At 36.6% G+C, this 56,855-nt stretch carries 63 protein-coding genes, 1 pseudogene, 1 riboswitch and 1 other annotated feature; of the genes and pseudogenes, 29 read left to right on the forward strand and 35 right to left on the reverse strand.

Annotated elements, in window-relative coordinates:
• The 4 genes from ACVWY7_RS19640 to ACVWY7_RS19655 form a co-directional block, all read right to left on the reverse strand.
• A partial coding sequence (locus tag ACVWY7_RS19640; RefSeq protein ID WP_456523935.1) for a hypothetical protein occupies positions 1–1,208 on the reverse strand: 1,208 nt, incomplete at its 3' end.
• Between the two features lie 173 nt (positions 1,209–1,381).
• Positions 1,382–1,705 carry a hypothetical protein gene (locus ACVWY7_RS19645; RefSeq protein WP_001111202.1) on the reverse strand — a complete coding sequence of 108 codons (324 nt, stop codon included), beginning with the start codon at positions 1,703–1,705 and terminating at the stop codon, positions 1,382–1,384.
• Positions 1,706–1,725: 20 nt separating this feature from the next.
• Positions 1,726–1,950, reverse strand: coding sequence for a spore germination protein (locus tag ACVWY7_RS19650; protein ID WP_000512471.1), 225 nt, complete (start codon positions 1,948–1,950; stop codon positions 1,726–1,728).
• A 77-nt stretch (positions 1,951–2,027) separates the two neighbouring features.
• Positions 2,028–2,333, reverse strand: a complete 306-nt coding sequence (locus tag ACVWY7_RS19655) for a rhodanese-like domain-containing protein (protein WP_000141222.1) — start codon at positions 2,331–2,333, stop codon at positions 2,028–2,030.
• Positions 2,334–2,532: 199 nt separating this feature from the next.
• Between ACVWY7_RS19655 and ACVWY7_RS19660 the strand changes: the two genes are divergently transcribed.
• Complete coding sequence (locus ACVWY7_RS19660; protein WP_000171893.1) at positions 2,533–2,715, forward strand: hypothetical protein; 183 nt, start codon at positions 2,533–2,535, stop codon at positions 2,713–2,715.
• 49 nt (positions 2,716–2,764) lie between these two features.
• Here the strand turns inward: ACVWY7_RS19660 and ACVWY7_RS19665 are convergent, their stop codons facing one another.
• Positions 2,765–3,889 carry an alpha/beta fold hydrolase gene (locus ACVWY7_RS19665; RefSeq protein WP_073522197.1) on the reverse strand — a complete coding sequence of 375 codons (1,125 nt, stop codon included), beginning with the start codon at positions 3,887–3,889 and terminating at the stop codon, positions 2,765–2,767.
• Positions 3,890–4,041: 152 nt separating this feature from the next.
• Between ACVWY7_RS19665 and ACVWY7_RS19670 the strand changes: the two genes are divergently transcribed.
• From ACVWY7_RS19670 to ACVWY7_RS19690, 5 genes are all read left to right on the forward strand, one after another.
• Positions 4,042–6,084: a spore germination protein gene (locus tag ACVWY7_RS19670; RefSeq protein ID WP_212114058.1), complete on the forward strand. Its 2,043-nt coding sequence runs from the start codon at positions 4,042–4,044 to the stop codon at positions 6,082–6,084.
• A gap of 17 nt (positions 6,085–6,101) precedes the next feature.
• Positions 6,102–7,202, forward strand: coding sequence for a spore germination protein (locus tag ACVWY7_RS19675; RefSeq protein ID WP_144507859.1), 1,101 nt, complete (start codon positions 6,102–6,104; stop codon positions 7,200–7,202).
• Positions 7,172–8,257 carry a Ger(x)C family spore germination protein gene (locus ACVWY7_RS19680; RefSeq protein WP_000411403.1) on the forward strand — a complete coding sequence of 362 codons (1,086 nt, stop codon included), beginning with the start codon at positions 7,172–7,174 and terminating at the stop codon, positions 8,255–8,257. Before ACVWY7_RS19675 ends, ACVWY7_RS19680 begins: the two co-directional genes overlap by 31 nt.
• Positions 8,258–8,347: 90 nt before the next feature.
• Positions 8,348–8,533, forward strand: coding sequence for a hypothetical protein (locus ACVWY7_RS19685; protein ID WP_000038783.1), 186 nt, complete (start codon positions 8,348–8,350; stop codon positions 8,531–8,533).
• Positions 8,534–8,631: 98 nt separating this feature from the next.
• Positions 8,632–9,054 (forward strand): pyrophosphohydrolase domain-containing protein, encoded by a 423-nt coding sequence (locus tag ACVWY7_RS19690; protein ID WP_144507857.1) that lies wholly within the window; start codon positions 8,632–8,634, stop codon positions 9,052–9,054.
• A gap of 44 nt (positions 9,055–9,098) precedes the next feature.
• Here ACVWY7_RS19690 and ACVWY7_RS19695 read toward each other — a convergent pair whose 3' ends face one another.
• The 11 genes from ACVWY7_RS19695 to ACVWY7_RS19745 form a co-directional block, all read right to left on the reverse strand.
• Positions 9,099–10,004 carry a hypothetical protein gene (locus ACVWY7_RS19695; RefSeq protein ID WP_456523936.1) on the reverse strand — a complete coding sequence of 302 codons (906 nt, stop codon included), beginning with the start codon at positions 10,002–10,004 and terminating at the stop codon, positions 9,099–9,101.
• A gap of 256 nt (positions 10,005–10,260) precedes the next feature.
• A complete protein-coding gene (leuS, locus tag ACVWY7_RS19700; RefSeq protein ID WP_000009448.1) occupies positions 10,261–12,669 on the reverse strand; it encodes a leucine--tRNA ligase in 2,409 nt (802 codons plus the stop codon).
• A 65-nt stretch (positions 12,670–12,734) separates the two neighbouring features.
• Positions 12,735–12,957, reverse strand: a binding site (T-box leader).
• 186 nt (positions 12,958–13,143) lie between these two features.
• Complete coding sequence (locus tag ACVWY7_RS19705; RefSeq protein WP_001137545.1) at positions 13,144–14,337, reverse strand: MDR family MFS transporter; 1,194 nt, start codon at positions 14,335–14,337, stop codon at positions 13,144–13,146.
• Between the two features lie 335 nt (positions 14,338–14,672).
• Entirely contained in the window at positions 14,673–15,896 is a 1,224-nt protein-coding gene (locus ACVWY7_RS19710) for a cation:proton antiporter (RefSeq protein ID WP_000380191.1), read from the reverse strand.
• 3 nt (positions 15,897–15,899) lie between these two features.
• Positions 15,900–16,397 (reverse strand): cation:proton antiporter regulatory subunit, encoded by a 498-nt coding sequence (locus ACVWY7_RS19715; protein ID WP_073522211.1) that lies wholly within the window; start codon positions 16,395–16,397, stop codon positions 15,900–15,902.
• Between the two features lie 32 nt (positions 16,398–16,429).
• Positions 16,430–16,996 (reverse strand): tyrosine-type recombinase/integrase, encoded by a 567-nt coding sequence (locus ACVWY7_RS19720; protein WP_000454217.1) that lies wholly within the window; start codon positions 16,994–16,996, stop codon positions 16,430–16,432.
• Positions 16,997–17,326: 330 nt separating this feature from the next.
• Positions 17,327–19,186 (reverse strand): FtsX-like permease family protein, encoded by a 1,860-nt coding sequence (locus ACVWY7_RS19725; RefSeq protein WP_073522213.1) that lies wholly within the window; start codon positions 19,184–19,186, stop codon positions 17,327–17,329.
• An 18-nt stretch (positions 19,187–19,204) separates the two neighbouring features.
• The gene (locus tag ACVWY7_RS19730; RefSeq protein ID WP_000165840.1) at positions 19,205–19,966 is read right to left on the reverse strand and encodes an ABC transporter ATP-binding protein; all 762 of its coding nucleotides are present in this window, start codon (positions 19,964–19,966) and stop codon (positions 19,205–19,207) included.
• Between the two features lie 429 nt (positions 19,967–20,395).
• Complete coding sequence (locus tag ACVWY7_RS19735) at positions 20,396–21,418, reverse strand: DUF418 domain-containing protein (protein WP_456523937.1); 1,023 nt, start codon at positions 21,416–21,418, stop codon at positions 20,396–20,398.
• 136 nt (positions 21,419–21,554) lie between these two features.
• A complete protein-coding gene (locus ACVWY7_RS19740; RefSeq protein WP_073522216.1) occupies positions 21,555–21,704 on the reverse strand; it encodes a glycogen biosynthesis protein GlgD in 150 nt (49 codons plus the stop codon).
• Between the two features lie 15 nt (positions 21,705–21,719).
• Positions 21,720–21,983: a YtzC family protein gene (locus tag ACVWY7_RS19745; RefSeq protein ID WP_000840869.1), complete on the reverse strand. Its 264-nt coding sequence runs from the start codon at positions 21,981–21,983 to the stop codon at positions 21,720–21,722.
• A gap of 111 nt (positions 21,984–22,094) precedes the next feature.
• Here ACVWY7_RS19745 and ACVWY7_RS19750 point away from each other — a divergent pair, with 111 nt between their 5' ends.
• The 6 genes from ACVWY7_RS19750 (at position 22,095) to ACVWY7_RS19775 (ending at position 27,510) form a co-directional block, all read left to right on the forward strand.
• On the forward strand, positions 22,095–23,054 hold the full coding sequence (locus ACVWY7_RS19750; RefSeq protein WP_073522217.1) for a TIGR01212 family radical SAM protein: 960 nt from the start codon (positions 22,095–22,097) through the stop codon (positions 23,052–23,054).
• Positions 23,051–23,623 carry a class I SAM-dependent methyltransferase gene (locus ACVWY7_RS19755; RefSeq protein WP_000764489.1) on the forward strand — a complete coding sequence of 191 codons (573 nt, stop codon included), beginning with the start codon at positions 23,051–23,053 and terminating at the stop codon, positions 23,621–23,623. The genes ACVWY7_RS19750 and ACVWY7_RS19755 overlap by 4 nt, the downstream gene beginning before the upstream one ends.
• A 198-nt stretch (positions 23,624–23,821) precedes the next feature.
• Positions 23,822–24,655: an ABC transporter ATP-binding protein gene (locus tag ACVWY7_RS19760; RefSeq protein ID WP_073522219.1), complete on the forward strand. Its 834-nt coding sequence runs from the start codon at positions 23,822–23,824 to the stop codon at positions 24,653–24,655.
• An 18-nt stretch (positions 24,656–24,673) separates the two neighbouring features.
• Positions 24,674–25,354: an ABC transporter permease gene (locus ACVWY7_RS19765; RefSeq protein WP_456523938.1), complete on the forward strand. Its 681-nt coding sequence runs from the start codon at positions 24,674–24,676 to the stop codon at positions 25,352–25,354.
• A gap of 24 nt (positions 25,355–25,378) precedes the next feature.
• Positions 25,379–26,059 (forward strand): aspartate/glutamate racemase family protein, encoded by a 681-nt coding sequence (locus ACVWY7_RS19770; protein ID WP_456523939.1) that lies wholly within the window; start codon positions 25,379–25,381, stop codon positions 26,057–26,059.
• A gap of 149 nt (positions 26,060–26,208) precedes the next feature.
• A complete protein-coding gene (locus ACVWY7_RS19775) occupies positions 26,209–27,510 on the forward strand; it encodes a PepSY-associated TM helix domain-containing protein (RefSeq protein WP_431175126.1) in 1,302 nt (433 codons plus the stop codon).
• 37 nt (positions 27,511–27,547) lie between these two features.
• Here ACVWY7_RS19775 and ACVWY7_RS19780 read toward each other — a convergent pair whose 3' ends face one another.
• From ACVWY7_RS19780 to ACVWY7_RS19790, 3 genes are all read right to left on the reverse strand, one after another.
• On the reverse strand, positions 27,548–27,763 hold the full coding sequence (locus ACVWY7_RS19780; RefSeq protein ID WP_000825361.1) for a hypothetical protein: 216 nt from the start codon (positions 27,761–27,763) through the stop codon (positions 27,548–27,550).
• Positions 27,764–27,824: 61 nt separating this feature from the next.
• The gene (locus ACVWY7_RS19785) at positions 27,825–28,889 is read right to left on the reverse strand and encodes a tetraprenyl-beta-curcumene synthase family protein (RefSeq protein ID WP_001102457.1); all 1,065 of its coding nucleotides are present in this window, start codon (positions 28,887–28,889) and stop codon (positions 27,825–27,827) included.
• A gap of 37 nt (positions 28,890–28,926) precedes the next feature.
• A complete protein-coding gene (locus tag ACVWY7_RS19790; protein WP_000267411.1) occupies positions 28,927–29,730 on the reverse strand; it encodes an alpha/beta hydrolase in 804 nt (267 codons plus the stop codon).
• Positions 29,731–29,804: 74 nt separating this feature from the next.
• Between ACVWY7_RS19790 and ACVWY7_RS19795 the strand changes: the two genes are divergently transcribed.
• The 3 genes from ACVWY7_RS19795 to ACVWY7_RS19805 all read left to right on the forward strand — a co-directional run bounded on the left by ACVWY7_RS19795 (position 29,805) and on the right by ACVWY7_RS19805 (position 32,149).
• Positions 29,805–30,317: a gamma carbonic anhydrase gene (locus tag ACVWY7_RS19795; protein WP_000640199.1), complete on the forward strand. Its 513-nt coding sequence runs from the start codon at positions 29,805–29,807 to the stop codon at positions 30,315–30,317.
• Positions 30,318–30,460: 143 nt separating this feature from the next.
• A complete protein-coding gene (locus ACVWY7_RS19800) occupies positions 30,461–30,994 on the forward strand; it encodes a phosphatase PAP2 family protein (protein WP_000868591.1) in 534 nt (177 codons plus the stop codon).
• 12 nt (positions 30,995–31,006) lie between these two features.
• Positions 31,007–32,149 (forward strand): glycosyltransferase family 4 protein, encoded by a 1,143-nt coding sequence (locus tag ACVWY7_RS19805; RefSeq protein WP_001261628.1) that lies wholly within the window; start codon positions 31,007–31,009, stop codon positions 32,147–32,149.
• A 282-nt stretch (positions 32,150–32,431) separates the two neighbouring features.
• On the opposite strand, the gene ACVWY7_RS19810 is transcribed toward ACVWY7_RS19805, so the two are convergent.
• Together ACVWY7_RS19810 and ACVWY7_RS19815 are read right to left on the reverse strand one after the other, a co-directional pair.
• On the reverse strand, positions 32,432–33,034 hold the full coding sequence (locus tag ACVWY7_RS19810; RefSeq protein ID WP_071736629.1) for a molybdenum cofactor guanylyltransferase: 603 nt from the start codon (positions 33,032–33,034) through the stop codon (positions 32,432–32,434).
• Complete coding sequence (locus ACVWY7_RS19815; protein WP_000117130.1) at positions 33,031–33,540, reverse strand: MogA/MoaB family molybdenum cofactor biosynthesis protein; 510 nt, start codon at positions 33,538–33,540, stop codon at positions 33,031–33,033. Before ACVWY7_RS19815 ends, ACVWY7_RS19810 begins: the two co-directional genes overlap by 4 nt.
• Before the next feature lie 237 nt (positions 33,541–33,777).
• On the opposite strand from ACVWY7_RS19815, the gene ACVWY7_RS19820 reads away from it, so the two are divergent.
• The gene (locus ACVWY7_RS19820; RefSeq protein WP_000424805.1) at positions 33,778–33,957 is read left to right on the forward strand and encodes a hypothetical protein; all 180 of its coding nucleotides are present in this window, start codon (positions 33,778–33,780) and stop codon (positions 33,955–33,957) included.
• Positions 33,958–33,963: 6 nt separating this feature from the next.
• Entirely contained in the window at positions 33,964–34,143 is a 180-nt protein-coding gene (locus ACVWY7_RS19825; RefSeq protein WP_000486784.1) for a hypothetical protein, read from the forward strand.
• A 41-nt stretch (positions 34,144–34,184) separates the two neighbouring features.
• On the opposite strand, the gene metK is transcribed toward ACVWY7_RS19825, so the two are convergent.
• The gene (gene metK / locus ACVWY7_RS19830; RefSeq protein ID WP_000163125.1) at positions 34,185–35,384 is read right to left on the reverse strand and encodes a methionine adenosyltransferase; all 1,200 of its coding nucleotides are present in this window, start codon (positions 35,382–35,384) and stop codon (positions 34,185–34,187) included.
• A 169-nt stretch (positions 35,385–35,553) separates the two neighbouring features.
• Positions 35,554–35,675, reverse strand: a riboswitch (SAM riboswitch).
• 228 nt (positions 35,676–35,903) lie between these two features.
• Here metK and pckA point away from each other — a divergent pair.
• The gene (pckA, locus tag ACVWY7_RS19835; RefSeq protein ID WP_000108802.1) at positions 35,904–37,490 is read left to right on the forward strand and encodes a phosphoenolpyruvate carboxykinase (ATP); all 1,587 of its coding nucleotides are present in this window, start codon (positions 35,904–35,906) and stop codon (positions 37,488–37,490) included.
• Positions 37,491–37,779: 289 nt separating this feature from the next.
• Positions 37,780–37,977 (forward strand): hypothetical protein, encoded by a 198-nt coding sequence (locus ACVWY7_RS19840; RefSeq protein ID WP_000788120.1) that lies wholly within the window; start codon positions 37,780–37,782, stop codon positions 37,975–37,977.
• 397 nt (positions 37,978–38,374) lie between these two features.
• Here the strand turns inward: ACVWY7_RS19840 and ACVWY7_RS19845 are convergent, their stop codons facing one another.
• The gene (locus ACVWY7_RS19845; protein ID WP_000624931.1) at positions 38,375–38,758 is read right to left on the reverse strand and encodes an ATP synthase subunit I; all 384 of its coding nucleotides are present in this window, start codon (positions 38,756–38,758) and stop codon (positions 38,375–38,377) included.
• A gap of 278 nt (positions 38,759–39,036) precedes the next feature.
• Between ACVWY7_RS19845 and ACVWY7_RS19850 the strand changes: the two genes are divergently transcribed.
• Complete coding sequence (locus ACVWY7_RS19850; RefSeq protein ID WP_000639043.1) at positions 39,037–39,258, forward strand: hypothetical protein; 222 nt, start codon at positions 39,037–39,039, stop codon at positions 39,256–39,258.
• A gap of 28 nt (positions 39,259–39,286) precedes the next feature.
• Here the strand turns inward: ACVWY7_RS19850 and ACVWY7_RS19855 are convergent, their stop codons facing one another.
• On the reverse strand, positions 39,287–40,192 hold the full coding sequence (locus tag ACVWY7_RS19855; protein WP_073522238.1) for a DMT family transporter: 906 nt from the start codon (positions 40,190–40,192) through the stop codon (positions 39,287–39,289).
• 298 nt (positions 40,193–40,490) lie between these two features.
• Entirely contained in the window at positions 40,491–40,814 is a 324-nt protein-coding gene (locus tag ACVWY7_RS19860; RefSeq protein WP_000289565.1) for an iron-sulfur cluster biosynthesis family protein, read from the reverse strand.
• A gap of 123 nt (positions 40,815–40,937) precedes the next feature.
• On the opposite strand from ACVWY7_RS19860, the gene ACVWY7_RS19865 reads away from it, so the two are divergent.
• On the forward strand, positions 40,938–41,105 hold the full coding sequence (locus tag ACVWY7_RS19865) for a hypothetical protein (protein WP_000916130.1): 168 nt from the start codon (positions 40,938–40,940) through the stop codon (positions 41,103–41,105).
• Positions 41,106–41,140: 35 nt separating this feature from the next.
• The gene (locus tag ACVWY7_RS19870; protein WP_073522240.1) at positions 41,141–42,061 is read left to right on the forward strand and encodes a Nif3-like dinuclear metal center hexameric protein; all 921 of its coding nucleotides are present in this window, start codon (positions 41,141–41,143) and stop codon (positions 42,059–42,061) included.
• A gap of 21 nt (positions 42,062–42,082) precedes the next feature.
• Here the strand turns inward: ACVWY7_RS19870 and ACVWY7_RS19875 are convergent, their stop codons facing one another.
• Together ACVWY7_RS19875 and ACVWY7_RS19880 are read right to left on the reverse strand one after the other, a co-directional pair.
• The gene (locus ACVWY7_RS19875) at positions 42,083–42,709 is read right to left on the reverse strand and encodes an HAD family hydrolase (protein WP_000676031.1); all 627 of its coding nucleotides are present in this window, start codon (positions 42,707–42,709) and stop codon (positions 42,083–42,085) included.
• Between the two features lie 14 nt (positions 42,710–42,723).
• Positions 42,724–43,485, reverse strand: a complete 762-nt coding sequence (locus tag ACVWY7_RS19880; protein ID WP_073522393.1) for a DeoR/GlpR family DNA-binding transcription regulator — start codon at positions 43,483–43,485, stop codon at positions 42,724–42,726.
• Positions 43,486–43,593: 108 nt separating this feature from the next.
• Between ACVWY7_RS19880 and ACVWY7_RS19885 the strand changes: the two genes are divergently transcribed.
• The gene (locus tag ACVWY7_RS19885; RefSeq protein ID WP_073522242.1) at positions 43,594–44,244 is read left to right on the forward strand and encodes an HAD family hydrolase; all 651 of its coding nucleotides are present in this window, start codon (positions 43,594–43,596) and stop codon (positions 44,242–44,244) included.
• A gap of 25 nt (positions 44,245–44,269) precedes the next feature.
• Positions 44,270–44,446: pseudogene (locus ACVWY7_RS19890) on the forward strand (collagen-like protein); the annotation flags it as partial.
• A gap of 77 nt (positions 44,447–44,523) precedes the next feature.
• On the opposite strand, the gene ACVWY7_RS19895 reads toward ACVWY7_RS19890, so the two are convergent.
• A complete protein-coding gene (locus ACVWY7_RS19895; protein WP_431175124.1) occupies positions 44,524–45,744 on the reverse strand; it encodes an ATP-binding protein in 1,221 nt (406 codons plus the stop codon).
• Positions 45,741–46,997, reverse strand: coding sequence for an ATP-binding protein (locus tag ACVWY7_RS19900; protein WP_073522245.1), 1,257 nt, complete (start codon positions 46,995–46,997; stop codon positions 45,741–45,743). Before ACVWY7_RS19900 ends, ACVWY7_RS19895 begins: the two co-directional genes overlap by 4 nt.
• A gap of 268 nt (positions 46,998–47,265) precedes the next feature.
• On the opposite strand from ACVWY7_RS19900, the gene ACVWY7_RS19905 reads away from it, so the two are divergent.
• Positions 47,266–48,075 carry an alpha/beta fold hydrolase gene (locus ACVWY7_RS19905; RefSeq protein ID WP_000498288.1) on the forward strand — a complete coding sequence of 270 codons (810 nt, stop codon included), beginning with the start codon at positions 47,266–47,268 and terminating at the stop codon, positions 48,073–48,075.
• A gap of 187 nt (positions 48,076–48,262) precedes the next feature.
• Here ACVWY7_RS19905 and ACVWY7_RS19910 read toward each other — a convergent pair whose 3' ends face one another.
• The 3 genes from ACVWY7_RS19910 to ACVWY7_RS19920 form a co-directional block, all read right to left on the reverse strand.
• On the reverse strand, positions 48,263–50,407 hold the full coding sequence (locus tag ACVWY7_RS19910; protein ID WP_033682606.1) for an LTA synthase family protein: 2,145 nt from the start codon (positions 50,405–50,407) through the stop codon (positions 48,263–48,265).
• Between the two features lie 234 nt (positions 50,408–50,641).
• Positions 50,642–50,872, reverse strand: a complete 231-nt coding sequence (locus ACVWY7_RS19915; RefSeq protein ID WP_000227430.1) for a hypothetical protein — start codon at positions 50,870–50,872, stop codon at positions 50,642–50,644.
• A gap of 11 nt (positions 50,873–50,883) precedes the next feature.
• Positions 50,884–51,180 carry a DUF3986 family protein gene (locus tag ACVWY7_RS19920; RefSeq protein ID WP_000455573.1) on the reverse strand — a complete coding sequence of 99 codons (297 nt, stop codon included), beginning with the start codon at positions 51,178–51,180 and terminating at the stop codon, positions 50,884–50,886.
• A gap of 120 nt (positions 51,181–51,300) precedes the next feature.
• On the opposite strand from ACVWY7_RS19920, the gene ACVWY7_RS19925 reads away from it, so the two are divergent.
• Genes ACVWY7_RS19925 through ACVWY7_RS19935 form a run of 3 tightly spaced genes read left to right on the forward strand, consistent with a single transcriptional unit; the run spans position 51,301 to position 53,883 of the window.
• Positions 51,301–52,308: an ABC transporter substrate-binding protein gene (locus ACVWY7_RS19925; RefSeq protein ID WP_000733220.1), complete on the forward strand. Its 1,008-nt coding sequence runs from the start codon at positions 51,301–51,303 to the stop codon at positions 52,306–52,308.
• A gap of 11 nt (positions 52,309–52,319) precedes the next feature.
• Positions 52,320–53,084, forward strand: a complete 765-nt coding sequence (locus tag ACVWY7_RS19930; protein ID WP_000009045.1) for an ABC transporter ATP-binding protein — start codon at positions 52,320–52,322, stop codon at positions 53,082–53,084.
• Entirely contained in the window at positions 53,077–53,883 is an 807-nt protein-coding gene (locus tag ACVWY7_RS19935) for an ABC transporter permease (RefSeq protein ID WP_000368789.1), read from the forward strand. Before ACVWY7_RS19930 ends, ACVWY7_RS19935 begins: the two co-directional genes overlap by 8 nt.
• A 34-nt stretch (positions 53,884–53,917) precedes the next feature.
• On the opposite strand, the gene ACVWY7_RS19940 is transcribed toward ACVWY7_RS19935, so the two are convergent.
• Both ACVWY7_RS19940 and ACVWY7_RS19945 read right to left on the reverse strand, forming a co-directional pair.
• Entirely contained in the window at positions 53,918–54,145 is a 228-nt protein-coding gene (locus ACVWY7_RS19940; protein ID WP_000849109.1) for a hypothetical protein, read from the reverse strand.
• Positions 54,146–54,359: 214 nt separating this feature from the next.
• Positions 54,360–55,475 carry a recombinase family protein gene (locus ACVWY7_RS19945; RefSeq protein WP_456523940.1) on the reverse strand — a complete coding sequence of 372 codons (1,116 nt, stop codon included), beginning with the start codon at positions 55,473–55,475 and terminating at the stop codon, positions 54,360–54,362.
• A gap of 94 nt (positions 55,476–55,569) precedes the next feature.
• Between ACVWY7_RS19945 and ACVWY7_RS19950 the strand changes: the two genes are divergently transcribed.
• Positions 55,570–56,244 carry an HAD family hydrolase gene (locus ACVWY7_RS19950; RefSeq protein WP_000617333.1) on the forward strand — a complete coding sequence of 225 codons (675 nt, stop codon included), beginning with the start codon at positions 55,570–55,572 and terminating at the stop codon, positions 56,242–56,244.
• 41 nt (positions 56,245–56,285) lie between these two features.
• Here the strand turns inward: ACVWY7_RS19950 and ACVWY7_RS19955 are convergent, their stop codons facing one another.
• The gene (locus ACVWY7_RS19955; protein ID WP_000361297.1) at positions 56,286–56,822 is read right to left on the reverse strand and encodes a DUF3267 domain-containing protein; all 537 of its coding nucleotides are present in this window, start codon (positions 56,820–56,822) and stop codon (positions 56,286–56,288) included.
• Positions 56,823–56,855 lie beyond the last annotated feature (33 nt).

The following is a 56,855-nucleotide window of genomic DNA, read 5'->3' on the forward strand; positions in this document are numbered from 1 at the left end:
GTATTTCCGGTCGGGCCGGTACTTCCGGTTAATCCGGTGCTTCCCGTTGGACCGGTATCTCCTGTCGCTCCCGTGTTTCCTGTTAGGCCGGTGTTTCCTGTTGCTCCCGTGCTTCCTGTTACTCCGGTGGCTCCTGTTGCTCCCGTGTTTCCGGTCGGGCCGGTTACTCCTGTATTTCCCGTTGCTCCTATACTTCCCGTTGGACCCGTGGTTCCTGTTGCCCCCGTGTTTCCTGTTACTCCGGTACTTCCGGTTGCTCCGGTGTTTCCTGTTGCTCCAGTGTTTCCTGTTGCTCCGGTATTTCCCGTTGGTCCAGTGTCTCCCGTTACTCCCGTACTTCCTGTTGGGCCGGTACCTCCTGTTGCACCGGTATTTCCGGTTGATCCGGTGCTTCCCGTTGCTCCGGTATCTCCCGTTACTCCCGTACTTCCTGTTGGGCCGATACTTCCCATTGCTCCAGTATTTCCGGTCGAGCCGGTACCTCCTGTTGCACCGGTATTTCCGGTTGCTCCGGTGCTTCCCGTTGGACCGGTATCTCCTATCGCTCCTGTGTTTCCTGTTGGGCCGGTGTTTCCCGTTGCTCCGGTATTTCCGGTTGGACCCGTGCTTCCCGTTGTTCCCGTACTTCCGGTTGATCCTGTATTTCCGGTCGGGCCGGTACTTCCGGTTAATCCGGTGCTTCCCGTTGGACCGGTATCTCCTGTCGCTCCCGTGTTTCCTGTTACTCCGGTGGCTCCTGTTGCTCCGGTGCTTCCTGTTGGTCCCGTATTTCCTGTTACTCCCGTATCTCCAGTATTTCCTGTTGGACCTGTTCCCCCAGTTGCTCCCGTACTTCCCGTTGGACCTGTGTTTCCTGTTACCCCTGTATTTCCGGTTGGTCCAGTGTCTCCCGTTGCTCCGGTGCTTCCTGTTGGTCCCGTATTTCCTGTTACTCCCGTATCTCCGGTGTTTCCTGTTGGACCTGTTCCCCCAGTTGCTCCCGTACTTCCCGTTGGACCTGTTTCTCCCGTATCTCCAGTTGGGCCGGTATTTCCGGTTGCTCCGGTACTTCCTGTTGGTCCCGTGGTTCCCGTCGCTCCCGTACTTCCCGTTATCCCTGTCATTCCAGTTGGAACTGGAGGGAAAGTAGGGCCAACTAAATCTGACGATAGCTTAAAATTGGAATTTAACGAACTTTGCACTTTAGGTTTATCACCATTTCCTTCCACTACTTTCACCACCTTTAAAGGTAAAGTACAACTATAAAATATATTTCATATAAAAATTCACCTTCTACTTGAATTGTATTTTCTAAAAACGTCACCAATACTACTTTTAAAACAATTACTCTTGTTTTTATGTAACATAAGCTCTTTTTCCAAATAAAAACTCCCTTAATTCCTTAAGGGAGTCCAGCAATTGAATCCATATTATCTGTATTAGGGACCGCTTGTGCTATACCCGATGCATTTGCATTTTGCCCCATATTTGTTCCCGTTACAGTACCAGCAGGAGCGCCTCTTGTATATGTTGTCGTCACCGAATCACCTGGCTGTAAACAAAGCTTTGTCTCCGTCCCTATTACTGTAACAACGTCAATCCAAGTACACCCCATTGAACCACTATACGATTTCGAAGCAGTAAATGAAGTATCACTCAAATTATCGCCGGTAAATATATTCCCATTGTTATTCACAATAACAAACTCTTTTATATTAGCAGGCATAATCACACTCTACCTTTCCTCTATGAACCTAATGTACGTGTGCTCGTTGCTAATGGCGGAAGAAACACCGATGTTCTAATTACCGCTTCTGGCTGTCTTTTCCCATTTAAAAAAATAGCCGCACTCGATCCTCCAGCACCTGCATATACTTTCGCTACAGCTAAAGGTGAGAGGTCGTAACAATCGCCGACATTAACAGCCCCTGTATTATTCATAATTTTTACTTTCCGCAAGTTAATCCCCATTTACCTATCCCCCTTTTGTACACTGTATGCAAAAGAAAAAAACTTGAAACAGACTCGTTTCAAGTTTTTTAAGCTACTTATTTCGTTTCTCCTTCATATTGAAGCATACCGCCAACCATATTCACTGTTTTAAAGCCTTGCTCATTTAAATAATGGCATACATTTTCACTGCGCATTCCCGAACGGCAAATAAAGATATATTCATTCTCTTTATTAAAGAAATCTACTTTATTTGGGATATCGCCCATTTTAATATGTACAGCTTCTGGAATTTTCCCTGTTGCTACTTCTTCATCTTCTCTTACGTCTACTAAAAATAACGTTTCTCCGTTTTCTAAACGCTCTTGCACTTCTTCTGTAGTAATTGTTTTCACTTCTGTCATATTTCGTTCCTCCTTATATACAATAAAACCTTTAATCTCTTCTTTAAACAATCATTTCTCATCAATTTTAGCACGCGAAAGAAAGAACGCAAAGAATGGAAAATTTATTTCTCAATTTTCTCGCAAAACTTATTCTTTACAAACATAACTAGCACATTGTATCCTCAATATACTTGTTTTATGAAAGGAGTCGATTAAAATGACACTTTTTCTTTTCATTATGAGCATTGTGTTCTTACTTGCTGCAATTATTGCACTTAGTATGAAAAATAATAAAAAGATAAAATCACCACAAGAAATGTCATTCTTATTTCTATTGCTTAGTATCGCATTCTTCGGTATAGCAATTGCCACATATATTTTCCGCCTACAAATCATGTAAAAAAAGGTGCCTACTACGTACATTGCACCTTTTTCACATCATTTATTTTCTATACAAAACTAGACACTTTCCGATTTAAAAATTCATACACTTTCTTTTCAAATAAATGAATATCAAATGCTCCCGCCATATGCCCATTTATACTTTCTATCTCATATACTTCCGCATACTTCCCTTGTTTTTGCAATATGTCTACCATTTTATAATTATAACGTGACGGCTGAAGCAAATCTTGTTTACACGGAATCATAAGTACATTTGCTTCTACATTAGACAGCGCCTCTTCTAAAGACGAAAATCCGTGCGCAATATCATGTAATAAAACTGCTTTCGCAGTGTACATCCACGAATTTGCATCTACTAACTCTATACTTCTATATGTCAATTTGTTTATCTCTTTCTCAAATGATGTTAATGAAGAAACCTTTTCATACGGTTCTACTTCTATACTATTACGAGGGAAGGTTGTTTCATAAAAATGCTCATCAAACGCGTTCATAAACATCATTCTATTTGCCAACTGAAGCCCCTTCATTGGCTGCTCTTCTCCATATTTCCCGCCCTTCCAACTCGGATCCAGCCGGATAGCCTCAATTGCATTTTTCGCTACATTTACCGACGTAATAATTGGATTTTGCGGGTTCGTAATAACACCAATCATCCGCTCTACCATATGAGGATAATGAACAGCCCATTGCTGCGCAATCATCCCGCCAGCTGATGGTCCCATTACAGCATGTAACCTTGCGATTCCCATATCTTTTATTAACTCATATTGCATACGAGCTACATCAAGAAATGTAAAAACCGGAAAGTCCATCGCATATTCATCTCCAGTTTTCGGATTAATCGATTTCGGGCCCGTTGTAATTACATAAGGGTTCTTCACCTGCACATTACAAAGATTATCAGTGCATATAACAAAGTATTTATTTGTATCAATTGCTTTGCCCGGTCCAATTAAACCATCCCACCAGCCAGACTCCTCATCATGCGCTGTATATTTTCCTGCCGCGTGACTAGTTGCACTAAAATAATGACAAACCAAAATCGCATTTGACCTTTCTCTATTTAAAGTACCATACGTCTCATACCCCATTTGAACAGGAATTTCCCTACCATTTTCGAATGTAAACTCCTTTAAAATAAACTTCTTTTTTTTTACAATTTGCACAGACTCGCCCTCTTCTCGTCATAGTATGTACTGCTTACTAAAGGATTTTTTCTATGCAAACCAATCTCCTCCTTCTTTTCATAAATAAATGAATAATATACAAAATTAGCCACAAAATAGCACTATATTACACAATCAAAGAGGGCATACATATGATTTGGAATTGGCTACGTAAGAAAAAAAAATCAAATACAACAGAGAAAAACGAAACAGATAATTTGGAGCAAAAACTTAACAATCAAGAGGATGATAGCAAACAACAGACTAGAAGTACGAAACATAATAAAGCTAGTAATGGTGAGCAAAAAAAAGAAGAAAACAAAGATTCGGATCAGAATCAGCAACAACACTCTAAGCAAAACGAATCAGATCCGGATCAACAACAACACTCTAAGCAAGACAACTCAGATCAGGATAAGCAGCAACACTCTAAGCAAGACGAATCGGATCCAGAGCAACAGCAACATTCTAAGCAAAATGATTCGGATCAGGATCAACAACAACACTCTAAGCAAGACAACTCGGAGCAAGATAAGCAGCAACACTCTAAACAAGACAACTCCGATCAGAATCAACAACAACACTCTAAGCAAGACGACTCGAATCAAGGGCAACAGAAACATTCTAAGCAAGACGACTCCGATCAGGATCAACAACACTCTAAACAAGACAACTCGGATCAGGATAAGCAGCAAAATTCTAAAGGTAATAGTATTTATGATTTTTCGAAACCAGAAAAAGACCGTATCCATTCTCTACAAAATTTAATAGAGAAGCTGAAAAAGTCTAGTGATTTTGTGAATTATCATACATCTGACGATGAAACGATGCCTTATTGGATTTCTTACTATCGTCCTTCACTTGATGGAGAGAAATTACAAAAATATTTAATGCCCACTCTTTTAGAACGACCTAACGCATCACTAGAAGAGCTGAAGGAACATATTCCGATGAGCGGCATTACAATTACGAACGATTTACAAAAAATTGAGGATATGGTTTTAAAAGGGCATGCGATTGTTCAAGTAAATCAAAAAGATCAAAAATGTATGCTCGCAAATATTGCGATTGATACTTACCGGGCACCGAGTCCTCCACTAAATGAATCAACAGTTATCGGTCCACAAGAAGGCTTTGTAGAAGCTATTGATACAAATATTAATTTAGTTCGAAAACGTCTTCCTGTTTTAGATTTACAAACAAAAGAGATGATTGTCGGTGAGTTTTCCAAAACAAAAGTTGTCATGATGTATTTAGACAACCTCGCTGAAAAAGATAATGTAGATTTTCTAGAAGAGTCATTACGCGCTCTTGAATATGACCAAATTAATGATAGTGCTTATTTACAAGAATTAATGGGTGAAAAATCGATTTTTCCTCTCTATATCAATACAGAGCGCACTGATAGAGTTACAAAAGCACTAATTGATGGGAAAATTGCAATTTTCGTTGATGGTTCTCCAAGTGTTTTACTAACACCTGTATCCTATTTCGATTTTTTCATTTCACCAGAAGACTACAACGTCTCTTGGTTATACGCTACATTTTCAAGGGTTTTAAGATTAATCGCCGTTCTATTTTCAATTTGTGCTACACCGTTATACGTTGCAGTTTTAAATTATCATTATGAACTCATTCCGAGTGATTTACTTGAAACTTTAATTTTATCAAGGGCACAAGTACCATTCCCACCTTTAATTGAAGCACTTTTTTTAGAACTCGCAATCGACTTATTGAGAGAAGCTGGCGCGAGGTTACCGATGAAAGTTGGGCAAACACTCGGGATTGTAGGCGGTATCGTAATCGGGCAAGCATCTGTACAAGCTGGTTTAACGAGTAATATTTTATTAATTATCGTTGCCTTATCAGCACTCGCTTCCTTTATTACACCTATTTATAAAATGGGTAATGCAGTTCGATTACTACGCTTCCCGTTTCTCATATTTGCAGAAATAGGAGGACTTTTCGGGATTTCTCTTGGATTTATCTTTTTATTTACTCATCTATTTAGACTTACTTCCTTACGTAAGCCATACGCTTTGTTTTATCCAACAAGACAACAATCTGTTAAAGATTCTTGGATTCGTTTTCCCTTAACAATGATTGATACAAGGGATGTACAAGCAAGGCCACAACATGTAAAAAAATCAGCAAAAGGAATTTCAACGAAACATAGATCGGACTTTGATGATTAAGAAATGAGGTGCATTCGATGAGTAAAGTTCAAGAAAAATATCAAATATCTCCTATCTTCGTTTTCTTCTTAATTCACGGTGCACAGTTCGGTGCTGGCGTTCTCGGATTCGCTCGAATCACCGCAAAGGCCGCTGGATACGATGGATGGATGGGTGTCCTAATCACAGGACTCTGTATCCATCTCCTTATATGGATGATGTATTTTTTATTAAAAGAAACAAATGGGAATTTAATTGATTTACATCGGCAAACGTTTGGAAAGTGGATAGGGAATGTCTTTAATATCATCTTTGCAGCCTATTTTTTAATCGTCAGTATTTCAGTTATTCGAACGTATGTTGAAATTATTCAAGTATGGATGTTTCCTACCGCTTCCACCTTTATGTTAACACTCTTTTTATGCTTAGTTAGCTATTATATTATCTCTTCTGGATTTCGTGTAATTACCGGTATTTGCGTCATCTCTGTTGGTGGTACATTAGGATATTTATTTCTAAGCTTATTCGTTTTGAAATATTCACATTGGGATAATTTACTACCTATATTCACACATTCTTTTTCAGACATTTTAAAATCCGCTCAACTGTCAATCTACAGTATGACTGGTTTTGAGGTTTACCTCATGGTTTATCCGTTTGTAAAAAAACCTATGCAATCTCATAAATTCGCTCAATACGGTGCACTATTTTCAAACCTTCTATATTTAATTAGCACCCTTTTAGCCTTTGCATTTTTTAGTGAAAAACAATTGTTAAAAACGATATGGCCCCAACTTTCTATGACCCAAGTCATCCAATTGCCATTTATAGAAAGACTCGAATATATCGCAATTTCTGCTTATGCACTCGTTATTATTTCAAGTTTTATCCTTCCTTTATGGGCGGCAATGAGAGGCACTCACGAAATATTTCGTGTAAAACAAAGAGGTATTTTAATTACTTTTATCTTTATCACACTTATTGTTTCACAACTTTTAACAAACAGGCACGATATTAACAATTTTATTAGTAATGCAGCAAAAGTTAGTTTTTGGCTCATTTATGTATACATCCCAATTCTATTTATTATTGTGTGGGTGAAAAGAAGATGGAAAAAATCAAAAGCACAAGCAAATTAATACTTATTTCTTGTATAACATTCTTCAGTCTAACTGGATGTTTACAAAAAAATATTATCGATGATGTACAGCTCATTCAAGGAACAGTTTTTGATGTAGGAAAGAATAATAAAGTAAAAGTGACATTCGTTTGTCCCATTCAGAAAAAAGGAAATAAAGTTCAAGTTTTCGAAGGCAGCGCAAATGCGGTAAAACAAGTAAAAGCAGACACATCTTTAGAGTCTTCTCAACCTTTTGCTAGCGGACAAATGCGTGTCGCTCTATATACGATAAAACTTGCCAAAACAGGAATGTCTACTTCATTCGATACATTACTTCGAGATGTGAATATAGGGAACGCTTTATATGTTGGTTTATTAGAGGGGAATGGTACTGAACTTTTAAAAGGAAAATATACGACTTCATACAACGTTGCAATTTATATAAAAAAGTTGCTAGAACATAATATGGAGACCGGTCCTTTACCAACGGATAATCTGCATATAGGAGCATTTCGCTATTATCAAGAAGGAAAAGACTACTATATTCCAATTTTAAAGAAACATGGGGATAAAATAAAAATTACCGGTATTGGTCTTTTTAAAAAGGACAAATATATCGGTAAAATTGCGCAAAAAGATATGTTCATATTTAAAGGGCTGTTAGAGAAACATAAATTAGATTCACATGAATTTAAAACGGATTCGGCGTACGTAATGATTAATAATATTCGTTCTGTTCCAACTTACGATATAAAAATTAAAAACGGGAAGCCTTCCTTTTTCATTAACGTTCGTCTTGATGCACGTATTCAAGAACTATCGAAGCAAATTAACTTAGAAAATAACAAGAACACAAAAAACATTGAAAAAGCTATCCAAAAGCAATTGGATACACAAGGTGACAAACTAATTAAGAAGTTTAAATCTTTAGGCGTCGATCCGCTCGGGCTAGGAGCTAAATATAAGCAACATTATCGTCCATTCAAGTTAGAAGAGTGGAGACGGATGTACAAAGATGTTCCAGTTACTATAAAATACACCGTAAACATTACAAATTCTGGTGTGATTGAATGAGAAATGATTGAACTCCTCTCCCCGGCATGATACAACGGAAAGAGGAGTTTTTATTTTAGATAGAGAGAGAAGATATTTATGGGGGAGCTTATGTCTAAAAAATTAGTAAAGCCTATTTTAAATGGTATTTTATTTCTCGGCGTCTTTTTATTTGCTCATACATACTTAAAAAATGTTTCCTTCACACGTTATTTACTTGTCGTTATACCAATGTTGCTCGTTGGTATGTTTGGCATCGACCTTATTTTATCTATTTTAATTAAGAAAGAAGAATAACAGGCGAGCATCTTATTTTCTATAAGATGTTCTTTTCATTTCATAATCACCTTATGTTACAATGAAATTCGGTACAAAGCGAGAAAGGATGAAACAACATGACAAACGAAAAAGGTTTAGATAAAGGATACGAACTTGTTGCAAAAATGCACGAAGTATTCGGACATCCTGTAACAAATACTCCAACAAAATTAACAGAAGAACGTGCAAAAATCCGTGCGAGTTTTATGCAAGAAGAGCTAGAAGAATTTCTAGAAGCAACGACTGTTGAAGATCAATATGATGCATTGATTGACCTTATTTACTTTGCATTCGGCACGTTTGCCGAAATGGGCGTACGTCCTGATAAAGGATTCGAAATTGTAAATAATGCAAACATGGCAAAACTATTCCCTGATGGAAAACCTCGATTCCGCGAAGGCGACGGGAAAATTCTAAAACCTGAAGGCTGGCAAGCACCAGAACCACACCTTCGTGCTGAAATTGAACGTCAGCGTCAAGAAGCTGAAAAAAACTGCTAGGATTTCCTAGCAGTTTTTTATTATGTCTTTTTTTCTACCATTCATTAATGACCCACGTGTCCTGCATGCCCTGCTGCTCCGGCAATACTAGCTGCTCCTGCTGCTACCCCTGCTGCTCCTGCTCCAATTCCACCGGCCCAAGGAGAAGATTGTTGTTGGTGGTATTGTTGATATTGTTGGTGGTGGTGACCTTGATAACCTTGGTAACCGTGGTGACCGTGGTGGCCTTGATGACCTTGGTGACCTTGGTGACCGTGGTGGCCTTGATGACCTTGGTGACCTTGGTGACCTTGATGAGTTTGATAAAGAACAGCCTGTGGATGTATATGATGGTGTCCGTGGTGATGTCCTTGATGGTGGTGGTGACCTTGATGATGCTGATGTCCATGATGACCGCCTTGGTGATGGTGATGACTATGATGTCCATGTTGGCCTTGGTGATGATGGTGTCCATGATGACCATGTTGCCCATGATGATGGTGTCCATGATGATGGTGTCCATGATGATGGTGTCCATGATGATGGTGTCCATGATGATGGTGTCCATGATGACCATGTTGCCCATGATGATGATGGTGTCCATGATGACCGTGGTGGCCTTGATGGTGGTGATGTCCATGAACACCTTGCGGATACCCACCTATTCCTCCAGCTACAACACCTACTCCTGGTACTGGAAATCCTGTCTGTACGCCAGCTACTGATGTTGGAAAGCCTCCTGTTACTGTAGGCATTCCAGCCCCTGATGTCGAAAAGCCCCCCATTGATGTAGGCATTCCTGTTTGTACGCCAGCCACTGATGTTGAAAACCCTCCAGGTGCTCCGCCCATCCAGCTCGGAATTCCGCCATATCCTTGTTGACCAGCTCCACCCATTAACATCATTTGTTCATAACTATCCGATCCACCTCCAAAAAAACCGTGTGGTGCATTATTGTCCATCCCTTTCATTCCTTTCACCTCTTCTACTCAATTTAGCCTACCTTTTTTATCATATTTCATATAGAAAAATAGGTGTTTGTCTGTATTGGAATTCCGCTCCTTTTCTTCAACGAATGAATCGAATGAAAGTATGCAGAAAGTATTTAACGCAAATGGTTTTATACGCAGTGGAATGATCGAAAACTTAGATGAAGGTGATCCTGAGATTATTTTCTACACAAAAAAGCTCAGAGCATAAATACTCTGAGCTTTTATTTAGAATAAATTAGTTTGCAACAACGTTAACAAGTTTTCCAGGAACTACAATTACTTTACGAACTGTTTTTCCTTCGATTTGGTCTTGAATTGCTTCAAGTGCAAGTTTTTCCATTTCGTCTTTTGATGCGTCTTTACTCATTGTTAGTTTTGCGCGAACTTTACCCATAACTTGAACAACGATTTCAACTTCATCTTCTACAAGTTTAGACTCATCGAATGTTGGCCAGCTTGCATATGTGATTGTTTCATTGTATCCAAGTTTGCTCCATAGCTCTTCCCCGATGTGAGGTGCAACTGGTGCAATCATTTTTACGAAACCTTCTACATATTCTTTCGGAAGTGTTTCAGCTTTGTATGCATCGTTGATGAATACCATCATTTGAGAAATCGCTGTGTTGAAGCGAAGCTCTGCATAGTCTTCTGTTACTTTCTTCACTGTTTGGTGGTAAGCTTTTTCAAGATCTTTATTTGGTGCATCAGTAATTTTCTCACTTAATTCACCGTTATCTTGAACGAATAGGCGCCATACGCGGTCTAGGAAACGACGTGCTCCATCAAGACCATTTTCAGACCAAGCGATTGAAGCATCTAATGGTCCCATGAACATTTCGTATAGACGAAGTGTATCTGCACCGTGGCTTGCTACGATATCATCAGGGTTTACAACGTTACCTTTTGATTTACTCATTTTCTCGTTGTTTTCACCTAGAATCATACCTTGGTTGAATAATTGTTGGAACGGCTCTTTCGTTGGAACTACACCGATATCGTATAATACTTTGTGCCAGAAACGAGCATATAGTAAGTGAAGTACAGCGTGTTCTGCACCACCGATATAAATATCAACTGGAAGCCATTGTTTTACTTTTTCAGGATCTACAAGTGCTTCGCTATTGTTTGGATCGATGTAACGTAGGTAATACCAGCAGCTACCAGCCCATTGCGGCATTGTATTTGTTTCACGACGACCTTTTTTACCAGTCTCAGGATCAACAACATTTACCCACTCGTCAATGTTAGCAAGTGGTGATTCACCTGTACCTGAAGGACGGATGTTTTCTGTTTTCGGAAGAACTAATGGTAATTCTTCTTCTTTCACAGCTGTCATTGTGCCATCTTCCCAGTGAATTACTGGAATTGGCTCACCCCAGTAACGTTGACGGCTGAATAACCAGTCACGTAGACGGTATGTTACTTTTTGATTTCCTGCGCTCGTTACTTCAAGCCATTCAATCATTTTTGCGATTGCTTCTTCTTTATTTAAACCATCAAGGAATGCTGAGTTTACGTGAGCACCATCACCTGTGTATGCTTCTTTCGTAATATCTCCACCTTTTACAACTTCCTTCATTGGAAGATTGAACGTTGATGCAAATTCATAGTCACGCTCATCGTGAGCTGGAACTGCCATTACAGCACCTGTTCCGTAAGTTGCAAGAACGTAATCAGCGATCCAGATTGGTAATTTCTCACCATTTACTGGGTTAACTGCGTAAGCACCAGTGAATACACCAGTTTTCTCTTTCGCAAGTTCTGTACGCTCTAGATCACTCTTCATTTTTACAGAATTAATGTAAGCTTCTACAGCTTCTTTTTGATCAGCAGTTGTAATGTCAGCAACAAGCGCATGTTCCGGAGCAAGTACACAGTAGCTTGCACCGAATAATGTATCAGGACGCGTTGTGAAAACTGTAAACTTCTCGTCTGTACCATCGATGTTGAAGTGTACTTCTGCACCTTCAGAACGACCGATCCAGTTACGTTGCATATCTTTTAAGCTTTCTGGCCAATCAAGCTCATCTAGATCTTCTAATAGACGATCTCCGTAAGCTGTAATTTTTAACATCCACTGTCTCATCGGACGACGTTCAACTGGATGTCCACCGCGCTCACTCTTACCATCGATGATTTCTTCGTTTGCAAGTACTGTACCAAGTGCTGGGCACCAGTTTACAGGTACTTCATCAACGTAAGCTAAGCCTTTTTCAAATAGTTTTAGGAAGATCCATTGTGTCCACTTGTAGTAGTTTGGATCTGTTGTATTTACTTCACGGTCCCAATCGTAAGAGAAACCTAATGATTTAATTTGGTTACGGAACGTATTAATATTATGCTCTGTAAATTCAGCCGGGCTGTTTCCAGTATCAAGTGCATATTGCTCTGCTGGAAGACCGAATGCATCCCATCCCATTGGATGAAGAACGTTATACCCTTGCATACGCTTCATACGAGATAAAATATCCGTCGCTGTATAACCTTCTGGATGTCCTACGTGTAAGCCTGCACCTGATGGATATGGGAACATATCTAGTGCATAAAATTTTGGTTTTTCTGTCTCATCTGGCGTACGGAATGTTTTATTCTCTTCCCAGTACCCTTGCCACTTCTTCTCAATTTCTTGATGATTAAAGCTCATGAGATACCCTCCTTAAAATTCTATTTATTTTCACCGCCCAAAATACAAAAAACCTCTCATCCCTAGAAAGGGACGAGAGGTTATAGATTCCCGCGGTACCACCCTAAATTAATGTACAAAAAATATACATTCGCTTAGATCCGTAACGTGGATTAACGGCAATTGCTACTATTAGTTTCACAACTGCAACTCAAAGGCGAGTTCATAACGAAACGTGGATTGACTTGCACCGACCGTCAACTCTCTAAACCAGCTTCTATTACTACTACTCCTTCTCACTGTTATTACAAATATGAGTTAAGTGAACTACCTCCGCCTCGTATCTCATAAGAGCTTACTTAAAGCAGGGCTTCTCGGTTAATCGTTACTCTTACTAACTAACGAATTCGTCTTAAGACACCCGAGCTATCTCCCTTGTTCCAAAGGTTGTTTTATTTAAATATATTCTAAAACATGTTAACATGTTCCGTCAAACTAAACTGCAATTTTTTCTTCAACTGTTTCTTCTACTTTTACTCGTTTATCATAAATGCTCGTTGCGATAAGCGCTACTACAAGCATTACCATGATTGCTATAAACAATACTTCCATATTATATAAATCAACAATCGCTCCGCCAACGACCGGTCCGAACATTTTCCCTACAGTCGCTGCACTATTTACAACACCTTGATAAAACCCTAACTTATCTTTTGGTGCAAGTATATTTGCAATGGTCGGAACCGCTGGCCATACAAATAATTCACCAATCGTTAATGTCACCATTGCCACAAGAAACATCGTAAATTGCTGCGCTTGACTTAATACAATGAATGACGCCGCAAAAATGAAGATCCCAATCATAATTTGTTGTTTTAAAGAACGCTTCATCCAGCGAATTAACATACTAACTAGCGGCTGTGCACAAACGATCATCGCTCCGTTTATCGTCCATAATAAACTATAGTGACGAAGACTAATATTTAACTCTTGCATATGTGTTGCAATCGCCCCTTGCCACTGTACGTATGTAACCCAGCATAAAGCATATGCTACACATACGATAAGAAGTGCTTTGAATCCAGGTGTAAGCGACCAACCTTTTTTCGTTTCAACTTCTTTTTGCACTCCTGGATCTTTCTTGTCTTCCATACCACGGAATCCAATAAAAGCAATTAAGAAGAATACAAAGTATAAAATAAAGTTCGCTAAGAAAATATAATCAAAACGATACGATGCAACTAATCCACCACACGCTGTTCCAATCGCAATACCAACATTTTGTCCCACATACATCGCATTAAATGCTCGTCTTCCGCCCTCTGGCCAAACCGTACCAACCATCGCATACATCGATGGGAAGACCATTCCAGAACCAAAGCCGATTAACGCTAGCCATACAACATATAACGGCCAACCGTGGAAGAACACAAGACCTAAAATCGATACGAGTGTAATCACAATTCCTACTAAAGTTGATTTATAACCGCCCCATTTATCAAATAAAACACCGCCGAGCAAGTTTCCGATTACACCAGTAAGCGAGTTGATCATTAATACCATTCCGGCCACAGATAAAGATTTTCCTAGGTGATCATGCAAATAAATTGTATTAAAAGGCCATAAAAAAGAAGCACCCGTGACATTAATAATCATCCCAGCTACTAATAGCCATACTTTCCTTGGCATAGTCTCCCCTCCTATTCTATTTTTTCGTTCATCTATAACAGTAAAATTGTAGTCGTTTTTAAATAGGAAGGCAACTGATTAATAGTTGATGAAATTCAGATAATGGTTTTGCGGTAAATGAAATTATCTTGATTGCCACTTGAAAATATATCAGCGATTTTGGAAATATATCGGCGCAACTCGAAATATATCAGCGATTATCAAATTATATCGGCGCAACTTGCAATATATCAGCGATTATTAGAATATATCGACTTACCGACAAAAAACGCCACCAGTAACAGTGTATAAATAAAGGGAGACTACGCGAACTTCACGCAGTCTCCCTTTATTTACTATCCAACTTCTTTTTCTCGCTTTGCACGTTCTTTAGCACTCCATTTAAACACCTTATCTAGTAGAGAGTATATTCTCCCAGACTCTTTCGTTAATAACGGTCCTAACGATGCTAATATTAAAACGTACAGTGCAGAGAACGGTTTAATCGCTGCCATTAAACCACCCGCAATCCCGATATTTGCTACAATAATAGAAAATTCCCCGCGTGATACGAGTGTTAAACCTATATTCGTAGAAGCCTTATGCGATAACCCGGCTTTACGTCCTGCAATCATTCCAGCAGTGAAATTACCGATGAGAGTAATAAAAACTGCTCCTAATGCCAACCATACTGCGCCCCCAAGCGAAAACGGGTCTATACTTAAACCGAAGCTGAAAAAGAATATAGCTCCAAAGAAATCACGGAATGGGACGACGAGCTTCTCAATCCGGTCACTATGCTCTGTTTCAGAAAAGACGAGTCCTAATAATAACGCTCCAATTGCCTCAGCAACATGAATTGTTTCTGAAAATCCTGCTACAAAGAATAAAATAGCGAATATTACGATAATAAAAATTTCATTTGACGAAATATCTAATATTTTATTTAAAAACGGTGTAGCTTTTCTAGCGATTACAAAAAATAGTAGCATATACCCTACCGCGATTAAAACCGATGTAAGAGCACCTACAAATGACGTTGCCCCTCCGAGTACTAATCCTGAAACGACTGATAAATATACCGCTAAAAAGATATCATCAAACATAATGATTCCTAAAATCAGCTCAGTCTCTTTATTACCAGATCTTCTTAAATCAACAATGACTTTTGCAACAATTGCACTTGATGAAATTGTAATGATTCCAGCAATAATTAACGTCTCTAATAAGGGGAAGCCCATCACATATCCATAAAACAAACCTAATAGGAAATTAAGTGATATGTGGACAGTCCCCCCGAAAGCAATTGATTTTCCTGATTTAATTAATTTTTTTATTGAGAATTCTAAGCCTAAGTAGAATAGGAGGAATATGACGCCAACGCGGCCGAGGAAGGAAATAACTTCTCCGCTTTCAATAAATCTTAAATCGATAAGTCCTAAATCTGGGGCATGAGGCCCCACTAACATACCGAGTATAATGAGAAACGGAATAATCGAGAACTTTAACTTCGCAGCAAGGATAGCTGCAAAAGCTACTAATACTAACGCAGTTCCAACTTCAAAGATTAAAGTATCCATCGATTATGAATCCCCTCCTACTGAAAGCAATTCATTAATAATTCTTTTCACTTCATGTCTTTCACCCGATAACACAAGCATATCGCCAGCTTCAATAATAGAATCTGGGCCTGGATTAAAGAACTTCTTCATATTCTTTTTTAAAATAGCAATAATCGTTACGTTATATGTTTTTCTGACATGTAAGCTACCAATTGTTTTTTGTACGACTGGCGCATGATTTTCCACCTTGAACCATTCAATTGATAATCCTTCAAAAGCCATTTCAATCGTATCTAACGCTTGTGGTCTATATACCATTCCGCCCAATATAGCTGCAATTTGTCTCGCTTCCGAATCACGAAGAGAAATACTTGAAATACTTTCATCATGATCTGCATCAAAATGATACATTTCTCTTCGGCCATCATCGTGAATAACAATAACCAGCTTTTCATTACCTTTTGTAATTACTTCAAACTTACATCCAATGCCCGGTAATTCACTCTCTCGAATATTCATATTCCCGCCTCCTAAAGTTTTAGTTACGGCTTTTACAAATCAACATCAATCTCTGTTTTAAATTCTTCATCTTTTGAGATTCCTAAATACTTGAGCGTCTCTGATGGCGTTGCGTGATGAAAATGCTTTTGCAATAGTGCAATTGCTATTCCTCTTTTGTACGCGTGATATCCAAATGTTTTTCGCATTGAGTTCGTTCCAATCTTCCCAACAATTCCAACCGCTTCAGCTGCGCTATGGATTACACGATACGCTTGTTGGCGTGAGATTGAATTTGTCGTTTTATTAGATTGAAATACATAGTTTTCTCTTTTCACATCAATAGATTGTACATACTCTAAAAGTGCTTCTTTTACTTTTGTATTTAAATAAATATCTTGTTTAAACTTTTCATCTTTCACAGGAAGAGAATAAAACTCTTTAACAGTTCCATCTTCATGTAATACCTCTTCAAATTTCATACTAAGTAGCTCAGTAATTTTTAATCCTGTGTTAATTCCAATAACAAATAAAAGATAATCTCGCTGCGAGTGCTCTTTTAAATACTTTTTCATCGCCTCAATTTGGCTTATATCTTTTAATGCCTCTACAACTTCCATACATGTATTCTCCTCATCTTATGAACGGTAATTTTCTCATCATGTTGTCCATTTTACCTTATCACGCTATGAGATTTCCATGTATTATCCATTATTTTTACAATATACTTTTAGGTTTGGAAATTTATAATTGTGCAAATACAGTGGGGTAGGAACAATAGGGGATACAAGTTCAGCCTCTTTCTACAGATTGGATTCCTCCTTTCATTTTTCGATTGCTGATACTTACATGGTATGTTACTTATTTACATTATATTATACATTTCAGTAACATTAAAGTGTTTTTTCTGAAAATAATAAAAACCGAGCAATTTCGCTCGGTTTTTATTATTAATCTTCTTTCGGAAGAACAATTCCTTTATACAATTGAACGGTAATGAAGTAATAAATTGCATAAATAATTACGAAGATAACAATCGGTACCCAAATACGGAAGTACGGATCAAGTAAGATAAATCCGAAAATATTCATACCAACTAATACGTGAGCAATACCTACAATTGCTGGGAAAAGAAAGACTAAGAATAATTCTTTATAAATGGATTTCGTTAATAACTCACGGCGCACACCGATTTTACGAAGCATTTGATAACGCGTAATATCTTTTGATGCACCAGAAAGAATTTTAAACATTAAACAACTTGCCATCATTGCTAAGAACGCAATTCCAAGGAAAAATCCCATAAATACTGTTCCGCTCGCAATGCCGTAGAATCCATTGTAAGCTTGATATTTACTATCTAATCTTTCAGCTTTTATATTTTTATATTTATCTAGCTGCAACTCGTCAAGTTTTTTCCATTCTTTTGTATATGTTAAGAAATCATCTACTTTTCCAACAAACGCCATACCTTCTTTACCATTTACACTATCGTACGTTTTTTGATCTATAATTTTAATTGCATGATCCTCGTATACATAAAATGGCTGAATTGTTCTGAAAGCATCGTCCCATTCTTCTGGAAGTTCTTTCGCATTCGCATCTTTTTCGTTCATTTCTCTAGAAACTGCACCTACAGGTAGTTCCTGTGAAGCTTTTTTCGTATTCGCTAAATCTTTCATCGACTTCATGTTTGTCATATCTTTTACTAAAGGACGATTTTTTTCTAAATCCTCTTTTACATAGTAAACGTATTTATCATCTACTTTGTAACGATATTCATTTTTCTCTTTAAATGTAATACCGTCTAAAATTTTCTTTTCTTCAGCTGTTGGATTATGAACAACTGAATCATATATTATTAAACCATCAACCATTTTTATAACGTTATTTTTAAATGCCATACCACCTGAAATCGCACCCGCTCCAAGAGCAACTAACATCGCTACCGTTGCAAGTACTTTCGTTAAGCTATTAATACGGAAATTTAATTGGGCAAACGTAAAAGCATTAAGTCCTTTTTCACTACGCTTTTTATTACTTTTTAACTTTTTAATAATAACCGGAAGAAGTGATCCAAATAGCATGTAAGTACCAGCTGTTGTTGTAATTAATGCAATAAGGATTCCCATTTCTCTTAATTTTGCCATGTAAATCATTGATGCATAGCCAACGCCTAATAAAATAACCGCAAGGAATGCAATTAAACCTGTCATTTTTCCTTTTACTGCAACACGCTCTGTTTGTGCGTCTGCATGTACAAGTTGCAATACAGAAATACGTGATAATTTAATACTGTTCATAATTGCTGATAATACAAATAGTGCAAAGAAGAAAATACAAGTAACAGTCATAGATGGAAGGTAAAATGCTTTATAGCCTTCACCAGCAAATTCTAATTGTTTCATTAATAACTGTCCGATACCTTGTGCAAGTCCTACACCAACTGTAATACCGATTGCAAGGGACGCAGCGCCTAATACGATTGTTTCGATAAACATAAGTAATGTAACTTTATGCTTTTTTGCTCCTAACATCATATACATACCAAACTCTTTTTGACGAAGAGATAATAAGAAAGAGTTCGCATATAGAATATAGAAGAACGTTATAATAGCGAGTAAAAATGAACCTGCTTGGAATACAAATCCAATTGATTGAATAACTGAGTTAGACTCAATAAACGCTTTATTTAGTGCTAACGTTTGGAACATATAAAAAATTGAAATCGACATGACAAGACCAACAAGTAAGACGATATAATCTTTCAGCTTACTTTTTAGTCCTGACATGGAAAGTTTAAATAACATGCCTTAGAACCTCCTTTCTTACGCTTTTTGTGTGCCTAAGTCTGCTAGCACATCTAAAATTTCTTTATAAAACTCTTCACGTGTACCACCTCGGTGAATTTCTTTATATAGCTCACCATCTTGAATGAATAAAATACGCTGACAGTAACTTGCACTAAACGGATCGTGCGTAACCATCATAATAGATACGCCTTGCTCTTGATTTAAGTTTGTCATCGCATCAAGTAAACTCGTCGCGTTTTTAGAATCAAGCGCTCCTGTTGGCTCGTCCCCTAAAATAATAGCTGGCTCATGTACTAAAGCCCGCGCTGCTGCTGAACGTTGCTTTTGTCCACCAGATACTTCAGATGGATACTTTTGAAGAATTGCTGAAATACCTAACATATCTGCTACTTTTTCTACTTTCGGCCCAATATTACGTGATGGAACACCTTGAAGAGAAAGTGGCAATGCGATGTTTTCGTAAATAGATAAGTTCTCTAATAAGTTAAAGTCTTGGAAGATGAATCCTAATTTTTGCGAGCGGAAATCAGAAAGCTCACCTTGTTTCATTTTCGTAATGTCCGTACCCGCAATTTCAACAACGCCGCCTGTTGCTTTATCAAGCGTTGAAATTACATTTAATAATGTCGTTTTACCAGAACCAGATGGTCCCATAATCCCAACAAACTCACCCTCTTGAATTGAGAATGATACACCTTTTAATGCGTGTGATTGATTCTCACCTTTTTTACCGTACACTTTTTGAACGTTTTTCACGTCTACAACTGGTTTCGTCATATATATCCTCCTACGCTTGTTTTTCCATTACCTATTTTGCGCTTTTTGGAGCTGAACTGCTATTTGTTAACATTACAATTACCTTACACTTTTGTAAGATAAAAAAGGTGTGTTTGTAAGCTTGGCTTTTACTATTAGTGACATAGTGAATCGGTAAATGAAATTATATCGGCGATTCCCTCACTTTTATCGGCGATTTTCAAAATATATCGACTTATCGACAAAAGCTGACAATACAAATAGGCTGTTCCACAAAAGGAACAGCCCACTTCTCTCTTTATCCCACTTTAATGGGCAGTAAGACCCCCACCTCAAAATTCAGCGAAAGCAAAAAGGTTAGGTGGGGGATCAACTGCCCATAAAAGTCCGATTGGTTCAACTAATAATCAGTGGGAGATGAAGAAAACCCCCACTGATTAAAGTTTCACTTTATTTCTTTAAAGGTGTTACCGTCCAATACGTAATAACACGCCAAATCCATTCTAATGGACCCATTTTAAAGATTTTCATCCAAATTACACTAAACACAATTTGAATAGCGTAAATTGCGATACATACATATAACGTCTGCATGTATGTTAAGTTTCCTGCAAAGTTACATACACTACCAGCAATTAAAATCATTGCAGTTTGTCCGATATAATTCGTCAAAGCCATACGACCGTAGTATTTCAATGGTGCTAACAACGTTTGAACTGGTTTTAATTGAAGTAATAAAATTAAAGCTCCAACATAGAAAGCTGAAATAATCGGTCCAACTGTAATACCAATTTTTAAAAATTGGCTTGCAGCATCCATTGTTCCGTCTTCAGTTTCCATTATCCCATTTATAAATGGTTCAGCAGGAACGTGCCCATATTGATACCATACAGCTATTACGCTTAAAACAAACATAGTACCTGTAAAAATAGCGACTTTCTTTATGTTCTGCGTAAGATTTTCAAATACACGATATTGTCCTGCAGCAAGCCCTAATAAAATTAAGCCAAGTGGTAATAGTTCTTTCGCTCCCATTACACTGAAGGTAATTGTTAAAATAAGCCCTAGTACTAGGTTCACTTCTTTTTTCGCTTTATAAAACGGTAAAACAATTAACCCGCAAATTGCATATAACGTTAATGCTTCTCCAGGCTGAAACATTTGATGAATCAAGCCGAAAATAAATAGTGCAACTAAACGGCGTAGAAATAGAACGTATCCATTCTTCCCTTTTGCAATTGCTCTAGAAATAAAGATATAGAATCCTACTCCAAATAAGAATGAGAAAATTGAGAAGAAACGACCCTCTACAAATAAGTATAGAAACCTTTGATAGCTGGCATCTACTGTATTAGGATCTGGAATTTTAATGTTAAGTAGTGCAAGAATATTTACTAAAATAATCCCCAGTAATGCGAAGCCACGAATGTAATCTAACTCATCAATTCGTTTATTTGTAATATCATTTCCCATAAAGCAGCTCCTTGTATAAAATTTAATCCTCCCTTACTCTACTGGAAATGTGATTTTACAACTATCGGTAAACCTTACAGAAATCTTACATTATTGTCATATAGCAAAATAAAACCAGGTCATATTGCGACCTGGTCTACTCTGATTGTTTCGATTTTTGAGGTTGTCCTTTTTTACTGTTACGCTGTTTCACTTGAACCACTGGATCAAGCTCATTCGAAAACTCAGCGTTATGTCCATTTTGCGTTTTTTGCTCTGGATTATTTTGATTTGAACGTTTCGCCATTACATTCACTCCTTATTAGTGCGGTGTAATAATCATTTGATGTTGCAATTGGCGAATTGCCATACGTGCTCTATTTAATTGCTCACGTTGCTCATCATTCGCATGTTGTTGCATCGTTTGTAAATCGTTATATGCTTGTTCTAATTGTAACTGCGCATCTGAATACTCCATCGTATTGTAATGCTCTTGTCTCATACCTTGGTCTAATTGTTCTTTCGCATATTCCACCGCTTGTTCCGCTTGTGTAATATACGATTCAAGTGATTGACGCTCTGCCATAATTGTCCCTCCTTGCTTCAATTCCCCTTTAGTGTGTCCCTTCCATCTGAACCTTATGAGTATGTTATAATGGATTTTGTTTCATTTTGACTCGGCTTAGGAGGGAAAGTAATGAAGGTTCAAAACCCTTTTCCATATACAAACGACAATAAACGTTATCATACATGGAATTACCATTTACGAAATGAATTTGGTGAAAAAATCTTTAAAGTTTCATTAGATGCTGGCTTCGACTGCCCGAACCGTGATGGTACAGTTGCTTATGGCGGTTGTACATTTTGCAGTGCTGCTGGATCTGGTGACTTCGCTGGCGATCGCCGCGATGATGTTATAACGCAATATCATGAAATGAAAGAAAAAATGCGCTCAAAGTGGAAAGACGGAAGATGTATCGCTTATTTCCAGGCGTACACAAATACACATGCACCACTTGAAGTGTTAAAAGAAAAATTCGAACCGCTTCTAGCTGAAAAAGACGTTGTTGGTCTTTCTATCGCGACTCGCCCAGATTGTTTACCGGACGATGTCGTTGCATATTTAGCGGACTTAAATAAACGCACATACCTTTGGGTTGAACTCGGACTACAAACTGTTCATGAACGTACTGCAAACCTTATTAACCGTGCTCACGATTATCCTTCTTATGTGGAAGGTGTAAATAAATTACGCAAGCATGGCATTAGAGTTTGCTCTCATATTATTAACGGTCTTCCTCTTGAAAATTACGACATGATGATGGAAACAGCTCGTGAAGTAGCGAAGCTTGACGTACAAGGAATTAAAATCCACTTACTTCATTTATTAAAAGGAACGCCAATGGTGAAACAATATGAAAAAGGACAACTCGAGTTCCTTTCTCTTGAGGATTACGTAAGTCTCGTTGTTGACCAACTTGAAATGATTCCAGAAGACGTAATTGTGCACCGCATCACAGGTGACGGTCCACCTGATTTAATGATCGGCCCAATGTGGAGCTTAAATAAATGGGAAGTATTAAATTCCATCGATGCAGAATTTGTACGCCGCGGAAGCTGGCAAGGAAAATATGCAAATGAGGAGAAACAAAAATGAAATTAGAACGTGTATTACCGTTTGCTCGCACTCTCTTGCAAACGGCAGTAAAAGAAGGCGATTACGCTGTAGATGCAACTTTAGGCAATGGGCATGACACTTGCTTCCTAGCTGAAATCGTTGGCGATAACGGAAAAGTATTTGGATTTGATATTCAAAAAGAAGCAATTGAAAGCTCGACGACTCGTTTAAAAGAAAAAGAACTTTTCGAACGTACTGTTTTAGTTCACGATAGTCACGATACACTGCTATCCGTATTACCAGAAGATGCAAAAGGAAAAGTAACAGGCGCAATCTTCAACTTAGGTTACCTTCCAGGCGGAGACAAGCATATCGTTACAAAACCGAACTCAACAATTTCGGCAATTGAACAATTATTAGAAGTAATGGCACCTGAAGGTATCATCGTCCTTGTCATTTACCACGGACACCCAGAAGGACAAGTAGAACGCGACGCCGTTCTCAAATTCGCAGAAGAACTAGATCAAAAACAAGCTCACGTACTGCGCTACGGCTTCATTAACCAACAAAATAACCCGCCATTTATTGTGGCGATTGAGAAACGATAATTATATCAACGATTTTTGAATTTTATCTATCGTAACTCCGGATATATCAACGATTTTTTCGATATATCGACGATTCGACACACTATATCGACTTATCGACAAAACATAACAAAAAAAGACGTGCACTCATTGCACGTCTTTTTGTTATTCTCCTATATAATGGATGTATACAATATTCGAAGAAAGAAGGATAGAACTTTGCTAGTAGAACTAAGGGGAATTCAAAAGAAATATGGCAAATCACTTATACTAGACAACATTGATTTATCCATTCCAGAAGGAGAAGCACTGGCTATTATCGGCGGGAACGGGACTGGAAAAAGTACTCTACTCAAAATAATTGCAGGTTTTATTTCACCTACGGCAGGGACAATTCAAAGAAAAGAACATATACAAATCGGTTATGTACCTGAACATTTTCCTGAAGGGATTCGTTTTACATTAGAGGATTATCTATACCATCTCGGCCACATTCACGGTTTATCAACAAAATATGTAAAAGATAAAATTCCGATGCTTCTGGAATCTTTTCATTTACATCATGCAAGACATTCCGTTGTACGAAACTTTTCAAAAGGCATGAAACAAAAAACAGGCATTATGCAAGCATTACTTACAGACGTACATTTATTAATTTTGGACGAACCCCTTTCTGGACTCGATCCTAACTCTCAGCAAGAATTAGAACATATTTTACTCTCATTAAAACAACAAGGTATATCTATACTCTTCACATGTCACGAAAAACAGCTACTAGAAAACTTCGCCGATAGAATTGTGACGTTAGCAAATCATACAATTGCAGAAAATATCTCTGCGCAAAAAGGAGCAGAACAAGTCTATATTGAGGCAATCGTTCACGAAACATTTTCAACAATAGAACTACAAAAGCAATCCGGTTTTATACACGTTGCACACACTTCAAATCAAAATCTTATTCAATTACAAATCGAAAAAGAATATACAAATGACATACTTCAGTTTTTATTACATAAAAAAGCATCTATCACACTGCTACAACCTAACTTTTAAATCGAAAGAAGGTTCATTATGTTCGCGCTTATTCGTTATCACTTTCTCGACTATACAAAATCGTATAAGTACGTCCCTCCTATTGCGATGTACTTTATGAGCTTACTTTTTGTATATGCATATAAACCGACTCCTATTGTACCGACATATTTAGAAACAGCACTTGTACTTTATTTATTATCTGCCTGGATTACAGTCACAATTTTTCATACGGAAGACCCTGTACAAGAGCAAATCACTATTTCACATACAAATAACATTTCCGCATTATACGTTGGTAAATATATTACGGCTCTTCTCATTTGTACTGTATTATCTTTTATATCCGTAATCTACCCAATTATTTTGCAAATGTTTAATGAGAAAATGACAGTTTCTTTATTTCTAGTCGGATTTCTCTCTCACATGTCTTTCTCTATACTAGGAATTTCAATCGCAACATTATTTACTAGAAATACGATTCAAAAAGCAGGCACTGCTTGGCTTAGTCTTACATTTATATTGCTTATAACGATTGCATCTATCCGGTTTAAAAAAGAGTTCTTATGGTTTTTACCACCTGTCGAAAGCTTTCTAATGCTTGGACAATACAAATATAATATACTGACTCACACGCTATGGCTCACAGCATGGGCTATCGTATATTCATTTTTATTATTTACCTTATTTCTTTTTATCGTTCGCAAAAAACGTTTTTAATTACATATTAAAGGAGACGAAACAATGATCGGAATACTAGCAGGAATGGGGCCAAAATCAACTGGACCATTCGTTGATACAGTTGTAGCAGAGTGCCAAACAATATACGGAGCAAAGCATGATATGGACTTTCCCCATATGATGATTTACTCGTGTCCAACACCGTTTTACATGGATCGCCCTATTGATCATGAAGCGATGAAAAAAGCGATTATTGAAGGGGCACAAAAACTTGAAAGTACTGGCGCAAGCTTTATCGCTATGCCTTGCAATACAGCGCATCTTTATTTTGAGGAATTACAGCAATCTCTTTCTATTCCTATTTTGAATATAGTTGATGAGACGTTAAAAGCAATTCCTGAAACTGCCAAAAGAGTCGCTCTTCTCGCAACGGAAGCGACTGTTCGAGCTGAAATTTACCAAGATGGGATTGCAAAGCGTAATATAGAGTACATTCATTACGAACAATGGCAGGAAAGCATTAATCAAATTATTACTTATATTAAATCTGGAGAGGTTGAAGAAGCTCGCGAATTGTGGAGTGCCCTCGTTTTACAATTGAAAGATGAAGTTGATACTGCAATTATCGCATGTACCGATTTGAATGTGTTGGCGAGTGAGGATTTTATTGATTCCTCTCAATGTCTTGCGAAAGCGGTTGTTAGGATGTATCTATCAAATACAAAGAGATCTTCAGAAACATAGAAAACATCACTTTTGAAATATGTTTTTTGTTTGATAAAAATCCCCAAAACTTTTAACTTTCTTCACAATTCTTTCAAAGTAATCACACTTAATCTCGCTATATTAAATAAGTAGTTATTCATATAGGGAAGGTTAGGGGAACTGAAAGTATGAAAGTAAATCGTTCGCTTCATTACATTTTTTGGCGTTGGCATTTTTATGCTGGGCTTTTTATTACGCCGCTTCTTATTACGTTGTCACTGAGCGGAATTGGGTATTTATTTCGGGAGGAGGTTGAGGATTTCATCTATAAAGATTTATATTTTGGGAAGAGTGCTCAAACAGAATCTATTTCGATGGCTGATTCTATTTCCTTAACAGAGAAAAAATATCCACATTATAGTGTGGCGAAAATTAGTGAGTTTGATGGGGATTATAATACGAGACTTACGATTGCAAATGAGTATACTGGGCAACAAAAATATGTGTATTTAGATAATAATAATCAAATTGTTGGGGATCAAAACGCAAGTGAAACGTTTGCCAATATCATGCGGGAATTACATAGTTCTCTTTTAGTTGGTGGCACTGTCGTTAACTATACTGTAGAACTTGCGGCATGTTGGACAATCTTCTTAATTGTAACTGGGTTGTACATGAGTATACGCCAATTCAAAAACACACCGGCATCCAATAAGCGAGAAAAAGCAAAACGACGTCATTCTATTATCGGTATTATATTTACAATTCCTCTCGTTTTGTTAGTTGCATCTGGATTGCCATGGTCAGGATTTATGGGTAACCAAATTTATAAAATTGCATCGTCAAATGAATCACTCGGATATCCGAAATTGTATATGGCACCGCCTGAATCGAAGGTAAAAGAATTGCCGTGGGCAACTAGAAAAGAAGCACCTCCTGAATCGAATTCGAATGAACCGAAAGCAATTTCAGTTGATACATTACAAAAGGAAATTGAAATAAAAAAGCCATATGTTATTTCACTACCAGCTGATCCAAAAGGTGTGTTCACTGTTTCAAAATCAAGCGGCTCCGGTATTACAGGTATGCATGTTGCACCAAATGAAGAAATAACAGCTTATTTTGATCAATATAGCGGAGAACTCATTTCCAAAACGGATTATCGTGATTATGGATTACTTGCGCAATGGTTCACTTACGGTATCCCGCTTCATGAAGGACATTTATTCGGATGGCCAAATAAAATATTATGCTTACTAACGACATTATCTTTATTACTTCTCATTTATTACGGAATAAAAATGTGGTTAGCAAGGAAGCCGAAAGGAAAATTAGCAGCACCTCCTAAGCAAAGAGATAAGAAAAGCATAATCGTTTTCTTTATCATGATGGTTATACTAGGCGCTGTCATGCCTTTATTTGAACTGTCTGTGTTAGTTATTTTCGCGGTTGAACTTCTTATATATGTATTTTCCAAAATACGATCATAATGAAAAAGCATTTGTACTCTCGTGTACAAATGCTTTTTTATTTACTATTCGTTTGTTTTTTTCTACTACTTACTAAGAAAACGATATCTACAATAATAATTGCGCCAATTATTACTTGTGGCACATAATCCATCATAGTAGGACCACTTGGCCTATTCATCATCATATACATTCCAGTTACAAATGAAATGGTAAGTAGTACGAGTAACGTTACCTCAATATTGTCATATAGCTTTTGAAACAATCGCTTCATTTTCGACACCACCTTTACCATATTATAACAAAAAACCACTCTACATGAGTGGTTTTCTTCATCACTGCGCTGTTTTCTTTCGGTACATCTTCCCGTTCCAATAGAAGAATCGTGAAGTGAGGCCCCCGTATTTTACAATGCGCCGTGCCATTTTGTGCATATTCTTTTGCGCCGATACTTTTTGATCTGATAAATAAATACCAAGTAATCCTCGGCTTATGAGACGATGAAACTTCGCATGAGGCAAATCACCAATGCTCTTCTCTGCTTCTTCTACAAAATGTTTCATACGATCTAATATCACTTGCTCGTTTTCATAATAACTACAGAAATTCAAATCCCCGCCGATGCGGTCTTCTTCTTGATCAATGAAATAATCAAGTAAGATATGAAGTCCTTGTACGTAAGGAAAATATCCTTGTCTAATTTTCGCAATATCTTCATCATGTAATTCATCATGAAAGGCATATGCGACAAGACAGAAGATTCCAAGCGTAGAACCGGCACATGCTGAAAATTCAAACCAACTCATCTCAGGTAAGTTTTCTTTATGTGCTTCAAACCATGTTTGTAATCGTGGTTCTCTTTCTTCTAATTTCACATGTTTATGAATTTGCAGATCACAATAATAACAAGCAAGTTCATGAAGAATAGGAGCAATTTTGTCATAATGCTTCGTTTTCTTTAAAACATCTTGGCATGTTTCAACAAGTTCATCTAAATAACCACCATCATCTTGATCATCACGATAGCGATAATAATTACCGCCACCTTCTACTTCTGGTGATAATGCCATTAACATAGATTCATGAAGTGCGGCAAAATCATTCGGATCAAGTGATGTACTGCGATCACATAAATTATCTAAGTAGTCACTAATCGTTTGATATGCGACGATAAAACGAATACATTCCTCACGGTGTTCATTTGCTAATAGCGCTAAAATGCCACCGCCTTCGCAATGAAACGTTTTATGCTCAATACTTGCGATTGCCTGACTATGAAGCTCATCATTCGGAATATGGTAGGCACGCTCTTTCCACATCGCTAGCTCATGGTGTACAACCGGAAACACATCACGGTATACTTTCGCCATGAGCGTTATGGGATTACTCGGTACGTTCACTTCTTCCTTCATCTCCTCTATTCAATGTACAAATAATTTACTTATTTGTTTCTATTATGTTATTGATGCGTATTTCAGTAAATGACTGAATATAATTCAAAATTTCATCACGCTCATACTCATTTAATAACTCGTGATAACAATTCGGCCATTCTTTAAAAGCCTTATCACTTATTTTAACATTATCAAACCAAGTGCGGACACGTGTTTTATCTACAAGTTTATCCTCACATGCTTGCATTAGCAAGAGCGGAACATCTGGAAAATCATCTATTTTTTTATGAGCGATTTCAATAGACTTAATCAATTCACTATACCAACGTACTGATACTTTGCGCAAGAACAACGAATCGTTCTCCATCGCATCTCTCACTTCATGATTACGCGTTGACATTTCCACTGTAAGATTCGTTGCAAATTGTAACTTCGGAGCGATAATATTTAATATTTTTGAGGCAGCTTGAAGCGGTGCAGAAGGTCCAGCTAATGCGCCTAAACATGGCGAACTTAAAATAATGCCGTCTACATCTTCTCTCTTCGTCTCTTGCATCATACGAATGACAATAAGACCACCCATACTATGACCAAATAAAAAGATAGGTAATCGATACTTCCTTGCTTCTTTTACCCATAATTTAACTTCCTCTATGTATTCATCAAACGAATCAATATGTCCTCTATTTCTTGAAGTCGTTCCGTGTGACGGAAGGTCGCCCATCACGACGTGGTAGCCGATATGATTCCACATTTCCGCAACGGCTTCATAGCGTCCGTGGTATTCCATTGCGCCATGTACAATAACGATTACAGCTTTTGCTTCCTCTGCTTCATAATTCCACATACGGCTTTCCTCCATTTCACTCTTTTTCATAATTTGGTACACTGAAACTAGTCTCTAGGAAAGGAAGGCTTTACATGATATATCCTTACAAAGAAAAAAATCCGAAAATTGCGAGTAGTGCTTTTATCGCTGACTATGTTACCATTACAGGCGATGTCTCAATTGGCGAGGAATCAAGTATTTGGTTTAATACAGTCATACGTGGTGATGTATCACCAACAATCATCGGAGACCGCGTAAATGTACAAGACCAATGCACACTCCACCAAAGCCCCCAGTATCCTCTTATTTTAGAAGATGATGTTACAGTTGGGCATCAAGTTATTTTACATAGCTGCCATATTAAGAAAGATGCTTTAATTGGAATGGGATCTATTATATTAGATGGTGCTGAAATTGGCGAAGGAGCCTTTATCGGTGCTGGAAGCCTCGTTTCACAAGGAAAGAAAATCCCGCCGAATACACTAGCTTTCGGTCGCCCAGCGAAAGTCGTTCGTGAGTTAACAGAAGAAGACCGTAAAGACATGGAGCGAATTCGCACGCAATACGTTGAAAAAGGCCAATATTATAAATCATTACAAAAATGATTTTACTGCTGCCATAATACTGGCAGCTTTTTTATATAAAATCTAACTTTTTCTTTACAAAACATTATTACTCCCTCAACAAAATCTTATTAAAATAAAAGCTAATATCTCCATATATATGTAGATGAGGGAGGAGAATTTTCATGAAGGTCAGTGGATTATATAAAATAGAATGTTACATTTTCAGAGAAATTAACCGCTACTTTGATCAAAAAACGTTAAATATCTTTTTCAGCAATATTACTCATATTGGTGGCGCGACTTTCTCTATCGCACTCACACTGTTCTTTTTAATTTTCGCAAGTGGAACTTTGCATCAAGCTGCAATTGCAACTGCTATTTCGTTAGCAATTAGCCATATTCCTGTGCAAATATTAAAAAGATGGTATCCACGAAAACGTCCTTATTTAACAATTCAGGATGCAAAATATCCAGTCCATCCATTACAAGACCACTCTTTCCCGTCTGGTCACACAACAGCCGTTTTCTCTGTCTTTATTCCATTTATTTGCTATAATCCAAGCTTACTTATTTTCCTATTACCGTTAGCATTATGCGTCGGTATTTCGCGCATTTATTTAGGGCTTCACTATCCGTCTGATGTATTCGTCGGTATGTGCCTAGGCACTTGCTCTGGCATCATCTCTTTTTATCAATTCATCCCACTTTTCACATAAAGGAGTGATATGATGAGAGTCGCCATTTTTACCGATACTTTTACGCCACAAGTGAACGGGGTTGCGAAAACGTTAGAGCGGTTAACACGATATTTTCAGAAAGAAAAAATCGCCTATTCTGTTTTCGCCCCTCAGCATACAGCTGAAGATAATTTCGTAGCGAATGTGAACAAGATGAGAAGTATCCCATTAACAATATTATATCCAGAATGTCGCTTTTCTTTTCCTACTCCGCGCATTAGACGAGAACTTCTTTCCTTTAAACCTGACATGATTCACATTGCTACACCTTTCAACATGGGACTTTGTGGATTGTATTATGCAAAAAAGTTAAACATCCCAGTTGTCGGTTCTTATCATACTGATTTCGATGCTTATTTACGCTATTATAAAATCGAATTTCTCTCCAATATGCTTTGGAACTATTTAAAATGGTTTCATAGTCATATGCAAAAAAATTTCGTACCCTCTCCTGAAACGTTACATCAATTAAAACATAAAGGCTTTCAGGCCCTCTCTATTTGGGGACGTGGTGTAGATTGCACACTTTTTCATCCATCTTACAATACAGACCTATTCCGAAAAAAATATAATATTACAGCGAAGTATGTCCTTTCCTATGTTGGACGGATTGCCCCTGAAAAAGATATTGATACGTTGCAAAATCTTATCGTTAAATCAGCGCATACTCGAAACGATATTCATTGGCTTATAGCAGGAGACGGTCCTCTAGCAACAAGTCTTCGTGAAGCTGTTCCGAAAACAACTGTCACGTTTACTGGCTATTTACAAGGCGTGGATTTAGCTGAAGCATATGCTTGTTCTAACATGATGGTATTTCCATCAGCTACTGAAACATTTGGAAATGTTGTACTTGAATCGCTTGCATGCGGTACACCTGTCATCGGTGCAAATAGTGGCGGAGTTAAAAATATTATTACAGATGGAAAAACGGGAATTCTTTGTCCCCCAAAAAATGAGGACGCATTTCTATCATCCATTTATTTTTTATTGCAAAATGAAGAAAAACTGGAGCAGATGGGAATAGCAGCTTTATCTTATGCGAAATCAAAAAGCTGGGATGAGATCTTTCGTGGCTTGCTTAACCAATATGAGGAAGTACTTCAGCATAACGCATCAGAGTTACTTGCTTAAATAGAAAAACTCCCTTCAAAAAACGAAGGGAGTTTATTATACAATTGTAAAATTCACTTAAATAAATGATACACAAGGTGAAATATCATATTATTTCTATATTCATTATAACAAAAACAAACATAAACAAATAGACTTGTAATAAAAACCCATAAAAATTAATATATGGTTATACAGTATTTTTACTCTGTATAGTGATTTTAAGAATTCCCCTTAAAATCAACTTACTCACATACCTTTATACAGTAATTGTTCCCCAATTTCTGTATACCAAAAAACCTTTCATTCATTTGAAAGGTCTTTTTGAGCCTGCACATATTCTTCTTTCGTATTTACATTGATAAACCAATCCGCATTTGCTTGTACATCTTCACCAGCAATATATTTCACATTACATTGTGATAAAAGCTGAACCATACTTCTTTTTTCTTCTTGAAGCAAAACATAAATCTTTTCTTTCACGCGGTTATGGTACGCTGCAAGTAACGGCTGTTTTCTTCCATTAATAATAGGTACAACTGCATCATATTCATTACTCGTTTGCCCTAATAAAATGGTGAACCACTCATGTGAAACATTTGGCGCATCACATGGCATAATAGCGTACCAATCTGCTTCTATATATTCCATACCTGATACAATTCCAGCAAGTGGCCCGTTCCCTTTATAGTGCGGAATGTCTTCTATAACAGGCACTTGTACGAGTTTCTCTACTCGCTCTTTTATATCAGAATGACTAATGACTACAACTTCTTGGAGCGTGCTTGTCATCACTTTCAAAATATGCTCAATAAACGTACTACCTTGCCAACTCGCTAACGCTTTCGGCTCACCAAATCTACTCGACATACCACCTGCTAATACAATTCCAGCATACTTACTCATTGGCGATGCAGCTCAAATGTAATATGACCTAGTTCTGGTAAAATTAATTTATTCATCGCAAGGCGAACCGCTCCGCTAGACCCTGGCATTGAAAAGACTACTTTGCGCCCAATTGTGCCGCCGATCGCTCTACTTAACATTGCACTACTTCCAATATCCTCTAAATAACTAATCATGCGGAACAACTCACCAAATCCGACAATTTCTTTATCTAATAATGCTGATACTGCTTCAATTGTGACATCGCGCTTCGTAATACCAGTTCCGCCATTTGTTAATACAACATCTACATCTTCCTTATGATAACCAGCTAACACCGCTTGCTGAATACTTTCTTTATCATCTTTCACAATTTCATAAGAAGTCACTGTATGGCCTGCTTCTTTTAACAATTCATGTAATAGTTGACCGCTCTTATCTGTTTCTTCTGTACGTGTATCGGAAATTGTTACGATCTTGCAGCGCACTTCTTTTGGCGCTTGTTTTTTATGTTCGGTTACGCTCATTTTTTTATCTTTCCTTTCCTAAAGGCTTTTCTTCATTTTATCATACATACCTTTACACAATTATGTATGAAGCCGATAATACGCCATGATACAATATAAGTATACTAACCCACAAAAAGGAAAATAAATTTTCTTCTACTCCTAGACTACACATCTTTAGCTACCCTTTATATTTTCTTTCTAATGGAATTCAATTTTAAAACTTGTACTAAAAAATAAATCGGAGGTCTACATATTATGGAACTTTATAAAAAATTAACAACAACATTCATCCTCTTATTCGTTGCTTCCATCACTGTCGGTTTTTCTCTAAAAGGCGCAATTCCATACGCGACATTGGTGAGCATTATATTTGCGACACTATTTTTACTAAGCAGTGCTTTTTGCGCAGGTAAAGCACGTCAAATGAAAGGTTGATTACATATGTTCCAGAAGAAACCAATCCTTTGTAAATCATGTGAAAAGGAAATACAAACGTATGAAAAGGCTTGGATTCATATGCCATTTCCAGCAAGTGGCATGACGAATATGAGAAAGTATATTGAGCTAGAAGGCGAAGTGTATTGCAAATCATGCATTCAAATTGTAAGTAAAACGAAATAAAAAAAGCTTTGCGCTCACTGCGCAAAGCTTTTTTTCATATATTATAGACCAGCTTGCTCTTTTAAAGCTGCAGCTTTGTCTGTACGTTCCCATGATAGATCTACATCAGTACGTCCGAAGTGGCCGTAAGCTGCTGTTTGTTTGTAAATTGGGCGACGTAAGTCTAGCATTTTAATAATACCAGCTGGGCGAAGATCGAAGTTGTTACGAACTAGTTCTACTAATACGTCTTCAGATACTTTACCAGTGCCGAATGTATCAACTGAAATTGATACTGGTTGTGCTACACCGATTGCGTATGCAAGTTGTACTTCTGCTTTTTCAGCAAGACCAGCTGCTACGATGTTTTTCGCAACATAACGAGCTGCATATGCTGCAGAGCGGTCAACTTTCGTTGCATCTTTACCAGAGAATGCACCGCCACCGTGGCGAGCGTATCCACCGTAAGTATCAACGATGATTTTACGTCCTGTTAAACCAGCATCACCTTGTGGTCCACCAATTACGAAGCGGCCAGTTGGGTTAATGAAGAATTTCGTTTCTCCATCGATTAATTCTGCTGGTACTACAGCTTTAATTACGTGCTCTTTTAAGTCGCGATCGATTTCTTCCCATGTAACATCTGGGTGATGTTGTGTAGAAATTACGATAGTATCAACACGTACTGGTTTACCATTTTCATCATACTCAACTGTAACTTGCGTTTTTCCATCCGGACGTAGGTATGATAATGTATCATTTTTACGTACTTCAGTTAAACGGCGAGCTAATTTGTGAGCAAGCGAGATTGGAAGTGGCATTAACTCTTGTGTTTCATTACATGCGAAACCAAACATTAAACCTTGGTCTCCTGCACCAATTGCCTCAATCTCAGCGTCAGTCATTTGACCTTCGCGTGCTTCTAGCGCTTGGTCAACACCCATAGCGATGTCAGCAGATTGCTCATCGATAGATGTTAAAACTGCACAAGTTTCTGCATCGAATCCGTATTTTGCGCGTGTGTAACCAATGCCTTGAATTGTTTCACGAACGATTTTTGGAATATCTACGTAAGTAGAAGTCGTAATTTCCCCCGCTACCAATACTAAACCAGTTGTTACAGTTGTTTCACAAGCTACACGTGCATTTGCGTCTTTTGATAAGATCGCATCTAAAATTGAATCAGAAATTTGGTCACAAATTTTATCTGGATGTCCTTCAGTTACAGACTCAGATGTGAACAGATGACGTTTTTTTGTCATGTGGTAAACCTCCCTACAGTAATTGTATATATTGTACGGAACTCATCCTTAATTTGCCACAGATTGCGACATACATTTATTCTCCCACACAAGCATACAGAAAAACCTTTCCTACTTTATATAGAGGAAAGGTTTAATTTGCTACTTGCATACTGCTTTTTGCCCTTCGCTCTTATCGTTCGAGACCTGTAGCCTCGCACAGGTTTTAGCACCTATTCACCTGTATTTACCACTACAAGTGAGGTTGCTGGGCTTCATCGGGCCTGTCCCTCCGCCAGCTCGGGATAAGAGAGTATCCGTCCCAACCTATACTAAAGAAATGATATTCATTTGTCAATTAATATTCACATTTTCGTGAAAGTTTTTCTCAATGCGCCTAAAATGAAATATTAATAAGGAAATAATGTATTCACACAAACAAAAAGAAATAAATAGTATACATTATTTATATAATTGTGTTATACTCTTGTTGGGGATTACGAGAAATATTTCATTAAATGAAAAGGATGGTATATAAATATGAGTACTGTGAATGTCCAAATTGGTTTACACGAATTATTGAACGGAAGCAATGCACAGATTCAACTAAGTGTTCCGCAATTAGTGGAAAAAGTATTAATGCGAAATGAAGGGAAATTAACTTCGACTGGTGCCGTTTCTGCTTCAACTGGAAAATATACAGGACGTTCTCCTAAAGATAAATTTATTGTGAAAGAAGCATCGGTTGCTGACAAAATTGCTTGGGGAGCTGTGAATCAACCGATTTCTGAAGAACATTTTAATAAATTATATACTAAAGTTTTAGAATACTTAAAAGAAAAAGAAGAGTTATTCGTCTTCAAAGGATTTGCAGGCGCGGACCGCAATTACCGTCTACCAATCCAAGTTATTAATGAATATGCATGGCACAATTTATTTGTACATCAATTATTCATTCGTCCAACTGAAGAAGAATTAACGACTCATGAATCAGAATTCACAATTGTTTCTGCACCGAATTTCAAAGCTGATCCAGCTGTTGACGGTACAAACTCTGAAGCATTCATTATGGTTTCATTCGAAAAACGTATCGTACTAATTGGTGGTACAGAATACGCTGGAGAAATGAAAAAATCAATCTTCTCTATTATGAACTTCTTACTACCTGAACAAGATATTCTTTCTATGCATTGCTCTGCAAACGTAGGTGAAGAAGGCGACGTAGCACTATTCTTCGGTTTATCTGGAACAGGTAAAACAACATTATCTGCTGATCCAAACCGTAAATTAATCGGTGATGATGAGCATGGTTGGTCTGATAACGGTGTATTCAATATTGAAGGCGGTTGCTACGCAAAATGTGTAAATCTTTCTCACGAGAAAGAACCACAAATTTTCGATGCAATCACATTTGGATCTGTTTTAGAAAACGTTATCATTAATGACCAAACGCGTATCGCAGACTATAACGATACTACTTTAACAGAAAATACTCGTGCTGCATACCCTATGCATGCGATCGACAATATCGTATTGCCAAGTGTTGCTGGACACCCAAATACAATTATTTTCTTAACTGCTGATGCATCTGGCGTATTGCCTCCAATCAGCAAGTTATCAAAAGAACAAGCTATGTACCATTTCTTAAGTGGTTACACTAGTAAACTAGCAGGAACAGAGCGCGGCGTTACATCACCGCAAGCAACATTCTCAACTTGCTTCGGTTCACCATTCTTACCACTTGATGCATCTCGCTATGCTGAAATGCTTGGTGAAAAAATCGAGAAACACGATGCAAAAGTATTCTTAGTAAACACTGGCTGGACTGGTGGCGAATACGGCGTTGGTAAACGTATGAACTTAGGTTACACTCGTGCAATGATTCAAGCAGCATTAAACGGTGAACTTGCGAAAACTGAAACAGCTAAACATGACATCTTCGGTCTTGAAGTTCCACTTCACGTACCAGGTGTACCTGATGAAGTGTTAATGCCTGAACAAACTTGGGCTGATAAAGCTGCTTACAAAGCAAAAGCAATCGAACTTGCAAATGAATTCAAAGCTAACTTCAAAAAGTTCGACAGCGTATCTGAAGACATTATTAACTTAGGCGGTCCAATCGCTTAAGTGCAAACTTTCTGTTGGAATAACCCTTTACTCATATGAATAAGTGTCGTGTAACCGTAAAGTTTCGCGTACTCACCGACAAAACCCAATGCGGCTTAACGGTTACACACACTTACATAAAAAAGAAGCTTACGTTTTTGCGTAAGCTTCTTTCTTTATCTTATATAAAGTAAAACGTTAATCTCTTCATCTGTGACTTCGTTTGTTAATTTTCAGAAATTTCACTTTATAGTTATTTATTTTTAGTTTCCTATGATATAATTTACATATATAGGAAGGAGAGAAGCCTATGAAAAATTTTTCTCGTACAGGAAAAATTTTATTCAGTTATGGAGCGATCCAAATGTTTTGGGGACTTGTAATGCTTAACGTTAGTTTATTTGAGCATACAAGTGAAACGATAAAATATATTATTCTAATTACCGGAATAGTTTTTTGTATTATATCCAACTTTTTTAAAGAACCTAAGAATCATACTAATACGTAATTTCATTTTAACTTATTGGAAGCAAAAAACTGTATTTTATGCAAAATTTCGCTTCCTCTTGTAATATCATCACTTACCCCAGAGTAAACCCATTTTCACATAGACAAATTACGGCTTGGAATATATAAACTTTATCCCTACTCGTTACATCTCTCTGGTTTCACATCGCATGGAGCTAAAAAAGGCCCTGACCACTTCTATCCCCCTTTGGATCCCCCTTCCAGATTAACCCATTTTCACACAGACAAATTACAGCTTCGAATATATAAATTATATCCCTACTCGCTACATCTCTCTGGTTTCACACCGCATGGGGCTAAAAAAGGCCCTGACCGCTTCTATCCTCCGCTGGATCCTCTCTTCCATCTAAAAAGAGGCTTTTTATCTTTTTATCTTTTTAACTCTTCGTTAATTCTTTCTCATCTTTCATACTATAGTATCCTAAATTCACAACAATTAAGAAATAACCGCCCATAATCCCTACTGCAAATGCCCACATCACCATATGGTGCTCAATTTCGTACATAATAATAGCGCCTAAAATAGCAGCGGCAAAACGATTAAACATACCGAGCGTCGGCGCTTTCGTTTTCTTTACGATACTATCTCCAAGCTTCTCAATTCGTCTCCCTAAAAGCCAAACGCAATACATACTTACGATAAGTCCGATTCCTGCACCTAAAAAATGTGCTGAAAACGGTGTTACCATCCAGCCTAGTAAAAGAATACCTAGTATATAATACGATTGAATTTTAAACGACCTTAATGACATACTAATCATGCTGTTCTCCTCTTCCGTAATTTTTATCTATCCAACAAGAAATTTTTTCAAGTTTATACTGCTTACATTCATTTCACTCAAATTAAAAACAACATAAACGGTATGTTTATGTTGTTTAAATATTTTTAGAAAATAATATTATACAAGATTTCAAAGATCATACCCTCATAATTTGTGACGTTTTTTCAAACATTTTTCGTCCATTTATGAAAAAAATGATATCAATCTATGAACATACGGATATGATGTAATAAGTACACAAATAAAGGGGGCGTCTAATGATTTATTTTTTAATGGCTCTCATTCACCTTATTATCCCTGCACTTATTGGACTTTCATTGTATTGGTACACGAAAAACCATAGTATTTTCTACGCTGTCCTCGGTGTCCTTCTTCCGGGTATTATTCTGATCACTCTCTTCCGTATTCCATTTTTAAACTTAATTCCACTTATTACTGCGATCTTATTTCTCGTCTTCTTACCAAAAATAAAAAAATAGGAAAGCAGATCATAGGTGATCTGTTTTCCTATTTTGATATAGGTTCTCCTGCAGTAGAATGAATGTTTACTTTCTCCGATTTCACAAACCATAGACCGAAGAAAATAATAATTCCACCGATTATTTGTTGAAACGATACATATTCATCTGCCCATATAGCTGCAAATAAAACGGCAACAAGCGGCGTTATATACATATATACCATCGTATGTGACGCCCCAATTTTTTGAACGCCTACATACCACATCACTAAACCAAATACTGTTACAAAGAAAATAGAATATAGTAAAGCAAATAGGGTTATTCCATGTGTAATGTGAAATGGCATTGTAAATACATGTGGTCCACTTAATAATAAGAGCGGAATCGCGCCAACTAATGCTGACCATGCGGTAACACGTAATGCTGAATATTTTTTAATTAATGGACCAGCTAAAACAGGATAAAGCCCCCAGCATATTGATGTAATGAGTCCAATCCCATTCCCGTAAAAAGAACTAGCCAGTGAATGCCCTGCTACTAAAACTAAGGCTGCCCCACCAAAAGCAATGATAGAGCCGATAAGCTTTCTAGAAGAAAACTTTTCTTGTTTTAAGAAAATCGCAAATACAGTTGTAAAAATAGGTGAAATAGAAATGAGTAAAGAGGCATTTGTAGCGGATGTATATTTGACAGTTTCCATAAATAACGTTTGATACAGTACAATACCTACAACGCTAACGATAATTAATCTAGGTATATCTTTTCTCTCCATATAAACCGACTTTTCAATAAAAAATGTAAGGAGTAACATAAGCGGTGCCGCCGATATCATCCGAAGTGCAGTAAACTCAATTGCTGTAAATTCTAAAAGTCCATATTTCGCAATCGTAAAATTAATCCCCCAAATGATAACGACTGCTAAAATTAATAACTCAATTCCCCATTTTCTCATGCGTATCCCCTCCGCAAATAAAATTATACAGAAAATTCAATCATATGTACATTTCATTATGTGAAAAAATTTTTTTATTGTATGAAACGTTTTGGGGCATGAAATTATATCAGCGATTTTCTGAATATATCAGCGCAACTCTGATTATATCGGCGATTTTCAAAATATATCGGCGCAACTCGAATTATATCAGCGATTTTTTAAATATATCGACTTATCAACAAAAAACGACAATAATAGCGACTTATACAATAAAAAAGGTGGTTCCAAAATACGTTTTGGAACCACCTTTTCTTTACTACACTCGAACGTGTAACTTCATATTTGGATTATAAAATTGGCTCGGGCTCTTCAGCTGAAACGTCCCTCCACCTTCATGCCAATCAACTGTTAATTTATCATCCATAAATACAAGCTTTGTGCGATCTGCGATAAAATTCATTGTGCTAGATTCGATATCCACATCGCGCTCATCTTTTTCTGCTACAGCTACTAAATCGATAATTCCGCTCATTACACAACCGCAACCTTCATTATCGTAAAATAACTTTATATATTTCGCCTCATTTGGAATCGTATCCATAATTTTTTTATATGCTGCTTCTGTTACAGTAACGTACATATTCTAAACTTCATCCTCTCTTCTCGTATCCTTCATATATTGTACCACCATTTTTCTTTAAAAATATATACAGAAAATTACGAACAATATACAATGTATGTAGTAAAGGAGGTTGTATCACTCATGCTCAAATTACTGCGATACCCCATCTTCCTAGGTCTACTCGGTAGCTTTTTTATTTCTGGCGGTATGGTATTACAACATATACTTCCCTATTCTCCTTCTATTGGTTGGATTTTAGGTTTTATTTGTTTCCTAACCGCTTCTTATTTTGCTATGAAAAACAACTAATAGAAAAAGAATCAGTTCAAGGAGGATAATACAACATGCGAGCTTTAAAAGACATAGAACAATCACTCAATCATTTGTTCCAAATCGAAAAATATGGAAAAGATAGTGCCTTTAGTCGATTTATCCCATCTGTATATGATCCTATCCACTTTCCGTGGCAACAATTTTTCGAAGCCAATTTTATAGAGCTATTTAACGGTCTTATGATACGAGGAGCTGAAACTGTAAATAAAGTATTTTTAGCTGTTTTTCCTACAGATGACGTTCTTGAAACATTCATTTCACAATCCACATCTGGTGATTTACTTTTTATGCACCACCCACTTGTAATGGAATGCGGTGATCCGCTTGGAAAATCCGGTCGTGGTTTTATTCCAATACCTGAAAAATATTTACAAGCGATAAAAGAAAAACAACTTTCTATATATACATGTCACGGACCAATGGATGTTCATCAAACGCATGGAACGAGCATTTCAATTGCAAACTCTTTACATGCTCATGTAGTTGACGGCTTTGCATATGAAGGTCCAGGACAAGAGCCAGTTGGCCTTATTTGTGAAATAGATGAAACATCAACAGAAGCACTCCAAAAGCGTCTCAAAAATCTCTTCCATATTCCTTACACAGACTTCGAAGGTAAACAACATGATTCCCTCAAAAAGATTGCAATTATTGCGGGATGTGGTGATGTCGTTTCTCTCATGAAAGAAGCAGAAGCAAAAGGCGCTGAAGCATATATTACTGGGGAAATCCATTGCCATATCGACAATAACTACGGCAAACAGAAATACTCGCTCATTATGGATTACGTAAACGAAACGAATATGTCACTCATCGGTGTATCACACTCTGCCTCTGAATATTTAGTGAAAGAGACATTGATGTATGAGTGGTTTAAAGAGAATTTTGAAGTGGATGTTACTTTGGTTCCACAGGAAAAATGGTGGTTATAAATTTTTAAAGAGATAGCTAAATTAGCTATCTCTTTTTACTAAACTTAAAATTTCATGAGGCGTTTGAAAAATATAATCAGCCTCTTCGAATCCTTTCCTTGTCTTTGCTCCCCACAAGGCTAAACCAAATTTTGCTCCCGCTTGTTTTGCGCATTGTAAGTCATATACTGAGTCACCTATGTATATCGCTTCTTGTGCCTCTATATTCAATCTTTTTAGACATGTCACAAGTGGCTCTGGATGTGGTTTATGTTTCATTGTATCTTCCACACAAATAGAGTGTTCAAAATATGAATGTAATCCAAATGGCTGGAAATCATCGATAAACTCTTGACGGGTTTTTGAAGTCACAATACCTGTTCGAATCTTATATGAAGATACTATTTCAATCACTTCCGCAATTCCTTTAAATACTGTAATTTCATTCTTAAAATCTGCCATATTACGTATCCATTTCTCATGAACTGCTTTCATATTTTCCACACCAATTTCTTGTAACGCAGCCATACCAGGAATACCTAATGCAAAATGTAGCTTTTCTAATGAATAATTCATCCCTTCATCTCGCAACGTTCTCTGTAATGAATATAAAACTGCTTTTTCCGTATCTAACATCGTTCCGTCAATATCAAATATAATCCCCTTCATTTTTACCTCCCCCTTTACTTCACTCCAACGATTAGCTCAATTCCATATTCTTTCACTACTCGTTCTAAATCGCCAGGAATAACATCATTCGTAATAATTGTATCTATCGATTCTAATGACAGCGCCTTAAAGTTTTGACGTTGATTCATTTTTGTCTCATCAGCAAGTAAAAACACTTCATTTGTTTGTTTAACAATTTGACGCTTAAAATGAATATCTTCCTCATACGCATAATAGACACCATCTTCTGTAAGACCGGGTGATCCAATAAAAACCTTATCAAAATGATAATCTTTTAGTTTCTCCATTGCAGAAAAACCCGTCATATAACGTGAGTGTTTATTTAATTCTCCACCTAAAATATGAATATTTACATTCTCCATATCCATTAAATGATTTACTGTATCAATTGAATTTGTAACAACCGTTATGTTACTTGCTGTCAAAAATGAAGCCATACAGTTAACAGTTGTTGAAACATCAAGATAAATCACTTCATTATCTCCTACAAAAGAAGCAGCTCGCTTTCCAATAGATACCTTATATTCAATTTCTTTTTCCTCACGATTTACATAATCCGATATTTTATGGTGGAAAGATGATAAAGCTACACCACCATGGGTTCGTACTATTGTTGTTTCATTTGTTAACTTTACAATATCTCTTCTTGCTGTATCTCTGGAGACTTGAAATAGCTCACACATTATCTTCAAACTCATCGTCCTATGTTCATTCAAATACTCCATTATTTTTATTAAACGTTCCTCTTGATTCATACTCTCACCCATTTTTATTTACTTTTAAGCACTTTTAAGTTATTTTAAGTATATCATAACAAAAACCATTAAATAAGCCTTAAAATAACTTAAAACAGGAGTAAGAAAATGCTACGTACAATTATTTTTGATTTTGATGGCACACTAGCTGATACTTTACCTTTATGTTATTACTCGTTTCAAAACGTTTTTTGGCAATTTGATAATAAAGAAATTACTGAAGTAGAGATTCTTTCTATGTTTGGTCCAAGTGAAGTTGGTATTATTCATGAGAACTTACTCTCTGAAGAAAAAGAAGTAGCAGTTGAAAGATACTATGAATGTTATGAAGAAAAGCATCATGATTACGTAGAGCGAAATCATGAAATAGTAAACCTTTTAATACATTTAAAAAAACAAGGGTTTCAGTTAGCTATCGTAACTGGAAAAGCAAGAAGAAGCCTGGATATTTCTCTAAAAGCATTAGGATTAGTTTCTTTCTTCGACTGTATAGTAGCTGGAGATGATGTAATGAAGCCAAAACCTGATCCTGAAGGTATTCTTCTTGTATTAAATACATTACATGTAAATGCAAACGAAGCAATTTTTATTGGGGATAGTGATGCTGACATACTTGCTGGAAAACAGGCAGATGTACGAACGATTGGCGTACAATGGTTACCAAACTATCAATCTGCTACATTTACTGTGCAACCAGATTATTTTATTAAGAAAACAGATGATTTTCTCATCTCATTAAATACTACATTTTCAAAATAAGTAGTCTACTACTGACAAAATTACTGGATTGGGGCAAATTCAAGTATTTAATCCTACTTCATCTGTGGGTCCTGCTACTGTAACTTGGACTAGCATTACAACTGGAAACCCAGTTTCAAGAGAAGATGCTATATCCCTTTATATTACCCCTTGGATTCCTGCCAGTGCTGTATATTCTATTTTTCTAATCACTGATCTATAACCCACCCTTAAAACAATTCATTCCACAAACAGGGAGATCACTCTCAACTAAGTGATCTCCCTTTTAAAAATACCTTTTTATTGTATCGGCAACATAACCTTCACCGTCGTTCCAACCCCAACTTCACTTTCAAAACTCATTTTACCGTTGTGATCTTTAATAATTTTTTCCGTAACTACTAAACCTAAACCTGTTCCCGTTTCTTTCGTTGTGTAAAAGGCTTCGTTTAACTTCGGAATTTTGTCTTTTGGAATGCCGCAACCCTCATCCTTCACTTGAATAATGATTGCATCTTCTACAGTCACTTTAATCGTAATCGTTCCGCCAACTGACATTGCTTCAATCGCATTTTTAATTAAATTAAAAAATACTTGTTTTAATCGTTTTTCATCACATGTAATCGATGGTATGTCTTTACTATAAATACCTTGTATGTGCACGCCTTGATTTAATGCAGGCTTCCCCATAACTCGAATAACATAAGCGATAATTTCTTCTATATTATGAACTTCTGATTCTATTGATTTAGATTTCTCAAATCCACTAAGTTCTGTAGCGATTATATGAATTCGTTCTACTTCTTGTTTCATAATATCACTATATATTTTATCCTCTGGATATTTAATTGCTTGTTTATTCACAAATTTATCCAAATTAGCTAAAGGTCTTTTAATTTTGTAACCAATAACTGTAGCCATTTTCCCAACAGTTGCTAGCTTTTCTGTTTGTTGTATTTCTTTATCCATCATCTCAAGCGTGCGAACGTAAGAGTGAAATCTTAAAAACATAATCCAACATATGATAGTAAATACGCTATATAATGCCATCGGGATTAAAACGAGTGACGAGTGAATGATGATTCCTGTAAGAGCGTATTTTCCAATAAGTATGCTCGGAACTAACCAAAAATATCTTTTATTCACAAAGAGTGGGGCAAATAAAATAAAAAATCCTTCTACTATATTCCCACCATCAAACTCAGCATCACTACCATAGTAAATCATAAAATTATGGATAAAATCTAATAGATTATATCCAATTAGTATAATATATTTCACTACAAATGGATTCTTCCATTTCATAAAGTATATTCCAGTGCAAAATAGGACCACCATCAGAAAATAAAGCCATAAACCTAAACCATCTTCAAATTGTCCTACTCCTTCTTGCTCTCCTCCTATTAAAGGTACAATAAATTCGTAGGCAAGATCGTATACAAAAAATATAATGAAAAATAAACTTAAAAATATTTTTAGCGCCTTCATTTCTTCATTTTTAAATATACCGTCTTTATTCATATGGTAACTCCTAGCTTTTCTCCCACTTGGATTTCACTATTTCCACGTTGTTTCGGGAGAATGATATCTATTCTAGTTCCAATATCTCTTTCACTTGAAATATGTAATTCACCAAGATGCTGCTCCGTAACAAGCCGATTCGCTACCGTAAGTCCCAAACCAATCTTATCTTGTTTCGTTGTATAAAAGGCTTCTGTAACACGAGCCAAATTTTCTTTCTTAATACCGTAACCATTATCAATTACACTTAACATTACATAATCTTGTCCTTTATTTTCTAACCGTAACTCTAATGTGCCACCTTGCTCCATTGCCTCCAGAGCATTTTTTATGACATATAGAAAAACTCCTCGCATTTTCCGCTCATCACATTCAACTTCTATTATCTTTTCTTCGATATTAGAAATAAGCTGGACACTACATTCATTCATTTTTTCTCGAAGAATTGCTACTGCTTGTAATACAATTTCACCTATATTATGTTTCTTATAAATAGAAGGTTTACATGTAGCAACTTCCATCAATTCACTTATCATATTATTCATATTTTCTATTTCAAAAATCATCTGTTTGTAAATAGGGTCCTCCCCATGCTTCTCTCGTTGTAATTGCGTAAACCCTTTTAAGGACGCAAGTGGATTTTTAATTTCGTGTCCTACTGTCGCTGCCATTTTTCCGATTACTGCTAATTTTTGTGATTCACTAGCAATCTTAATACTTTCCTTTACCGCTGAAAGGTATTGTATAAATCGACTTAAAATAATGTATGCCGCTATTAATACGAGTGTATACATAATGAGGAACATAAATCCTTTTACTTCCTTTAATACAAATAAATAAATCACATATTTCCCTACAATAGTTGAAAGTACAAACACAAAATATTTTTTATTTAAAAATATAGGTACAAAGAAGATGAGAATAATTTCTATTATATTCACCCCATCAAATGCCGCCTCATTATAAAGCATATACGAAAGTATATTAGCAATTTCTATTCCTAAGTATGCAAATACACATGCATATTTAACGAAATTCGCTTTCTCTTTTTTTATTAAATATACATTCACACCGAGTATTGCAGTTCCGCAAATAACTTGCCATAGTATGCTATATCCCTTATCTGTTAGTGATTTATTCTCTAATACAATTGCATAGAAAATTTGGTATGAAACAACAATGACATATAGCACCCACAAAAGGATTTTTGCATTCCTTTCTTCTTCTTTATATGATAGAAAACTGTCTTTCACTTCAACACCCCTTCAAAAAACATCTCGAAGTAATACCATTTATTATAATAAATGATTTTCTTAGACAAACAAAGAGAAATCGAACATTTGAGGTAAATCATTCCAACGGCACAATGTTTTCAAGCTATATACAATCATAAAAATGATAAACAATAATACGTATATTATGTGGGAGAGATTTTATATAAGCGGCAAAGAATAAAGGAAATCCTGTTGTCTTAATAGAACAAAACCCTACGCTCCTGGCGTATGAATAGGAGGATCATTCATGTTTGTTACCGTCGAGAAAGATGTGCATATTTTTGTGCAAGATGTTAATCCCGGTCCCGGTAGTAAAACTGTGTTCTTCGTCCATGGTTGGCCTTTAAATCATCAAATGTACCAGTATCAGCTCAACGTGTTACCACAGCACGGTTTCCGCTGCATCGCTATGGATATACGCGGAAATGGGCAATCTGATAAACCATGGACTGGTTACACATACGATCGTTTAGCAGACGATATCGCCATCGTTTTAGAAGCACTTCAAGTCGAAAATGCTACATTAGTTGGTTTCTCAGTAGGTGGTGCTCTTTCTATTCGGTACATGTCTCGCTATAATGGTCATCGCATTTCTAAACTTGTATTAGTCGATGCCGTTTCCCCTTCTTTCGTTAAAAATCAAGAATCTCCCTATGGTGTCCCAAAAGAACAAGCAGATACTCTCATTAATCAAATGTATGCCAATATGCCTAAATTTTTAAATGATGTATCTTTATCATTTTTTAATAGAAACTTAGGATCTGCTACGTTAGAATGGTTTTCTTATCTCGGTATGCAGTCTGCTTCCTATGCTCTCATCAAAATATTGCAAGCAGCCGCAAATGAAGATGTAACGAAAGATTTAAGTAAAATTAACGTACCAACAAAAATATTCCACGGTATTCACGATCAACTTATCCCATACAAAAGCGCTGAACTTACGCAAAAGCGCATTAAAAATTCTCAGTTACATCCTCTTACAAATAGTGGTCACGGCTCCCCAATCGATCAAGCGGATGAATTAAACGAAGAACTTATAAAGTTTTTGCATTCATAAAAGACGTACTACAAGTTTTTACAAAGATAAAATTCACATATTTCTCACAAATCAATTAATAAAACAATTACATTTTCATTTATACTAAATGTACAGGTAATACTCCCTAAACCCAGCTTGTCTGGTTACCCCGTTAAATACTATAAAAAAAAGAACTTGTATCGTTATACAAGTTCTTTTTGTTTTTCTATTTAAAAAGTATCTCTTTACTATACTGCTTTCCAGCAAGTAAATCATATTGAAGCATTTTATATTGCTCTAACATTTCTTTTTGTTCTTTCGTTAAATCTGTTATCTCTTCCCCATCTTTATTAACCTTTAACTCATCTCTAAGAACGGGTATTTCTTTATGCATTTTTGATAAAAATTGATAAAATGGTGATTGGTTTAACCCTGCATAATCAAAAACAAGACTAGAGAAATAAATTGGGCTTACTAAACCTAAATTGTCATTTGGCAAATCGAAATTCGCATACATTAACAATGGTGTTTCTGACATAATTAATCTTTCTCTTACCGTCTCTTCATTTTCTATATATCCTGCTTCTTTATAAATAGATTTATTAGTTCCTAACATAGGTAAATGATCTCCAAAGAAGACTAATAAAGTAGGCCTGTCTAACTCATCAAGCTGCTCTACTAAATATTGCAGAGCTTCATCCGACAGTCTTACACCTTCTGTATATGCTTCTAATTCTGCCTTCGATTCCTCTTCTGTTAATCCACTAATTTCTATTTTGTTTTCCCCAAACATATTTGGTGTATAGGGAAAATGATTTTGCATCGTCACCGCATGAATAAATGTAGGTTGTTTTCTCTTTTTTAATTCATCTACTATTTCTTTACTCATAGATAAATCACCAATATTATCTCCAACTACTTCTTTATTTTTCATCGTGTCTTCTGCATTAAAATTATCAAATCCCAATGTTTTATATACATCGTCACGTTTATAAAACGATCGATTGAAAGCATGGATTGCACTTGCATAATACCCTTGTTTTTTCAATTCACTCGCAACAGATGGAATTTCTTTCTGACTTGGAATCGCTTGTTGATACGGTATAGAACCTGGCATTAATAGACTCATCGAGTAACTCGTTAATGCTTCAAACTCTGTATTCGCTGTATTTCCTCCAAATGTAGGAGCTATCGTTTGTCCTCCTGGAAAATTCTCTGTATAACGATGTAAATTTGGCACTGGATCTTCGCTAAATGAAAGATTCGTTAATTTCGTCGGATCCCAAAAAGCTTCACTCATAATAAATATAATGTTTGGCTTCTCTACTTTTGTTTGTGCTTTTACTTTACCGCTATATTGTTTTTCTATATCCTTTGCAATTTGCTGCATATTTTCTTTTGAATATCCCTCTGGCTCTTTAATAACTGTCGTATCTAAATTACTTAAAAATCCAATAATAAAACCATTCGCTTTATAATTTGCAGCTTGATTCCATGCACGAATATCTACTCCACCTTTTATAAATAAATCATTCATAAAGGTAGTAGGATAATTACTGTATCCATACAACATAAACCCAGATCCACATATTAAAATAACCCTCATAATAATATGTGATTTTATAACTGGAATATACTTTCGTATATACGTAACTACAAGCACAATCAAAACAATGCCAACGATTGTCAGGAACATATTCCAAAAACTGAAATAATCCATAACCATCGGTATAACGGAATCCATATGACCAACCTGTGTGAAATCAGACGGATAGAATGGCTCTCCTCTAAAAATAAGCTTAAAATGGTTCACCATCATAAAAATAATTAAAACTAAGCTAGTTATCGTTGTACTTAAGAAAACTCTTCCAAACAAATTATATGCAAAAACGTATACCATATAAATAAATAACAGACTTAATATATACTGCCCATATTGTAAATACACCCATGTATTTACTACTATAAGATTCATATCCTCCTGCACGATGATATACATCCAATTCATTGTATGAGCGATTAAAAATAATACGACATACACTCGAATAGCCGGCCTAAGCTTATGGCTGATACCTTTATTCAAATGAATGATGTATAGTAGTGCACTCCACAAAACAATAATGAGTATACTTAGCGGTATTTTCTCATTAAAAAAATCTTTCGTTTTCTCAAATTCGAAAGACCTTAATATAACAAAGAATAGCGTTTCTAAACAGATCGCCCACATTCCACTAAGAATGATAGAAATTAATAGATTCTTTCTCGGTTGCTGAGTAGAGAAACTAAAATGAAATTCATCTCTTCTTCGTCGCTGTGTAAAAACATTAAAACGCAATTTATTCCCTCTTTCCTTTACCCCTTCGTCTCGCATCAACAAACATATTGTCATATACAAAATAACATATTTGTATACAGTTAGTCTCCCTATGTGTTTGTATTATACACATATACCCTTAATTTCCCCTTAAAAAATACAACTTCTTCATCTCTTCTATATTCTAGTAGCATAATAAATGAACTATGCTTCATAAAAATATTACCATAAGAAAAGAACCTACCAACAACGACAGGTTCTCCTTCATTTTAACAGACATGGACATATTTATCATATAAGAGAATACATCCATGCTTTCCATATAATACATACAAGTATGATAACTACAAAATCAAAAAAATCTAATCTCGGACCCTTTTTCATATTCATCTCGAGCCACATATGAATCCATTTTATTTTTGTATATTTTTGAATGTTTTTCTTTGCAAACCGGTAAACGAGTACTTGCATAATAAAAAATCCGACTACAAAAATGAACAAGAAAATGAGAAAATCAACCACAAAATTCCTCCCTATTTTTGCAGTGATTTTTCTACTATATGATTTCTCAAAACCCACTCTTCAAATTGAGCACTTCCAAATTCCCAACTAAGATCACGAGCATGTACAGAAAAAACGTAATGGCCAGCATATTCGTCCATAAATCTACCCGTCTCGATTCCATCTTTCTGAAGACCATATGCTCCAAAGTTAAAATACACATCCCACACGTCTTCATTCTTCCTTTTATAAGCAATCGATTCCATATCACATTCTGTTCCGAAATAATCAAGATGTAAATGTACGCTATCATCGTATTCGTACTCCATTTTATCACCCCTTATATTTGTACTTCTTTATCCCCGAAAAAATTCCTCCTATCTACACTCACATATAGGCACTTACCTACATATCATGCTTGTAGAGTGACTTCTAGGAGGTGTTATACAGTGAAAAAATTAATAGCTGTTTTTTGCATCATGTTACTAACTGTTTTTACATTTGCTGCTTGCAGTAGTAAAAAAGAAGGTACGAAAGAACAAACTCAAAACATTCGCATCGGCGAAGTTACCCACTCTCTCTTCTATGCCCCGTTATATGTCGGGATTGAAAAAGGATTTTTTAAAGATGAAGGGTTAAATGTTGACCTACAAACAACAGCTGGCGGAGATAAAACGATGACTGCCCTATTATCTGGCGGTATTGATATCGCCCTCGTCGGTTCTGAAACGTCCATTTACGTTCATCAACAAGGAGCAAAAGATCCTATCATTAACTTCGCACAACTTACACAAACAGATGGAACATTTTTAGTTTCGCGTAAAAAATTAGATTCTTTTAATTGGAATGACGTAAAAGGTGTTACGTTTTTAGGACAGCGTAAAGGCGGTATGCCGCAAATGGTTGGAGAATACGTTTTAAAGAAAAATGGCATTGATCCTCACAAAGATACAAACTTAATTCAAAACATTGAATTTGCTAACATTGCAAATGCCTACGCATCTGGTACGGGGGAATTTGTCCAGCTCTTTGAACCGACTGCAAGTATATTCGAAAAAGAAGGAAAAGGTTATATCGTCGCTTCGTTCGGAAATGAATCTGGTACTGTTCCTTATACCTCTTTCATGGCAAAAGAAAGTTTTCTGAAAAAGGATAAAGTTGCTGCTGAAAAATTCACACGAGCGCTCTATAAAGCACAACAATGGGTTGATACTCACAGTCCAGAAGAGATTGCTGATGCCGTTTCTCCGTTATTTAAAGACACTTCAAAAGACATTACAGTAAAAGTAATTGAACGGTATAAAAAGCAACATTCTTATGCGACAAATCCGCTATTAGATGCTGAAGAATGGAAACAGCTCCAAACGATTATGAAAGAAGCTGGCGAATTACAAAAAGAAGTTCCATATGAAGCGCTCGTCAATACAAAAATTGCCGAGAGCGTTATTAAGAAATAGAGGCGAATTGTATGAGCTTTTTACAAATACGTAACGTTTCTCACTGCTTTTTCGCAAAAGAGAATGCCAAGCTGATTCTCGAAGATATGAGTTTACAAGTGGAAGAAGGCGAATTCATTTCTATACTCGGTCCAAGTGGTTGCGGCAAAACGACACTCCTCTCCATTATTGCCGGGCTGCTTGATCCAATTGAAGGTATCGTCTTTTTAGATGGTGAGCCCATTACAACGAAAACTTCATCTATGGGGTATATGTTGCAGCAAGACTACTTGTTTCCTTGGAAGACAATTGAAGAAAATATTATGCTCGGACTTCATATCCGAAAAATTTACGATGAACAGACGAAAGAACATACTTTACAGCTTTTAAAGCAAGTCGGTCTACATGATGTAGAGCAGCAATACCCTCGTGAACTATCCGGTGGTATGCGTCAACGTGCCGCCCTCGTTCGAACGTTAGCGACCGACCCAAAAATTTTATTGCTAGATGAACCTTTTTCGGCGCTCGATTATCAAACGAAATTGAAACTAGAAGATCTCGTTTTCAGCTTACTACGCAAATATAAGAAAACTTCACTACTCGTAACACATGATATTGAAGAAGCAATTGCGATGAGTGATCGTATTTATTTACTACAAGCGAATCCCGGGAAAATTGCAAAAACATTTATCGTCCCAGAAAGTATCCGTTCCTTATCACCGTTAGAATCACGCCACCATCATGACTTCCCATCCCTCTTCCAAAATATATGGAAGGAGCTGGAGCGCCTTGGATAATATAAAGCAACTACATGAACAGTTTCGGAAAAAAGAACGCAGGCGCGCATGGTTAGCACGCTCTTTGCAGCTTTTACTGCTCATTCTTTTCTTTGCACTATGGGAAATAGCTAGCAAAAAAGAGTGGATTGATCCTTTACTCTTTAGCTCTCCTTCAAGCATTTGGGATCTCTTCCTTAGTAAATGGATGGACGGTTCGCTTTGGGTCCACATATGGACGACATTACTTGAAACGGGGGTAGGCTTCATTCTTGGAACAGTGCTCGGAGCTATTATTGCTACTTTCCTTTGGTGGATACCCCTTCTCGCTCGCGTACTTGATCCATATCTCGTCGTCCTAAACGCCATGCCAAAAGTGGCACTTGGGCCGATTATCATTGTAATCTTCGGTCCAAATATTTCTTCGTCAATTGCAATGGGAGTAATCATTTCCATCATCATTACCATTCTCGTTATTTACAGCGCATTCCAAGAAGTCGATTCTAACTATATAAAAGTGATGGACACATTTGGCGCAAATAAATGGCAATGTTATAAGCAAGTAGTTCTCCCTGCATCTTTCCCTGCCATTATTTCAACGTTAAAAGTGAACGTCGGTTTATCATGGGTCGGAGTTATATTCGGCGAACTTCTCGTCTCTAAACAAGGTCTTGGCTACTTAATTAGCTACGGGTTCCAAGTATTTAATTTCACGCTTGTCTTACTGAGTGTACTACTCACCTGTGTCCTCGCAACACTGATGTATGTGTTTGTTGAGGCATTTGAAAAACTTCTAATTGGAAAACGAAAAAAAAGCTGACTTAGGGCGATAGACTATAGTCAGCTTTTTTCTTTTACTTTTTATCACACATCTTTGTTTCATTTTTAACGTTTCCATCCGCAACCGTAACTGTATGGAAACAATCTTTCACACGTACTGTAACGACATTATCTTTTCGATCTATCACATGATAATCATTAAACTTTTTATCCAATGCACTACGAATTTGCTCCCCTTCAAAAATCGGAAAACCGTGAGACATTACCCAAATGAGACCAGCAACAGCAAGAATCGTTTTCATACGTTTCATTACCTCCTCTAGAGTAAACTTATAGCCCCTATAACACGCGCATTATAATTGTGTCTAAATTGTGACATTTTTATACTAATTCTATTTTATAGTGATAGTTCCTTCTTCTTTTTAATAAAAAGACAGAATTTTCAATTTTATCAACATAAAAAACGCAAAGAACTAAAATTCTTTACGTTTTCTTAACTAACATATATAACTCACATTAGTTTCCACTTTGTTGTTCTACCGCTTTCGAAATATCATATAATCCCCACAACACTTCCGCTCTCATTTTTACAAGCTCAGGGAATTGATAGAAAAAGGCGATTTTTTTATATTTTAACTCCGTTCCTTCTTTCACCTTTTTTGAGTCTTGTAAAATAAACGCTGTAAACGTATCTGCAATATCTTCCGCTACATTTGTCGTTCCATACTGTGAGACAAACTCATCATGCTTTTCTTTAAAAAATTCAATTTGCGTTTCTTCACTTTCTTCTACTTTCTTTTCTGTCCACTCCTGCTCAATAGACTTCCAGAAAGAATTATAAAATTGATTAATATAAGAGTTTTCCTTCGCACATCCCTCTTGTAAGAAAAGATTTCCACATTTATTTCGGTACGTTGAAATATCTTTATCCTCTTCAAAATCCTTTATATAGTTTTCATCTACTGGTATTTGCTTATGCCCGAGCGTCAACACATGAGCCGTCTCATGAATTAATGTTTTCATCACTTCATCGATATTTACCGCAGAATCAAGCGTATCTAAGCTAAGAGTCCAGTCTTTCGGATTCTCTATACTAGGCATAACGTGAGCAACAACACCGTCATAACCATCCGTTATTAAATCAAATTCTGTTATATTCCCGCGATATTTAGCTGGAATGAGCGTGCGATACATATCCCACAAGTCTTCATGATACCCTCTATCTTGACGTTGTTGCAGTACTTCTTCTTTCGCTTCTTTATCTTCAGCAAATACTTTATTTAAACGTTTCCGTTCTATTTTTTCAAAATAAGGATCTACAATTTCATCACCATCAATATAATAAGAAGCTAAAAAGAAATAACTTTCATCATCATCTTCTTTTTTCTGCTCTGCCTCTTTCATATCCGCACTTTCATGCTCTTCTATATCATAATCTTCTACTGCTTCAAGCTCAGATAATCCATCTATTTTTTCATATACTTTTTGAAGTTTCTTATCTCCTATTTCTACGCATTCTTCTTCTGTTTTACAAATTCCTTTTTCTTTCACACTCTTCATAGAACTTTCGCATCCCGCCATTAAACCCATTGCGACGATAACCCCTACTAACTTACCATACAGTCTCTTCATACAATCCTCCATTATTCCATTCTACAAAAATATCATAATCATTTTTTAACGAATATGCGATAATGAATTATAAAAAAATGTAAGGAGGTTTCCTATGATTCGGGCAGTCTTATTCGACTTAGATGGAACATTATTAGACCGGCGCCAATCTTTAGAACAATTTATTTATGATCAATATAATCGTTTTGCCTCGTACTTAATGAACATAGAAAAATCCGAGTATTGTTCTCGGTTTCTTGAACTCGATAATAATGGCTATACGTGGAAAGACAAAGTATATGCTATTCTCCTTTCCGAATACAACATTACTACTTTAACACCAGAGCAACTGTTGCACGACTACATTACTAACTTTCAACATCATTGTATTCCTTTCAAAAACATGCACGAATTACTTCAGCGTTTAACACAACAAAATATTAAAATTGGCATTATAACAAACGGCTTTACTGATTTTCAAATGAACAATCTTCGTGCACTAAACATACATACGTATACAAACACAATTCTCGTTTCAGAAGCGGAAGGGATAAAAAAACCACATCCTGAAATTTTCGAACGAGCTTTAAAAAAGCTAGATGTAAAGGCAGAAGAATGTCTTTACGTTGGGGATCATCCTGAAAATGATGTACTTGGTTCTGAACAAGTAGGTATTCTTGGTATGTGGAAGAGAGATTCATTTTGGGGTGACTTTAATCATTTACGTGTGGTGGATGATTTGTTGGAGGTGCTTTCGTTTTTAGAGGTGGAGACAAAAACAAGACAATAGTAAAAGGAGGCTTCGTTTCCCGAACGCCTCCTCTTCCTTTATTACTCATATACTGTAAACTGCGGTTTACTCGGATGATCTTGAACTAGTGCATCATCTGGAAACTTTGAAACTTTTTGATATAAGGCAATGTCACCCATGCAACCTGCTGTTAGTAGAATTCCTAAAAATGAGATTGATGGCATATTCGTAGCTAACCCAATTACAATTGGCAAAATTCCAGTCGGTAAAAACGGAAGCATTAACACTTTCTTCATTTGCTTTACTGTAATTTCCTGTTTAGAATGAGCATATGCAACACCTAATTTCCAATTGACGCCCCATTTTAGTTCACTCCACGGAACTCCTCCGATATAACGAAATCCTATTAAATGTATCGCTTCATGAATACAAACGAGAACAAGCAGCGTGATAATAAAAAGAAGCATAATTGGTAATGTAATTTCCAATTGAACCTCACCTGAAAGAAATGCATGTAAAAAACTAATTCCAATCGCTAGAGCGAATATTATAAGAAATGCATAGATATTTAATTTAACCATCGAAACAGTAACAGTCGTTTCTTTTCTTTTATCCATCTTCCTCCCCCTAAAATGTAAATATATCTTTAC

It is taken from the genome of Bacillus sp. TE9106W (assembly GCF_054062215.1).

What these genes read in the sequence shown, in the direction of transcription:
- ACVWY7_RS19795 (WP_000640199.1), top strand. Translation starts at nt 29,805, where the DNA reads ATGATATATCCTTACAAAGAAAAAAATCCGAAAATTGCGAGTAGTGCT.
- ACVWY7_RS19750 (WP_073522217.1), top strand. Translation starts at nt 22,095, where the DNA reads ATGAAGGTTCAAAACCCTTTTCCATATACAAACGACAATAAACGTTAT.
- ACVWY7_RS19740 (WP_073522216.1), bottom strand. Translation starts at nt 21,704, where the DNA reads ATGGCGAAACGTTCAAATCAAAATAATCCAGAGCAAAAAACGCAAAAT.
- ACVWY7_RS19845 (WP_000624931.1), bottom strand. Translation starts at nt 38,758, where the DNA reads ATGATTAGTATGTCATTAAGGTCGTTTAAAATTCAATCGTATTATATA.
- ACVWY7_RS19885 (WP_073522242.1), top strand. Translation starts at nt 43,594, where the DNA reads ATGCTACGTACAATTATTTTTGATTTTGATGGCACACTAGCTGATACT.
- ACVWY7_RS19730 (WP_000165840.1), bottom strand. Translation starts at nt 19,966, where the DNA reads ATGACGAAACCAGTTGTAGACGTGAAAAACGTTCAAAAAGTGTACGGT.
- ACVWY7_RS19650 (WP_000512471.1), bottom strand. Translation starts at nt 1,950, where the DNA reads ATGGGGATTAACTTGCGGAAAGTAAAAATTATGAATAATACAGGGGCT.
- ACVWY7_RS19710 (WP_000380191.1), bottom strand. Translation starts at nt 15,896, where the DNA reads ATGGATACTTTAATCTTTGAAGTTGGAACTGCGTTAGTATTAGTAGCT.
- ACVWY7_RS19805 (WP_001261628.1), top strand. Translation starts at nt 31,007, where the DNA reads ATGAGAGTCGCCATTTTTACCGATACTTTTACGCCACAAGTGAACGGG.
- ACVWY7_RS19840 (WP_000788120.1), top strand. Translation starts at nt 37,780, where the DNA reads ATGAAAAATTTTTCTCGTACAGGAAAAATTTTATTCAGTTATGGAGCG.
- ACVWY7_RS19920 (WP_000455573.1), bottom strand. Translation starts at nt 51,180, where the DNA reads ATGGAGTACGAATACGATGATAGCGTACATTTACATCTTGATTATTTC.
- ACVWY7_RS19815 (WP_000117130.1), bottom strand. Translation starts at nt 33,540, where the DNA reads ATGAGCGTAACCGAACATAAAAAACAAGCGCCAAAAGAAGTGCGCTGC.
- metK (WP_000163125.1), bottom strand. Translation starts at nt 35,384, where the DNA reads ATGACAAAAAAACGTCATCTGTTCACATCTGAGTCTGTAACTGAAGGA.
- ACVWY7_RS19660 (WP_000171893.1), top strand. Translation starts at nt 2,533, where the DNA reads ATGACACTTTTTCTTTTCATTATGAGCATTGTGTTCTTACTTGCTGCA.
- ACVWY7_RS19825 (WP_000486784.1), top strand. Translation starts at nt 33,964, where the DNA reads ATGTTCCAGAAGAAACCAATCCTTTGTAAATCATGTGAAAAGGAAATA.
- ACVWY7_RS19895 (WP_431175124.1), bottom strand. Translation starts at nt 45,744, where the DNA reads ATGAATAAAGACGGTATATTTAAAAATGAAGAAATGAAGGCGCTAAAA.
- ACVWY7_RS19655 (WP_000141222.1), bottom strand. Translation starts at nt 2,333, where the DNA reads ATGACAGAAGTGAAAACAATTACTACAGAAGAAGTGCAAGAGCGTTTA.
- ACVWY7_RS19950 (WP_000617333.1), top strand. Translation starts at nt 55,570, where the DNA reads ATGATTCGGGCAGTCTTATTCGACTTAGATGGAACATTATTAGACCGG.
- ACVWY7_RS19720 (WP_000454217.1), bottom strand. Translation starts at nt 16,996, where the DNA reads ATGGAAGTTGTAGAGGCATTAAAAGATATAAGCCAAATTGAGGCGATG.
- ACVWY7_RS19800 (WP_000868591.1), top strand. Translation starts at nt 30,461, where the DNA reads ATGAAGGTCAGTGGATTATATAAAATAGAATGTTACATTTTCAGAGAA.
- ACVWY7_RS19685 (WP_000038783.1), top strand. Translation starts at nt 8,348, where the DNA reads ATGTCTAAAAAATTAGTAAAGCCTATTTTAAATGGTATTTTATTTCTC.
- ACVWY7_RS19690 (WP_144507857.1), top strand. Translation starts at nt 8,632, where the DNA reads ATGACAAACGAAAAAGGTTTAGATAAAGGATACGAACTTGTTGCAAAA.
- ACVWY7_RS19850 (WP_000639043.1), top strand. Translation starts at nt 39,037, where the DNA reads ATGATTTATTTTTTAATGGCTCTCATTCACCTTATTATCCCTGCACTT.
- pckA (WP_000108802.1), top strand. Translation starts at nt 35,904, where the DNA reads ATGAGTACTGTGAATGTCCAAATTGGTTTACACGAATTATTGAACGGA.
- ACVWY7_RS19670 (WP_212114058.1), top strand. Translation starts at nt 4,042, where the DNA reads ATGATTTGGAATTGGCTACGTAAGAAAAAAAAATCAAATACAACAGAG.
- ACVWY7_RS19645 (WP_001111202.1), bottom strand. Translation starts at nt 1,705, where the DNA reads ATGCCTGCTAATATAAAAGAGTTTGTTATTGTGAATAACAATGGGAAT.
- ACVWY7_RS19880 (WP_073522393.1), bottom strand. Translation starts at nt 43,485, where the DNA reads ATGAATCAAGAGGAACGTTTAATAAAAATAATGGAGTATTTGAATGAA.
- ACVWY7_RS19855 (WP_073522238.1), bottom strand. Translation starts at nt 40,192, where the DNA reads ATGAGAAAATGGGGAATTGAGTTATTAATTTTAGCAGTCGTTATCATT.
- ACVWY7_RS19680 (WP_000411403.1), top strand. Translation starts at nt 7,172, where the DNA reads ATGGAAAAAATCAAAAGCACAAGCAAATTAATACTTATTTCTTGTATA.
- ACVWY7_RS19910 (WP_033682606.1), bottom strand. Translation starts at nt 50,407, where the DNA reads ATGCGAGACGAAGGGGTAAAGGAAAGAGGGAATAAATTGCGTTTTAAT.
- ACVWY7_RS19715 (WP_073522211.1), bottom strand. Translation starts at nt 16,397, where the DNA reads ATGAATATTCGAGAGAGTGAATTACCGGGCATTGGATGTAAGTTTGAA.
- ACVWY7_RS19955 (WP_000361297.1), bottom strand. Translation starts at nt 56,822, where the DNA reads ATGGATAAAAGAAAAGAAACGACTGTTACTGTTTCGATGGTTAAATTA.
- ACVWY7_RS19705 (WP_001137545.1), bottom strand. Translation starts at nt 14,337, where the DNA reads ATGCCAAGGAAAGTATGGCTATTAGTAGCTGGGATGATTATTAATGTC.
- ACVWY7_RS19775 (WP_431175126.1), top strand. Translation starts at nt 26,209, where the DNA reads ATGAAAGTAAATCGTTCGCTTCATTACATTTTTTGGCGTTGGCATTTT.
- ACVWY7_RS19820 (WP_000424805.1), top strand. Translation starts at nt 33,778, where the DNA reads ATGGAACTTTATAAAAAATTAACAACAACATTCATCCTCTTATTCGTT.
- ACVWY7_RS19790 (WP_000267411.1), bottom strand. Translation starts at nt 29,730, where the DNA reads ATGTGGAATTATGAAGCAGAGGAAGCAAAAGCTGTAATCGTTATTGTA.
- ACVWY7_RS19860 (WP_000289565.1), bottom strand. Translation starts at nt 40,814, where the DNA reads ATGTACGTTACTGTAACAGAAGCAGCATATAAAAAAATTATGGATACG.
- ACVWY7_RS19870 (WP_073522240.1), top strand. Translation starts at nt 41,141, where the DNA reads ATGCGAGCTTTAAAAGACATAGAACAATCACTCAATCATTTGTTCCAA.
- ACVWY7_RS19770 (WP_456523939.1), top strand. Translation starts at nt 25,379, where the DNA reads ATGATCGGAATACTAGCAGGAATGGGGCCAAAATCAACTGGACCATTC.
- ACVWY7_RS19755 (WP_000764489.1), top strand. Translation starts at nt 23,051, where the DNA reads ATGAAATTAGAACGTGTATTACCGTTTGCTCGCACTCTCTTGCAAACG.
- ACVWY7_RS19725 (WP_073522213.1), bottom strand. Translation starts at nt 19,186, where the DNA reads ATGTTATTTAAACTTTCCATGTCAGGACTAAAAAGTAAGCTGAAAGAT.
- leuS (WP_000009448.1), bottom strand. Translation starts at nt 12,669, where the DNA reads ATGAGCTTTAATCATCAAGAAATTGAGAAGAAGTGGCAAGGGTACTGG.
- ACVWY7_RS19745 (WP_000840869.1), bottom strand. Translation starts at nt 21,983, where the DNA reads ATGGCAGAGCGTCAATCACTTGAATCGTATATTACACAAGCGGAACAA.
- ACVWY7_RS19945 (WP_456523940.1), bottom strand. Translation starts at nt 55,475, where the DNA reads ATGAAGAGACTGTATGGTAAGTTAGTAGGGGTTATCGTCGCAATGGGT.
- ACVWY7_RS19940 (WP_000849109.1), bottom strand. Translation starts at nt 54,145, where the DNA reads ATGAAAACGATTCTTGCTGTTGCTGGTCTCATTTGGGTAATGTCTCAC.
- ACVWY7_RS19905 (WP_000498288.1), top strand. Translation starts at nt 47,266, where the DNA reads ATGTTTGTTACCGTCGAGAAAGATGTGCATATTTTTGTGCAAGATGTT.
- ACVWY7_RS19930 (WP_000009045.1), top strand. Translation starts at nt 52,320, where the DNA reads ATGAGCTTTTTACAAATACGTAACGTTTCTCACTGCTTTTTCGCAAAA.
- ACVWY7_RS19810 (WP_071736629.1), bottom strand. Translation starts at nt 33,034, where the DNA reads ATGAGTAAGTATGCTGGAATTGTATTAGCAGGTGGTATGTCGAGTAGA.
- ACVWY7_RS19875 (WP_000676031.1), bottom strand. Translation starts at nt 42,709, where the DNA reads ATGAAGGGGATTATATTTGATATTGACGGAACGATGTTAGATACGGAA.
- ACVWY7_RS19780 (WP_000825361.1), bottom strand. Translation starts at nt 27,763, where the DNA reads ATGAAGCGATTGTTTCAAAAGCTATATGACAATATTGAGGTAACGTTA.
- ACVWY7_RS19765 (WP_456523938.1), top strand. Translation starts at nt 24,674, where the DNA reads ATGTTCGCGCTTATTCGTTATCACTTTCTCGACTATACAAAATCGTAT.
- ACVWY7_RS19735 (WP_456523937.1), bottom strand. Translation starts at nt 21,418, where the DNA reads ATGGGAAATGATATTACAAATAAACGAATTGATGAGTTAGATTACATT.
- ACVWY7_RS19675 (WP_144507859.1), top strand. Translation starts at nt 6,102, where the DNA reads ATGAGTAAAGTTCAAGAAAAATATCAAATATCTCCTATCTTCGTTTTC.
- ACVWY7_RS19695 (WP_456523936.1), bottom strand. Translation starts at nt 10,004, where the DNA reads ATGAAAGGGATGGACAATAATGCACCACACGGTTTTTTTGGAGGTGGA.
- ACVWY7_RS19865 (WP_000916130.1), top strand. Translation starts at nt 40,938, where the DNA reads ATGCTCAAATTACTGCGATACCCCATCTTCCTAGGTCTACTCGGTAGC.